Origin of the sequence: Micromonospora sp. NPDC126480 (assembly GCF_040302465.1) — a bacterium.
Classification (GTDB): domain Bacteria; phylum Actinomycetota; class Actinomycetes; order Mycobacteriales; family Micromonosporaceae; genus Micromonospora.
Map to the genome: position 1 here is coordinate 281,467 of NZ_JBEORU010000001.1, position 55,418 is coordinate 336,884.

At 72.5% G+C, this 55,418-nt stretch carries 55 protein-coding genes, 1 tRNA gene and 1 pseudogene (2 of these 57 only partly in view); 35 read left to right on the forward strand and 22 right to left on the reverse strand.

Annotated features, from left to right (window positions below; genetic code table 11):
- The 3 genes from ABTW87_RS01325 to ABTW87_RS01335 all read left to right on the forward strand — a co-directional run.
- Positions 1-99: the 3' portion of a DUF4244 domain-containing protein gene (locus ABTW87_RS01325; protein ID WP_350647372.1), read on the forward strand. It extends 75 nt beyond the left edge of the window; the window shows 99 of its 174 coding nt (coding positions 76-174); its start codon lies beyond the left edge, outside the window; it ends in the stop codon at positions 97-99.
- The gene (locus ABTW87_RS01330) at positions 96-476 is read left to right on the forward strand and encodes a TadE family type IV pilus minor pilin (RefSeq protein ID WP_350647374.1); all 381 of its coding nucleotides are present in this window, start codon (positions 96-98) and stop codon (positions 474-476) included. The genes ABTW87_RS01325 and ABTW87_RS01330 overlap by 4 nt, the downstream gene beginning before the upstream one ends.
- Before the next feature lie 83 nt (positions 477-559).
- Positions 560-931, forward strand: coding sequence for an Rv3654c family TadE-like protein (locus ABTW87_RS01335; RefSeq protein WP_350647376.1), 372 nt, complete (start codon positions 560-562; stop codon positions 929-931).
- A 121-nt stretch (positions 932-1,052) separates the two neighbouring features.
- On the opposite strand, the gene ABTW87_RS01340 is transcribed toward ABTW87_RS01335, so the two are convergent.
- From ABTW87_RS01340 to ABTW87_RS01350, 3 genes are all read right to left on the reverse strand, one after another.
- A complete protein-coding gene (locus tag ABTW87_RS01340; protein WP_350647378.1) occupies positions 1,053-1,631 on the reverse strand; it encodes an LURP-one-related family protein in 579 nt (192 codons plus the stop codon).
- Between the two features lie 163 nt (positions 1,632-1,794).
- Positions 1,795-2,001 carry a hypothetical protein gene (locus tag ABTW87_RS01345; protein WP_350647379.1) on the reverse strand — a complete coding sequence of 69 codons (207 nt, stop codon included), beginning with the start codon at positions 1,999-2,001 and terminating at the stop codon, positions 1,795-1,797.
- 151 nt (positions 2,002-2,152) lie between these two features.
- Positions 2,153-4,501 carry a DEAD/DEAH box helicase gene (locus tag ABTW87_RS01350; RefSeq protein ID WP_350647381.1) on the reverse strand — a complete coding sequence of 783 codons (2,349 nt, stop codon included), beginning with the start codon at positions 4,499-4,501 and terminating at the stop codon, positions 2,153-2,155.
- A 142-nt stretch (positions 4,502-4,643) separates the two neighbouring features.
- On the opposite strand from ABTW87_RS01350, the gene ABTW87_RS01355 reads away from it, so the two are divergent.
- The 6 genes from ABTW87_RS01355 to topA all read left to right on the forward strand — a co-directional run bounded on the left by ABTW87_RS01355 (position 4,644) and on the right by topA (position 12,575).
- Positions 4,644-4,979: an STAS domain-containing protein gene (locus tag ABTW87_RS01355; protein WP_350647383.1), complete on the forward strand. Its 336-nt coding sequence runs from the start codon at positions 4,644-4,646 to the stop codon at positions 4,977-4,979.
- On the forward strand, positions 4,979-5,413 hold the full coding sequence (locus ABTW87_RS01360) for an ATP-binding protein (protein WP_350647384.1): 435 nt from the start codon (positions 4,979-4,981) through the stop codon (positions 5,411-5,413). The genes ABTW87_RS01355 and ABTW87_RS01360 overlap by 1 nt, the downstream gene beginning before the upstream one ends.
- Before the next feature lie 320 nt (positions 5,414-5,733).
- Entirely contained in the window at positions 5,734-8,082 is a 2,349-nt protein-coding gene (locus tag ABTW87_RS01365) for a sodium-translocating pyrophosphatase (protein ID WP_350647385.1), read from the forward strand.
- Positions 8,083-8,182: 100 nt separating this feature from the next.
- Positions 8,183-8,725 carry a hypothetical protein gene (locus tag ABTW87_RS01370; protein ID WP_350647387.1) on the forward strand — a complete coding sequence of 181 codons (543 nt, stop codon included), beginning with the start codon at positions 8,183-8,185 and terminating at the stop codon, positions 8,723-8,725.
- Positions 8,716-9,465: a hypothetical protein gene (locus ABTW87_RS01375; protein ID WP_350647389.1), complete on the forward strand. Its 750-nt coding sequence runs from the start codon at positions 8,716-8,718 to the stop codon at positions 9,463-9,465. The genes ABTW87_RS01370 and ABTW87_RS01375 overlap by 10 nt, the downstream gene beginning before the upstream one ends.
- 302 nt (positions 9,466-9,767) lie before the next feature.
- Entirely contained in the window at positions 9,768-12,575 is a 2,808-nt protein-coding gene (gene topA, locus ABTW87_RS01380) for a type I DNA topoisomerase (protein WP_350647391.1), read from the forward strand.
- A gap of 33 nt (positions 12,576-12,608) precedes the next feature.
- Here topA and ABTW87_RS01385 read toward each other — a convergent pair whose 3' ends face one another.
- Positions 12,609-13,928 (reverse strand): D-arabinono-1,4-lactone oxidase, encoded by a 1,320-nt coding sequence (locus ABTW87_RS01385; RefSeq protein WP_350647393.1) that lies wholly within the window; start codon positions 13,926-13,928, stop codon positions 12,609-12,611.
- 225 nt (positions 13,929-14,153) lie between these two features.
- Here ABTW87_RS01385 and ABTW87_RS01390 point away from each other — a divergent pair, with 225 nt between their 5' ends.
- Entirely contained in the window at positions 14,154-14,747 is a 594-nt protein-coding gene (locus ABTW87_RS01390; protein ID WP_350647597.1) for a TetR/AcrR family transcriptional regulator, read from the forward strand.
- Between the two features lie 85 nt (positions 14,748-14,832).
- Here the strand turns inward: ABTW87_RS01390 and ABTW87_RS01395 are convergent, their stop codons facing one another.
- Entirely contained in the window at positions 14,833-16,050 is a 1,218-nt protein-coding gene (locus tag ABTW87_RS01395; protein ID WP_502891514.1) for an alanine racemase, read from the reverse strand.
- A gap of 348 nt (positions 16,051-16,398) precedes the next feature.
- On the opposite strand from ABTW87_RS01395, the gene tmk reads away from it, so the two are divergent.
- From tmk to ABTW87_RS01425, 6 genes are all read left to right on the forward strand, one after another.
- Positions 16,399-18,498, forward strand: a complete 2,100-nt coding sequence (gene tmk / locus ABTW87_RS01400; RefSeq protein ID WP_350647599.1) for a dTMP kinase — start codon at positions 16,399-16,401, stop codon at positions 18,496-18,498.
- Positions 18,498-19,763 (forward strand): DNA polymerase III subunit delta', encoded by a 1,266-nt coding sequence (locus ABTW87_RS01405; RefSeq protein ID WP_350647397.1) that lies wholly within the window; start codon positions 18,498-18,500, stop codon positions 19,761-19,763. The genes tmk and ABTW87_RS01405 overlap by 1 nt, the downstream gene beginning before the upstream one ends.
- A 118-nt stretch (positions 19,764-19,881) precedes the next feature.
- Positions 19,882-20,211 (forward strand): YbaB/EbfC family nucleoid-associated protein, encoded by a 330-nt coding sequence (locus ABTW87_RS01410; protein WP_350647399.1) that lies wholly within the window; start codon positions 19,882-19,884, stop codon positions 20,209-20,211.
- A gap of 1 nt (position 20,212) precedes the next feature.
- Positions 20,213-20,518 (forward strand): hypothetical protein, encoded by a 306-nt coding sequence (locus ABTW87_RS01415; RefSeq protein WP_350647401.1) that lies wholly within the window; start codon positions 20,213-20,215, stop codon positions 20,516-20,518.
- Positions 20,518-21,195 carry a hypothetical protein gene (locus ABTW87_RS01420; protein WP_350647403.1) on the forward strand — a complete coding sequence of 226 codons (678 nt, stop codon included), beginning with the start codon at positions 20,518-20,520 and terminating at the stop codon, positions 21,193-21,195. The genes ABTW87_RS01415 and ABTW87_RS01420 overlap by 1 nt, the downstream gene beginning before the upstream one ends.
- A 291-nt stretch (positions 21,196-21,486) precedes the next feature.
- Positions 21,487-22,326, forward strand: a complete 840-nt coding sequence (locus tag ABTW87_RS01425) for a PSP1 domain-containing protein (protein WP_350647405.1) — start codon at positions 21,487-21,489, stop codon at positions 22,324-22,326.
- Positions 22,327-22,400: 74 nt separating this feature from the next.
- On the opposite strand, the gene ABTW87_RS01430 is transcribed toward ABTW87_RS01425, so the two are convergent.
- The gene (locus tag ABTW87_RS01430) at positions 22,401-24,200 is read right to left on the reverse strand and encodes a metallophosphoesterase family protein (RefSeq protein WP_350647407.1); all 1,800 of its coding nucleotides are present in this window, start codon (positions 24,198-24,200) and stop codon (positions 22,401-22,403) included.
- 135 nt (positions 24,201-24,335) lie between these two features.
- Here ABTW87_RS01430 and ABTW87_RS01435 point away from each other — a divergent pair.
- Positions 24,336-24,409 (forward strand) — tRNA-Thr (locus tag ABTW87_RS01435).
- A 17-nt stretch (positions 24,410-24,426) separates the two neighbouring features.
- On the opposite strand, the gene ABTW87_RS01440 is transcribed toward ABTW87_RS01435, so the two are convergent.
- From ABTW87_RS01440 to ABTW87_RS01470, 7 genes are all read right to left on the reverse strand, one after another.
- Entirely contained in the window at positions 24,427-25,560 is a 1,134-nt protein-coding gene (locus ABTW87_RS01440; RefSeq protein WP_350647409.1) for a tyrosine-type recombinase/integrase, read from the reverse strand.
- A 3-nt stretch (positions 25,561-25,563) separates the two neighbouring features.
- Positions 25,564-25,749: a helix-turn-helix transcriptional regulator gene (locus ABTW87_RS01445; protein WP_350647411.1), complete on the reverse strand. Its 186-nt coding sequence runs from the start codon at positions 25,747-25,749 to the stop codon at positions 25,564-25,566.
- Positions 25,746-27,455 carry a replication initiator gene (locus tag ABTW87_RS01450; protein WP_350647413.1) on the reverse strand — a complete coding sequence of 570 codons (1,710 nt, stop codon included), beginning with the start codon at positions 27,453-27,455 and terminating at the stop codon, positions 25,746-25,748. The genes ABTW87_RS01445 and ABTW87_RS01450 overlap by 4 nt, the downstream gene beginning before the upstream one ends.
- Positions 27,452-28,036, reverse strand: coding sequence for a DUF2637 domain-containing protein (locus ABTW87_RS01455; protein WP_350647415.1), 585 nt, complete (start codon positions 28,034-28,036; stop codon positions 27,452-27,454). The genes ABTW87_RS01450 and ABTW87_RS01455 overlap by 4 nt, the downstream gene beginning before the upstream one ends.
- Complete coding sequence (locus tag ABTW87_RS01460) at positions 28,033-29,463, reverse strand: FtsK/SpoIIIE domain-containing protein (protein WP_350647417.1); 1,431 nt, start codon at positions 29,461-29,463, stop codon at positions 28,033-28,035. Before ABTW87_RS01460 ends, ABTW87_RS01455 begins: the two co-directional genes overlap by 4 nt.
- Positions 29,464-29,467: 4 nt before the next feature.
- Positions 29,468-29,932 carry a hypothetical protein gene (locus ABTW87_RS01465; RefSeq protein ID WP_350647419.1) on the reverse strand — a complete coding sequence of 155 codons (465 nt, stop codon included), beginning with the start codon at positions 29,930-29,932 and terminating at the stop codon, positions 29,468-29,470.
- Positions 29,933-30,020: 88 nt separating this feature from the next.
- Complete coding sequence (locus ABTW87_RS01470) at positions 30,021-30,449, reverse strand: hypothetical protein (protein WP_350647421.1); 429 nt, start codon at positions 30,447-30,449, stop codon at positions 30,021-30,023.
- Positions 30,450-30,599: 150 nt separating this feature from the next.
- On the opposite strand from ABTW87_RS01470, the gene ABTW87_RS01475 reads away from it, so the two are divergent.
- The 4 genes from ABTW87_RS01475 (at position 30,600) to ABTW87_RS01490 (ending at position 33,903) form a co-directional block, all read left to right on the forward strand.
- Positions 30,600-30,950, forward strand: a complete 351-nt coding sequence (locus ABTW87_RS01475; protein WP_350647423.1) for a GntR family transcriptional regulator — start codon at positions 30,600-30,602, stop codon at positions 30,948-30,950.
- A 200-nt stretch (positions 30,951-31,150) separates the two neighbouring features.
- Positions 31,151-32,383 (forward strand): helix-turn-helix domain-containing protein, encoded by a 1,233-nt coding sequence (locus tag ABTW87_RS01480; protein ID WP_350647425.1) that lies wholly within the window; start codon positions 31,151-31,153, stop codon positions 32,381-32,383.
- A gap of 439 nt (positions 32,384-32,822) precedes the next feature.
- A complete protein-coding gene (locus ABTW87_RS01485) occupies positions 32,823-33,521 on the forward strand; it encodes a hypothetical protein (RefSeq protein ID WP_350647427.1) in 699 nt (232 codons plus the stop codon).
- A gap of 61 nt (positions 33,522-33,582) precedes the next feature.
- Positions 33,583-33,903: a hypothetical protein gene (locus tag ABTW87_RS01490; protein ID WP_350647428.1), complete on the forward strand. Its 321-nt coding sequence runs from the start codon at positions 33,583-33,585 to the stop codon at positions 33,901-33,903.
- 250 nt (positions 33,904-34,153) lie between these two features.
- Here the strand turns inward: ABTW87_RS01490 and ABTW87_RS01495 are convergent, their stop codons facing one another.
- A complete protein-coding gene (locus ABTW87_RS01495; RefSeq protein WP_350647429.1) occupies positions 34,154-35,188 on the reverse strand; it encodes a questin oxidase family protein in 1,035 nt (344 codons plus the stop codon).
- A 293-nt stretch (positions 35,189-35,481) separates the two neighbouring features.
- Here ABTW87_RS01495 and ABTW87_RS01500 point away from each other — a divergent pair, with 293 nt between their 5' ends.
- The 4 genes from ABTW87_RS01500 to ABTW87_RS01515 all read left to right on the forward strand — a co-directional run bounded on the left by ABTW87_RS01500 (position 35,482) and on the right by ABTW87_RS01515 (position 38,053).
- Positions 35,482-37,074, forward strand: coding sequence for a hypothetical protein (locus tag ABTW87_RS01500; protein WP_350647430.1), 1,593 nt, complete (start codon positions 35,482-35,484; stop codon positions 37,072-37,074).
- 118 nt (positions 37,075-37,192) lie between these two features.
- A complete protein-coding gene (locus tag ABTW87_RS01505; protein ID WP_350647432.1) occupies positions 37,193-37,672 on the forward strand; it encodes a DUF2975 domain-containing protein in 480 nt (159 codons plus the stop codon).
- On the forward strand, positions 37,672-37,878 hold the full coding sequence (locus tag ABTW87_RS01510) for a helix-turn-helix domain-containing protein (RefSeq protein WP_350647434.1): 207 nt from the start codon (positions 37,672-37,674) through the stop codon (positions 37,876-37,878). The genes ABTW87_RS01505 and ABTW87_RS01510 overlap by 1 nt, the downstream gene beginning before the upstream one ends.
- Before the next feature lie 19 nt (positions 37,879-37,897).
- The gene (locus ABTW87_RS01515; RefSeq protein ID WP_350647436.1) at positions 37,898-38,053 is read left to right on the forward strand and encodes a hypothetical protein; all 156 of its coding nucleotides are present in this window, start codon (positions 37,898-37,900) and stop codon (positions 38,051-38,053) included.
- On the opposite strand, the gene ABTW87_RS01520 is transcribed toward ABTW87_RS01515, so the two are convergent.
- The gene (locus ABTW87_RS01520) at positions 37,997-38,563 is read right to left on the reverse strand and encodes a GNAT family N-acetyltransferase (protein ID WP_350647438.1); all 567 of its coding nucleotides are present in this window, start codon (positions 38,561-38,563) and stop codon (positions 37,997-37,999) included. The genes ABTW87_RS01515 and ABTW87_RS01520 overlap by 57 nt on opposite strands.
- A gap of 112 nt (positions 38,564-38,675) precedes the next feature.
- On the opposite strand from ABTW87_RS01520, the gene ABTW87_RS01525 reads away from it, so the two are divergent.
- The 4 genes from ABTW87_RS01525 to ABTW87_RS01540 all read left to right on the forward strand — a co-directional run bounded on the left by ABTW87_RS01525 (position 38,676) and on the right by ABTW87_RS01540 (position 41,757).
- Complete coding sequence (locus tag ABTW87_RS01525) at positions 38,676-38,972, forward strand: hypothetical protein (RefSeq protein ID WP_350647440.1); 297 nt, start codon at positions 38,676-38,678, stop codon at positions 38,970-38,972.
- Positions 38,973-39,047: 75 nt separating this feature from the next.
- The gene (locus ABTW87_RS01530; protein ID WP_350647442.1) at positions 39,048-39,647 is read left to right on the forward strand and encodes a TetR/AcrR family transcriptional regulator; all 600 of its coding nucleotides are present in this window, start codon (positions 39,048-39,050) and stop codon (positions 39,645-39,647) included.
- A complete protein-coding gene (locus ABTW87_RS01535) occupies positions 39,644-41,272 on the forward strand; it encodes an isovaleryl-CoA dehydrogenase (RefSeq protein ID WP_350647444.1) in 1,629 nt (542 codons plus the stop codon). Before ABTW87_RS01530 ends, ABTW87_RS01535 begins: the two co-directional genes overlap by 4 nt.
- A gap of 74 nt (positions 41,273-41,346) precedes the next feature.
- Positions 41,347-41,757 (forward strand): VOC family protein, encoded by a 411-nt coding sequence (locus tag ABTW87_RS01540; RefSeq protein WP_350647446.1) that lies wholly within the window; start codon positions 41,347-41,349, stop codon positions 41,755-41,757.
- A 345-nt stretch (positions 41,758-42,102) separates the two neighbouring features.
- On the opposite strand, the pseudogene ABTW87_RS01545 reads toward ABTW87_RS01540, so the two are convergent.
- Positions 42,103-42,552: pseudogene (locus ABTW87_RS01545) on the reverse strand (SRPBCC family protein); the annotation flags it as partial.
- A 101-nt stretch (positions 42,553-42,653) separates the two neighbouring features.
- On the reverse strand, positions 42,654-43,271 hold the full coding sequence (locus tag ABTW87_RS01550) for a pyridoxamine 5'-phosphate oxidase family protein (protein WP_350647448.1): 618 nt from the start codon (positions 43,269-43,271) through the stop codon (positions 42,654-42,656).
- Positions 43,272-43,418: 147 nt separating this feature from the next.
- Here ABTW87_RS01550 and ABTW87_RS01555 point away from each other — a divergent pair, with 147 nt between their 5' ends.
- Genes ABTW87_RS01555 through ABTW87_RS01565 form a run of 3 tightly spaced genes read left to right on the forward strand, consistent with a single transcriptional unit; the run spans position 43,419 to position 45,566 of the window.
- A complete protein-coding gene (locus ABTW87_RS01555) occupies positions 43,419-43,925 on the forward strand; it encodes a DUF2231 domain-containing protein (RefSeq protein WP_350647450.1) in 507 nt (168 codons plus the stop codon).
- On the forward strand, positions 43,922-44,452 hold the full coding sequence (locus tag ABTW87_RS01560; protein WP_350647452.1) for an Hsp20/alpha crystallin family protein: 531 nt from the start codon (positions 43,922-43,924) through the stop codon (positions 44,450-44,452). The genes ABTW87_RS01555 and ABTW87_RS01560 overlap by 4 nt, the downstream gene beginning before the upstream one ends.
- A 7-nt stretch (positions 44,453-44,459) precedes the next feature.
- On the forward strand, positions 44,460-45,566 hold the full coding sequence (locus ABTW87_RS01565; protein WP_350647454.1) for a glycosyltransferase family 9 protein: 1,107 nt from the start codon (positions 44,460-44,462) through the stop codon (positions 45,564-45,566).
- A gap of 65 nt (positions 45,567-45,631) precedes the next feature.
- Here ABTW87_RS01565 and ABTW87_RS01570 read toward each other — a convergent pair whose 3' ends face one another.
- Entirely contained in the window at positions 45,632-46,510 is an 879-nt protein-coding gene (locus tag ABTW87_RS01570) for a glycosyltransferase family 2 protein (RefSeq protein ID WP_350647456.1), read from the reverse strand.
- The gene (gene rfaE2, locus ABTW87_RS01575; protein ID WP_350647458.1) at positions 46,507-48,300 is read right to left on the reverse strand and encodes a D-glycero-beta-D-manno-heptose 1-phosphate adenylyltransferase; all 1,794 of its coding nucleotides are present in this window, start codon (positions 48,298-48,300) and stop codon (positions 46,507-46,509) included. The genes ABTW87_RS01570 and rfaE2 overlap by 4 nt, the downstream gene beginning before the upstream one ends.
- A gap of 114 nt (positions 48,301-48,414) precedes the next feature.
- Between rfaE2 and ABTW87_RS01580 the strand changes: the two genes are divergently transcribed.
- Positions 48,415-48,966 carry a type 1 glutamine amidotransferase domain-containing protein gene (locus ABTW87_RS01580; protein ID WP_350647460.1) on the forward strand — a complete coding sequence of 184 codons (552 nt, stop codon included), beginning with the start codon at positions 48,415-48,417 and terminating at the stop codon, positions 48,964-48,966.
- A gap of 75 nt (positions 48,967-49,041) precedes the next feature.
- Here the strand turns inward: ABTW87_RS01580 and ABTW87_RS01585 are convergent, their stop codons facing one another.
- Positions 49,042-50,340, reverse strand: coding sequence for an MFS transporter (locus ABTW87_RS01585; protein ID WP_350647462.1), 1,299 nt, complete (start codon positions 50,338-50,340; stop codon positions 49,042-49,044).
- 119 nt (positions 50,341-50,459) lie between these two features.
- Between ABTW87_RS01585 and ABTW87_RS01590 the strand changes: the two genes are divergently transcribed.
- Positions 50,460-52,124 (forward strand): MDR family MFS transporter, encoded by a 1,665-nt coding sequence (locus ABTW87_RS01590; RefSeq protein ID WP_350647464.1) that lies wholly within the window; start codon positions 50,460-50,462, stop codon positions 52,122-52,124.
- A gap of 1 nt (position 52,125) precedes the next feature.
- Here ABTW87_RS01590 and ABTW87_RS01595 read toward each other — a convergent pair whose 3' ends face one another.
- The gene (locus ABTW87_RS01595) at positions 52,126-52,617 is read right to left on the reverse strand and encodes an NUDIX domain-containing protein (protein ID WP_130321375.1); all 492 of its coding nucleotides are present in this window, start codon (positions 52,615-52,617) and stop codon (positions 52,126-52,128) included.
- Between the two features lie 82 nt (positions 52,618-52,699).
- Here ABTW87_RS01595 and ABTW87_RS01600 point away from each other — a divergent pair, with 82 nt between their 5' ends.
- Positions 52,700-54,349 carry a fatty acid--CoA ligase gene (locus ABTW87_RS01600; RefSeq protein WP_350647466.1) on the forward strand — a complete coding sequence of 550 codons (1,650 nt, stop codon included), beginning with the start codon at positions 52,700-52,702 and terminating at the stop codon, positions 54,347-54,349.
- A gap of 189 nt (positions 54,350-54,538) precedes the next feature.
- Here ABTW87_RS01600 and ABTW87_RS01605 read toward each other — a convergent pair whose 3' ends face one another.
- Positions 54,539-55,418: the 3' portion of an NADPH:quinone reductase gene (locus ABTW87_RS01605; RefSeq protein ID WP_350647468.1), read on the reverse strand. The gene runs 137 nt beyond the window's last position; 880 of the gene's 1,017 nt are visible here — the last part of the coding sequence; its start codon lies beyond the right edge, outside the window — the gene reads right to left on this strand; it ends in the stop codon at positions 54,539-54,541.

A 55,418-nucleotide genomic window follows, 5' to 3' on the forward strand; every position in this document is an offset into this window, starting at 1 on the left:
CTCGCCGCTGTCGCCTTCGCCGGCATCCTGCTCAAGGTGCTGACCTCCGGCAACGTGCAGTCGGCGTTGACCGCCGTCATCGACCGGGCACTGAAGTGAGGCGGCGCCGGCAGGCCGGCCGCGACCGGGGATCCTTCACCGCCGAACTGGCGGCCGGCCTTCCGGCGCTGCTGTTCCTCCTGCTCGTCGGCTTCAGCGCGATCGTCGCGGCGGGCGCCAAGGGTGCCTGCCTGCACGCTGCCCGGGAAGCGGCGATCGCCGCCGCCCGGGGCGAGGACGGACGGGCCGCGGCCGGCCGGGTGGCCCCGCCGGGAGCGGAGATTTCGATAAGCGACGACGGAGAGCGGGTACGCGTGACCGTCCACGCCCCGGTTCGGGTCATCGGGGCGCGACTGCCGCGGATCGCCGTCACCGCCACCGCGGTGGCCGCGGTCGAACCCGGTCCAGGGCTTCCGACGACGGAGGCGGGCCGTTGACCGGACGGGCCGCGCCCCCTCGACACGCCGACCAGGATGCCGCTGACACGTGTCGGAGGGACCGCGGTGGGGCGGTCCAGGACGTGAGAGAGGTGGTCCGGGTGGGGGTCGGCCGCGATCGGGGTGGCGCGACCATCCTGCTGCTTGCGGTCGGGATCGCGTTCGTCGTGTTCGGCACGGCCGGTGCGGCGGTCGGGGCCGCCCGGGTGGCGCGGCAGCAGGCCGGCGTCGCCGCCGACCTCGGCGCGCTTGCCGGCGCCGCCCACGCCGCCCTCGGCGCGCCGACGGCGTGTGCGACGGCCGGCATGATCGTCGCGGCCAACGGTGGCCGGCTCGTCGACTGCCGCCTCGACGGGCTGGACGTCCTGGTCACCGCCGAAGTGGTCGTCGCACCACTGCCGGGGCTGACCCGCATCGCGACCGCCCGCGCCCGCGCCGGCCCGCTGCGGGGCTGAGCACCACGGCCGGAAGTGGCCCGCCGGCTCGGGCGCAGGTCCGAGGGCGCCGGGTCGGGTCGGGCCGGAGGGCGCGTCGCCGGCCCGGCGTCGGGTCGGCGACGCCGGGCCGAGGTAGGGATCAGCGGGACTGCAGCGCGTCCAGGGCGATGGCCATCGCGATGACCATCCGGCGGTCGATCTGCGGGTGCTGGATCTGGACGACGTACCGGTCGCGGAGGCCCCACTTCTTGATCACGGAGAAGACCGGCTGGCCGTCCGCGACGAAGTCGAAGTGGTACGGCAGCCAGGACAGCGAGTCGACGAAGCGGCGGAGCAGGGCGACCGGCAGGGACCGCTCCTGCCCGGTCACCTGCGGCAGCCCGGGCTGCTCGACGTGCCAGGTGGAGCGGAGCAGGGACTGCGCGAAGTCCTTGCGGAACTGGCCGATCGGGTTGCCGGCGTGGTCCGTGACGTCGTACGTGGCACCCAGGTCGAGGCGCTGCCGCGCCTTGAACCCGAGCAGCGGCTGCTGCTTCGAGTCGTCGGTGTAGATGGTCACCTGCTCCTTGAAGGCCAGCCGCTTCTGCTGGGCGAACGCGAGCAGACCGCCCTCCGAACCGTCCGGAGCGACGGAGTGGACCTCGTACTGGTTGACCATCATCCGGATGCGCTGGCGGATGTGGAACTGCTGCTGGGACTGCAGGATGTCGGGCTGCATCAGATCTCCTTCGAAAGATGGGCGGGAGTCTCGCACAGCTCACGGCTCCACGCCCGCCCGCCGCGGGGGACGCGCCCCACCAACGGACGGTCGGACGCACCCGCCGGGAAGGACGGGCGCATCCGCCGGGACCGTCGGGGCGCAGCCGCCCGGGTAGGAAAGGTCAGCGCGGACCGTCGACCGTCGCCCGCAGGGCCCAGCTCTGGAGGACCTGGTGGATGCCGAGCAGCCGCTCGTTTATCTGTTCCAGCCGCTCGGCCTGGGCGAGCGCCGCGAGTGCCGCCCCGAACGCGATCTGCTGGTCGACGGTCAGGTTGTCCTGGTCGACCGTGTAGAGCAGGTCGACGGCCTCGGCGATGGTGTCGGCCACGGTCCCTCCCTGGACGTGAAGAAACAGGTCTATGGAAGCGCTCCCATTATTGCCCGGTCCGCCGCCGATCCATGCGGGCCGAAGTACCTCAACGTCCGCCTGCGCCCCGGCCGGCCAGCGCCGGGACGGGCCTCCCGACGGGGCCGGAGGGTCAGGAGGGCAGGTTGGCCAGCACCACGTCGAGGACCCGGATCGCGTCCGGCTTCGAGAGCGGGTTGTTGCCGTTGCCGCACTTCGGGGACTGGACGCAGGACGGGCAGCCGGTCTCGCAGCCGCACTCGGCGATCGCGTCCCGGGTCGCCCGCAGCCACGCCGCCGCCGTCCCGTACGCGCGCTCGGCGAAGCCCGCCCCGCCGGGGTGCCCGTCGTAGACGAAGACCGTCGGCGCCTCGGTGTCCGGATGGACGGCGGTCGACAGTCCGCCGATGTCCCACCGGTCGCACGTCGCCATCAGCGGCAGTAGCCCGATCGCGGCGTGCTCGGCGGCGTGCAGCGCGCCCGGCACGTCGGCCGGCTCGACCCCGGCCGCCGCGAGCGACTCCGGTGAGAGGGTGAACCACACCGCCACGGTGCGCAGCTCCCGCGTCGGCAGGTCCAGCGGGCGGGTGTCGATGACCTCGCCGGTGGCGATCCGTCGCCGCTGGTACGACACCACCTGGCTGGTCACGTCGACCTCGCCGAGGAAGAGCCCCACCGGCCCGGCGTCCACGTACGACCGGACCGACACCACGGACAGCGACGTGACGTCGCGGGCGTGGGTGGACCAGTCCGGCTCCTCGGGGTGCACGAGCGCGCACCCGTCGGCGAGGTCGAGGGCGTCCACCACGTACGAGACGCCCTGGTGCAGGTAGACCGCGCCGGGGTGGAGCAGGAAGTGCGACGAACCGCCGTCGACCGTGCCGAGCAGCCGCCCGGTCGCGGACTCCACCACGCAGACCGGCGCGCCGTCCTCGCCGCGCAGGTCCACCTCGGGGCGCTCCCGGTGCCGCCAGTACCAGCCGGTCGGCCGCTGCCGCAGCGCGCCGGCCTCGACAAGCGCGTCCACCGCCTCCTTCGCGCCCTCGCCGAACAGCTCCAGGTCGGCCGGGGTGAGCGGTGCCTCGACCGCCGCGCAGGCGAGCTGCGGCCCGAGCACGTACGGGTTGGCCGGGTCGAGCACGGTCGCCTCGACCGGCGCCCCGAAGACCGCCTCGGGATGGTGGACGAGATAGGTGTCGAGCGGGTCGTCCCGCGCCACCAGCACGGCGAGGGCCTCCTGCCCGGAGCGCCCGGCGCGCCCGGCCTGCTGCCAGAGCGACGCGCGAGTGCCCGGGTACCCGCAGATCAGCACCGCGTCCAGCCCGACCAGGTCGACGCCCAGCTCCAGCGCGTTTGTCGAGGCGAGCCCGAGCAGGTCACCGCGCAGCAGCGCACGCTCCAGCTCGCGCCGCTCCTCGCGCAGGTACCCGGCACGATAGGCGGCCACCCGGTCGCCGAGCCCGGGCACCGCCTCGTCGAGCGCCCGTCGGGCGTTGGCCGCCACCACCTCGGCCCCGCGCCGCGACCGGACGAAGGCGAGCGTGCGGACCCCCGTGGCCACGGTGTCGGCGAGCAGGTCCGCGGTCTCCCGCAGCGCCGACCGCCGGACCGGCGCGAGGTCGGCGCCGTCGGGGCGGGCGTCGGCCGACGAGGCGTCGGCGGCGGGCAGTAGTGGCGGCTCCCACAGCGCGAAGGTCACCCCACCGCGCGGCGAGGCGTCCTCGGTGACGGCCGTGACCGGCAGGCCGGTGAGCCGCTCGGCCGCCGCGGCCGGGTCGCCCGACGTGGCGGAGGCCAGCACGAACACCGGGGTACGCCCGTAGCGGGCGCACTGCCGTCGCAACCGCCGCAGCACGTGCGCGACGTGCGAGCCGAACACGCCCCGGTAGGTGTGGCACTCGTCGACCACCACGTACGCCAGCCGGCGCAGGAACCCGGACCACTGGGCGTGGCCGGGCAGGATGCCGTGGTGGAGCATGTCGGGGTTGGTCAGCACGAAGCGCGAGTGCCGCCGGATCCACTCCCGCTCGGCGCGCGGGGTGTCGCCGTCGTAGCAGGCCGGGCGTACCCCCTCCAGTTCCAGGTCGGCGACGGAGCGCAGCTGGTCGGCGGCGAGCGCCTTGGTCGGCGCCAGGTAGAGCGTGGTGGCGCGCGGGTCGGCGAGCAGCGTGGCCAGCGCGGGCAGCTGGTACGCCAGGGACTTGCCGGACGCGGTGCCGGTGGCGACGACCACGTGGCTGCCCGCGTACGCGAGACGGGCCGCCTCGGCCTGGTGCCGCCACGGCGCGGTGACGCCCCGGCGGGCGAACGCCGCGCGCAGCTCGTCGGCGGCCCAGTCGGGCCACGGCGCCGGCTCGCCGGCACGGGCGGGCACCCGCTCGACGTGGGTGACCGGGTCGGCGTCGGCGCGGGCGCGCAGCCGGGCCAGCAGATCCGCCGGCGGGGGGCCGGGGCTCGCGGCAAGGGTGGCTGCGATTGTCACGTCCTGCACTCTCGCACTGGTGTTCGGAAATGGAAAGCAGCGGCCCGGGGTAAGAGACTGCGAGCCGCCGGTGACCACGAGGTCCTCCGGCGGTAGTGGTTAGATGCCCTGGAGAGTTTACGGCTCTTGCGAGGAGGGACCGATGGAGCTGTCGCTGGCGACCCGCACCGTAGGGGAGCACACGGTGCTCGAGGTCGGCGGTGAGGTGGACGTCTACACCGCCCCCCGGCTCCGGGAGCGGCTCCTCGAAGTGATCGACGGCGGGGCCCGGCACGTCGTGGTCGACCTGGGCCGGGTGGACTTCCTCGACTCGACCGGGCTCGGCGTGCTGGTGGGCGCCCTCAAGCGGCTGCGTACCGCCGGTGGCACGTTCGCGCTGGTCTGCGACAAGGAGCCGCTGCTCAAGATCTTCCGGATCACCGCGCTCGACCAGGTGTTCCCGCTGCACCCGACGGTCGACGCGGCGACCGGCGCGTGATGGCCATCGTCCGCCTCTCCTTCTCACCCGCGCCGGTGCACGTCCGTACGGCACGGTTGGTCGGCGTCGCGGTCGCCCGGCGGGCGGGGGTGCGGGAGGACCTGCTCGACGAGGTGCGGCTGGCCATCGGCGAGGCGTGCACCAGGGCGGTCGCCCTGCACCGGCAGTACGGCCTGACCGACCCGGTGCTTGTGGAGATGTCGGACTCCGGGGCGTACGCCGTGCGGGTCGTCGACCGCGCGCCGATCGAGGCGGGGATCGGTCTGGCCGCGCTGCCGCCGGACGAGCTGGCCAAGGAGTCGCTCAGCGAGGACGCGCTGACCACGGGCGTGGGGTTCGCGCTGCTCGCCGGCTTCGTGGAGGACCTTCAGGTGCGACCGGTGGACGAGGGCGTCGGCACCGAGGTGCGGATGGTGTGGCCGGTCGGCCGCTGAGCTGATCTTCCTGTCGCAGGCCGTGTCCCGGGTGCGGGGCGCGGCCTGATCGTCATGGACGCCCTCCTATATCAGATTTTTCCTCCTAACACAGCGACGAAGATCATCCGGACACGGTGCCCCCTCGGTGTGACCTCCGACACTGCGGACGGCTACAGTACGCGGGTTGTCAGCAAGTGATCCATCCCGCAGCCAGCGGGAACGGCGTTCCGTCGCTGGTCTGCTCGGGGTGGGTTGGCGCGTGCTTGCGACACCGCATCCAGGCGCCGACCGGTGCGTCTCCACCGGTCGGCGCGAGCGTTCGGTACAGGAGGACACAGATGTCCGACACCTTGGCCGCCGACAGCGGCGGGATCTCCCTCACCGGGGACAATGTCACGTACGTGGTTCTCGCCGCCGTGATCGCGGCCGTGGCGCTGGTCTTCGCCGCCACGCTGACGAGGACCGTGCTGGCTGCCGGCAAGGGCACCACAAACATGCAGGAGATCTCGGGGGCGGTGCAGGAGGGCGCCTCGGCGTACCTGCTCCGGCAGTTCCGCACCCTGGCGATCTTCGTGGTCGTAGCCGTGGTGCTGCTCTTCCTGCTGCCGGTGCACGACACCGACGGCAGCGAGACCGCGGTGAAGATCGGCCGGTCCGCTTTCTTCGTCGTCGGCGCGCTGTTCAGCGCGTTCATCGGTGGCGCCGGAATGTGGCTGGCCACCCGGGCCAACCTGCGGGTCGCGGCCGCCGCCCGCGAGCGTGAGGGCGGCCGGGAAACCGCCATGAAGATCGCGTTCCGCACCGGCGGCGTGGTCGGCTTCCTCACCGTCGGCCTCGGCCTCCTCGGTGCGGCGCTTGTCGTCCTCTTCTACCGGGGCGACGCTCCGACCGTCCTGGAGGGCTTCGGTTTCGGCGCCGCGCTGCTCGCGATGTTCATGCGGGTCGGCGGCGGCATCTTCACCAAGGCCGCCGACGTCGGTGCCGACCTGGTCGGCAAGGTCGAGCAGGGCATCCCCGAGGACGACCCGCGCAACGCCGCCACCATCGCCGACAACGTGGGCGACAACGTCGGTGACTGCGCCGGCATGGCCGCCGACCTGTTCGAGTCGTACGCGGTCACCCTGGTCGCCGCGCTGATCCTCGGCCGCGCCGCCTTCGGCGAGCAGGGCCTGGTCTTCCCGCTGATCATCTCCACGATCGGTGTGCTGGTCGCGATCATCGGCGTGTTCATCACCCGGCTCCGCACGTCGGACCGCTCCGGCCTGACCGCGATCAACCGGGCCTTCTACATCTCGGCGCTGCTCTCCGCGGTGCTGGTGGCCGCTGCCACCTGGGCGTACCTCCCGGCGACCTTCGCCGAGCTGGAGGGCGGCCTGACCGACGTCGACGAGAACCCGCGCGTGGTAGCCATCGGCGCGGTCGTCATCGGTATCGTGCTGGCCGCCGCGATCCAGGCGCTGACCGGCTACTTCACCGAGACCAACCGCCGGCCGGTGCAGGACATCGGCAAGAGCTCGCAGACCGGTCCGGCCACCGTCATCCTCGCCGGCATCAGCGTCGGCCTGGAGTCCGCCGTCTACTCGGCGCTGCTGATCGGCGCGGGTGTGTTCGGCGCGTTCCTGCTCGGCGGCAGCTCCATCACGCTGTCGCTGTTCGCGGTCGCGCTGGCCGGTACCGGCCTGCTCACCACGGTCGGCGTGATCGTGGCGATGGACACCTTCGGCCCGATCTCCGACAACGCGCAGGGCGTGGCCGAGATGTCCGGCGACATCGACGAGGACGGCGCCCGGACGCTCACCGAGCTGGACGCGGTCGGCAACACCACCAAGGCGATCACCAAGGGCATCGCGATCGCGACGGCCGTGCTCGCCGCGACCGCGCTGTTCGGCTCGTACACCGACACGTTGCGCATCGCGTACGCCGACGCGGGTATCACCGACGTCGGCGGCGAGATCCTCAACTCGCTGAACGTGGCCAACCCGCGCAACCTGGTCGGCCTCATCATCGGCGCGGCGGTGGTCTTCCTCTTCTCCGGGCTCGCCATCAACGCGGTCTCCCGCTCGGCCGGGGCGGTCGTGATGGAGGTCCGCCGGCAGTTCCGCGAGCTGCCCGGGATCATGGACCGCAGCCAGCGTCCGGAGTACGGCAAGGTCGTCGACATCTGCACCCGGGACGCGCAGCGCGAGCTGATGACCCCCGGCCTGCTGGCGATCCTGGCGCCGATCGCGGTCGGCTTCGGTCTCGGCCCCGGCGCCCTGGCGTCGTACCTGGCCGGTGCCATCGGGGCCGGCACGCTGATGGCCGTCTTCCTGGCCAACTCCGGCGGCGCCTGGGACAACGCCAAGAAGATGGTCGAGGACGGCGCGTACGGCGGCAAGGGCTCCGAGGCGCACGCCGCGACCGTCATCGGCGACACCGTCGGCGACCCGTTCAAGGACACCGCCGGTCCGGCGATCAACCCGCTGATCAAGGTGATGAACCTGGTCTCGCTGCTGATCGCCCCGGCCGTGGTGGCGTGGAGCGTGGGCGACGACCGCAACACCGGCCTGCGGATCACCATCGCGGTGGTGGCGACGCTGATCGTCGTCGCGGCCGTGGTGTTCAGCAAGCGCAAGGGCGTGGCCATGTCCGACTCGGACACCGGCGCGGGCAACGCGGACCAGCACCCGGAGACGGTGAACGCCTGATCCGTACCCCGGTCCCCGGTCGGCCCGCGCCGGCCGGGGACCGGTCGTCCGGCGCACCTGACCGGTGTGCCGGGTGACCTGACGCCGTACGCTGCAACGCATGCGTACGTGCCGGGCGGCAGCCGCCGGAAAGCTGACGGCGATGCTGGCCACGGTCGTCGTGCTGGCCGCCGGCTGCGGCGGCGGGCCCAGCGCCCAGGCCTGGGCGGCGTCGGTCTGTTCGGCCCTGACGCCCTGGCGCGCCGAGATCAGCAAGCTCACCAGCAGCACCGACCAGCAGATGACCGCCCAGACCACCCCGGCGCAGGCCAAGGAGAACCTCGTGCGGCTGTTCGGCGGCGCGGAGCAGGCCAGCGAGACCGCCCGGCGCAAGGTCGAGGAGGCCGGCGTCCCCGATGCCGAGCAGGGCGAGGAGGTTTCCGCGGGTTTCCGCACGTCGCTGGCCCGGATGCGCGACGCGTACGGCCGGGCCCGAGACACCATCGACGGTCTCAGTACGAGCCAGCCGACCGTCTTCTACGACGGCGTGCGGGCCGCGGTGGCGACGCTGAACCGGGAGTACGACGCCAGCGCGCTGGACACCACCCGCCTCAACTCCGAGGAGTTGAAGCGCGCCTTCGCCGAGGTCCCCGAGTGCCGTTGACCGGTGCCGCCGAGCCGTCGGACGCGGAGTCGCTGCCGACGCTCTTCCCGGTGCCCGAGCCGGCCGGGCCGGCACCCCGGCGCACCGCCCGCCGCGCTCCGGTCCCGGCCGACCCAGAACCGGAACCGACCGCCCCGGGCGGCCGCGGCACCGGGCCGGAGGAGCCGCGCCGGCAACTCGCCTTCTTCGGCGCCGAAGCCACCGACCCGTCCGTCGCCGACCTGGCCGGCCTGCTCGCCGGGCCGGCCGAGGTGTCGGTCATGGGTGGCACGGCCCGGCTGTCGGTGGTGGTCGACGACGCGTGGCGGGTGCACGTGCTGGTCGCCGAGTTGGCGGCGCGAGGGCTGGGCGCGAGTTGGGAAGCGACCGGTGACGGGCGGCACGCGGTGCGGACGTCGTACACCCGGATCCTGAAGCCGCTCGCGGCGGCGTGGCTGGACGGCCCGGCGAAGCGCCCGCCGGGCGGCTTCCACCTGAACGGCCGCCGGCTGCGGCTCTGGCTCGCGGCCGCCGGGTCGGTGACGGGGTCGGAGGTGCTGCTCCACCTCGGCCCGGCCGACGACCGGCACGTGGCAGCCGTCGGCGCCGCGCTGGCGGCGGTCGGTCTGCCCGACGCGGTCCTCGACCCCGCCGGCCCGGCCTACCGCGTCACCGGCCCCCGCGACCTGACCCGGCTGACCGAACTGATCGGCGACCCCCCGCCCCGCACCCCGCCCACGTCCTGGCCCGCCCGCCCCTGACCGCGCCGATCATGGAGTTGCGGTGCCGAATGAAGGGCACGAAACACCACGCTCCGCCCACCACGACTCCATGATCGACCGGACGGGTGGGTGGGTGTTCGTCACGGGGAGGGGGTCGTGGGGGCACGGGCGGTGTACGGTGACGCCGGTCGGGCCCGGACGGGGTGGTTTGTCGCCCGCGAAACCGGAATCCCGGGCGACGCGTTACGTTGGACATCCGGACCGGCGGGTCCGGAGGGGGCGAGTGCGGCCTGAACCGGGCACCGGAGCGGTCGTGAGCAGGAGTTAGGTCAGGGAGAGACGTGCCGAGCAACGCTGGAACCACCCGTCTGGTCATCGTCGAGTCACCGGCGAAGGCCAAGACGATCTCGGGCTACCTCGGCCCGGGGTACGTCGTGGAGGCCAGCTTCGGGCACGTCCGCGACCTTCCGCGCAACGCCGCCGACGTGCCGGCGAAGTACAAGGGCGAGCCGTGGGCCCGGCTCGGTGTCGACGTCGACAACGGCTTCCACGCCCTCTACGTCGTGTCGCCCGACCGCAGGCAGCAGATCAGCAAGCTGACCAAGCTCGCCAAGGAGGTCGACGAGATCTTCCTGGCGACGGACGAGGACCGCGAGGGCGAGGCCATCGCCTGGCACCTCGTGGAGACCCTCAAGCCCAAGGTGCCGGTCAAGCGGATGGTCTTCCACGAGATCACCAAGCCGGCGATCCAGGCCGCCGTCGCGAACCCGCGCGAGATCGACCGGGACCTGGTCGACGCGCAGGAGGCCCGACGGATCCTCGACCGCCTGTACGGCTACGAGGTCTCGCCCGTGCTGTGGAAGAAGGTCATGCCGAAGCTCTCGGCGGGCCGGGTGCAGTCGGTGGCGACCCGCATCGTGGTCGAGCGGGAGCGGCAGCGGATGGCGTTCCGCACCGCCGAGTACTGGGACGTCCTCGCCACGCTGGCCGTCGAGAAGGCCGGCGAGGGGCCGCGCACCTTCAACGCCACCCTGGTCGCGCTGAACGGTGACCGGATCGCCACCGGCAAGGACTTCGAGCCGACCACCGGCCGGGTGCGACCGGGTGCCGGTGTGGTCCACCTCGACGAGAGCGGGGCGCGCGGGCTGGCCGCCCGGCTGGAGGGCCGGCCGTTCACCGTCACCCGGGTCGAGGAGAAGCCCTACCGGCGTCGCCCGTACGCGCCGTTCATCACCTCCACCCTCCAGCAGGAGGCGGCCCGCAAACTGCGGTTCTCGTCGCAGCAGACGATGCGCACGGCGCAGCGGCTCTACGAGAACGGCTACATCACCTACATGCGTACCGACTCGGTGAACCTGTCGGAGACCGCCATCGCGGCGGCCCGGCGGCAGATCGTCGAGCTGTACGGCGAGCGCAGCGTCCCGCCGGAGCCCCGCCGCTACACCGGCAAGGTGAAGAACGCGCAGGAGGCGCACGAGGCGATCCGCCCGGCGGGCGACAACTTCCGCACCCCCGGCGAGGTGCGCAACGAGCTGTCGGTCGAGGAGTACAAGCTCTACGAGCTGATCTGGCGGCGCACCATCGCCTCGCAGATGACCGACGCGGTCGGCTCCAGCGTGTCGGTGCGGATCCGGGCGACCACGGCCGGCGGCGAGGAGGCCGACTTCGGCGCCACCGGCAAGACCATCACCGACCCGGGCTTCCTGCGGGCGTACGTGGAGTCCAGCGACGACGAAAACGCCGAGGCGGAGGACGCCGAGCGCCGCCTGCCGACGCTTGTGAAGGACCAGCCGCTCACCGCCGACGAGCTGGCCGCGCAGGGCCACCACACCCAGCCGCCCGCCCGCTACACGGAGGCCTCGCTGGTCAAGGCGCTGGAGGAGCTGGGCATCGGCCGGCCGTCGACGTACGCGTCGATCATGCAGACCATCCAGGACCGGGGGTACGTCTTCAAGCGCGGCCAGGCGATGATCCCGTCGTTCCTGGCGTTCGCGGTGGTCGGGCTGATGGAGCGGCACTATCCGCGCCTGATCGACTACGACTTCACCGCCAGCATGGAGAACGAGCTGGACGAGATCGCCGGCGGCGACCACGCGGCGGTCGACTTCCTCACCGCGTTCTACTTCGGCACCACCAACGGCGCCGGCGACCAGGACATCGCCCGCTCCGGCGGGCTGAAGAAGCTGGTCACCGAGAACCTGAGCGACATCGACGCGCGCAGCGTCAACTCGATCCCGCTGTTCACCGACGACGAGGGGCGTGAGGTGGTGGTGCGGGTCGGCCGGTACGGGCCGTACCTGCAGCGGGCGGTCCCCGGTGAGCAGCCCGCGCCCGCGGCGGAGGGCGAGGAGGGCGGCGGCCAGGGCGACCGCGCGCCGATCCCGGAGGGCCTCGCGCCGGACGAGCTGACCCCGGAGAAGGTGCACGAGCTGTTCCTCGGCGGCGGTGGCGAGCGCAAGCTCGGCGACGACCCGGCCACCGGGGAGCCGATCCTGCTCAAGTCCGGCCGGTTCGGCCCTTACGTGGCCAGCGGCGAGCGCAAGTCCTCGCTGCTGCGCTCGCAGTCGCCGGACACGCTCACCTTCGACGAGGCGCTCAAGCTGCTCAGCCTGCCCCGGCTGGTCGGCGTGGACCCGGAGGGCAACGAGGTCCTCGCCAACAACGGCCGCTACGGCCCGTACGTCAAGCGGGGCGAGGAGTTCCGGTCGCTGGACTCCGAGGACAAGATGTTCACGGTCACGCTCGACGAGGCGCTGGCCCTGCTCGCCGCCCCGAAGACCCGCCAGCGCCGGGCTGCCGCGCCCCCGCTGCGGGAGATGGGCGCCGACCCGGTGACCGAGAAGCCGCTGGTCATCAAGGACGGGCGGTTCGGGCCGTATGTGACCGACGGGGAGACCAACGCGTCGCTGCGGCGCGGCCAGACCCCGGAGGCGCTGAGCCTGGAGGAGGCGTCGGAGATGCTCGCCGAGAAGCGGGCGAAGGGTCCGGCGCCGCGCAAGAAGGCGGCCAAGAAGGCCGCCCCGGCCAAGAAGGCGACGGCGGCGAAGAAGACGGCCGCGGCCGCCAAGGCGACGAAGAAGACGGCTACCGCCAAGGCGACGCCCGCCAAGAAGGCGGCCCCGAAGAAGGCCACCGCGACCACCGAGTGACGCCGCCCGGCGCGCCGTGACCGGTTCCTGCCGTCAGGCGCCGAGGACGCGGTCGAGGTGGGGGGACGCGAAGACGCGGTGCGGGTCGAGCCGGTCGCGGACGGCCTGGAAGTCGGCCCACCGGGGGTACGCGGGCGCCAGCGACGCGGCGTCGCGCCAGTGCAGCTTGCCCCAGTGGGGCCGGCCGCCCAGCCCTTCGGCCACCTCCTCGAAGGCGCGGAAGTACGGCTCGTACGGCGCTCCCACGTACTGGTGGATCGCGATGTACGCGGAGTCCCGGCCGTGGCCGTGGGACAGCCACACGTCGTCGGCCGCGGTGAAGCGCACCTCCACCGGGAAGAGCACCTTGAACGGCAGCCCTTCGACGATGCGGCGCAGCGCGTCCAGGGCCGGCACGAGGGCGTCGCGGGGCAGCGCGTACTCCATCTCCACGAAGCGGACCCGGCGTGGCGTGCAGAAGACCGTGTCGGAGCGGCCGGTGTAGCGGCGCTCGGTGAGCGCCCGCGCCGAGACGGCGCTGATGGTCGGGGCGAGCGCCGGCACGGCGCGGCCCAGCCGGCAGGCCCCGGCGAAGACGGTGTTGGCGAGGAACTCGTCGTCGAGCCAGCCGCGCCAGCGGGGCAGCGGCCGGTCGTCGACGGGCACCCGGTCGTTGCTCTTGACCTGCACCCGCTCGGTGTACGGGAACCAGTAGAACTCGACGTGGTCGTGGGCGGCGACGAGGCCGGGCAGGCCGGCGAGGACCGTGTCCAGCGGCGCCGGCCGCTCGTGCGCGAGCAGCACGAACGCGTCCACGCAGCGCAGGGTCACGTCGACCAGCACACCCAGCGCCCCGAGGGAGACCCGGGCGGCGGCGAGCACGTCGGGGTGCTCGTCGGCCGAGCAGCGCAGCACCTCGCCGGTGCCGGTGACCAGGGTGAGCGCCTCGACGAACGTGGCGAGGCAGCCGTACCCGGCACCGGTGCCGTGGGTGCCGGTCGAGATCGCACCCGCGACGGTCTGCGCGTCGATGTCGCCGAGGTTGGGCAGCGCCAGCCCGTGCCCGGCGAGCAGCCGGTTGAGTGCGCGCAACGTGGTCCCGGCGGGTACGGTGACCAGTCGGCGATCGACGTCGACCCGTACGCCGGTGTCCAGGTCCGCCAGCTCCATCCGACGACCGTCGGTCAGGGCGACGGCGGTGAAGGAGTGGCCGCTGCCGACCGCGCGGATCCGCTCTCCGCCCGCGGCGGCCGCCCGTACCGCCTCGGCGACCTCGGCGGCGGAGGTGGGCCGCAGGACGGCGGTGGCGGTGGCACGCTGGTTGCCGGCCCAGTTGGACCAGCCGGCGGTTACGGAGGGTGTGGTTGCGGCCATGAACACTCCTCGACATGAATATGAACTGACTTCATATCAGGAACGTTGTACCTGGTAAATACCGCAATCCAGGTCCGCTCGTTGTACCGGTAGTCACAGACTCGTGACGTGCAGATATGTTCATCCGTCGAAGGGGGGTGGCGCCGAGTGTCCACACCAGCCGCCACGACCGGGCCGCTGCGCCGCGTACCGGTGCAGGGTCGAAGTGTCGCGCGGGTCCAGCGGATGCTGGACGCCTGCGCCGAGCTCGTCGACGAGGTGGGGTACGAAGGGCTGACCACGACTCTGCTCGCCGAGCGTGCCGAGGTGGCGATCGGGTCGGTCTACCAGTTCTTTCCGGACAAGCGGGCGATCGTGCAGGCGCTGACCCTGCGCACGATGGAGTCCTACCTCCAGCGGCTCGACGAGCGGTTCGCCTCGGACGACCTGACCCACTGGTGGGACGGCGTCGACGCGGCGATCGACGAGTACATCACGATGCACCGTACTGTCCCGGGGTTCCGTACCCTGCACTTCGGCGACGTGGTCGACCTGCACCTGCTCGATGAGCAGCGGGACAACAACGGGGTGATCGCGGATCAGCTGGCCCGCGTCCTCACCGAACGCTTCGGGCTCACCGACGTCCCGGAGCTCCGGTTCCACCTCGAGATCGCCGTCGAGGCCGCCGACGCGCTCATCAAGCTGGCGTTCCGCCGCCGGCCCGAGGGCGACGACCGGGTGCTCACCGAGGCGAAGGCGCTCATCCGGGAGTACCTGCACCGGCAGGTCGACGCCCGGGAGGGCGCGGCCCCGCCGGCCGAGCTGGCCCAACCGGCCTGACCGGCGTCCGACCTGCCCGGACCGCCCGCAACCGGCCCGGTCGGCGGACGCGGGACCGGATCGACCCGGTCCCGCCGCCGGCGACTCAGAGGAACGCCCGACCCTCGCCGCGATAGGTGGGGACGGTCGCCACGACGGCGTCCCCCGCCACCAGGTGCAGTTCGTTGACGTGCTCGGCGAGCTCGCCGGCCTTGGCGTGCCGGAACCAGACCCGGTCGCCGACCCGCAGCGCCCCGGCCGCCCGGCCGGTCAGCGGGGTCTGCACCTCACCGGCGCCCTCCGTGCCGACCAGTTCGAGGCCGGCCGGCAGGACCGGGCGGGGCAGGCGGCTCCGCTCGGCCGGGCCGGACGCGATCCAGCCGCCGCCGAGCACGGTGGCGTAGCCGGGCGCCGGACGGCGGACCACCGCGCACGCGAAGTACGCCGACGGGGTGGGGCGCCAGGCCCGGTAGGCGTCGAACAGCGTCGGCCCGTACAGGCCCGATCCCGCGGTGACCTCGGTGACCGCGGGATCGGCGCTGGTGGCGGCCACGCTGCCGGTGCCACCGCCGTTGACGAACTCCAGTTCGGCGTGCTCGCGGACGGCGGCCACCGCCGCGCCGCGGCGCGCCAGCAGTTCCCGGTACGACCCGCGCTGGGCCAGCCGGATCGCCGCGCCGAGCAGCGCGCGCCCCGGCGGCGCGTCGCCCAGACCGGCGATCTGCGCCTCGTACGCCATCAGCCCCACCAGCCGGAAGCCGGGCCGGGCGGCGATGGTGGCGGCGAGCGCGCCGGCCGCCCGGGCGCTGTGCACCGGCGAGCGGCGGACGCCGACGTGCACCTTTCCGCCGAGTGGCCGCCACGAGGCGTCCAGGTCGAGGCAGACCCGCAGCTCGGCCCGCCGGCCGGGAGCGCACACCGCGTCCACCAGGTCGAGCTGGTCGGTGCCGTCGACCATCAGGGTCACCGCGGCGGCGAGCGCCGGGTCGCCGGCCAGTTCGGCGAGGGCGGCGCGGTCGGCCGTGGGGTACGCCACCAGCGCGTCGTCGGTCACGCCGCCGCGGACCAGCCAGAGCGCCTCCGGCAGGGTGAACGCCATCACGCCGTGCCAGCCGGGCTCGGCCAGGGCACGGGAGATCAGCTCCCGGCAGCGTACCGACTTGCTGGCGACGCGGACCGGCTTTCCGGCGGCCCGGTCGGCGAGTGCGGCGGCGTTGGCGTCGAACGCCGCCAGGTCGACCACCGCGTACGGCGGGTCGAGGTGCGCGGTTGCCCGGTCGAGTCGACCACGGAGGTCGGTGCTGTCGGTGGCCACGTCGTGCACGCTAGCCGTCAAACGGGTCAATGCGAAATACCCTCGCGTCCGGGCGAGCTGACGGCGGTGGTCCCGGCGGCCTAGGCTCGGCGAGCAGGAGAATGTCACGGCGGGGAGGCTCCCCGTCGGGTCTAGAGTGTTGCACCGGGACTGCCCAGCGATGGGCCGCCACGTGGAGGTACGGCCATCGAAAACCAGCAGAACGGCGAGTCGCCCGGCGTGTCGCCGTCCGGAGCCCAGCCCGTCCCGTCCGGTGCCCAGGCCGACCCGACCTCGGGTGGCCAGCCCGGCCCGTCCGCGTCCGGCGGGCAGGCCGCCGCGCAGCCGGACCACTCCGGCTACGCCGCCATTCGCTCGGTGCTGCGCATCCGCCCGTTCCGGCGGCTCTGGATCGTGCTCGGCGCGGCCTCGTTCGGCGACTGGTTCGGCCTGCTCGCCACCTCCGTCTTCGCGGCCTCCCAGGTCGAGGGGAGCACCGCGAAGGGTGCCGCGTTCGGCACGGTCATCGCGATCCGGCTGCTGCCCGCGCTCGTGCTCGGGCCGATCGCCGGCGTGCTCGCCGACCGGTTCGACCGGCGGTGGACGATGGTCATCTGCGACGTGCTGCGGTTCGTGCTGTTCGCCTCGATCCCGCTCGTCGCCGTGCTGGGCGCCAGCGGCCCGGTGGTCGTCGGCTGGGCCACGATCGCCACGTTCCTGATCGAGTCGATCACCCTGCTGTGGATCCCGGCCAAGGAGGCCGCGGTCCCCAACCTGATCCCCCGGGCCCGGCTCGAGGCGGCCAACCAGCTCACCCTGATCACCACGTACGGTCTCACCCCGGTCGTCGCCGCTCTCGTGCTCGCCGCGCTGGACGGCGCGGTCCGGGCCGCCACCGGCGGCGCCGCCCCGGACTGGGCCGAGCCGGCCCAGCTCGCGCTCTGGTTCAACGCACTCTCCCGGCTGGCGACCGCCGTCGTGGTGGCGTACGGCATCCGCGAGATCAGTCAGGGCCCGTCCGCCGAGCGGGGCCACACCGAGCAGACCATGCTGCGCCAGTTCAAGGAGGGCTGGCGGTTCATCGGCCAGACCCCGTTGGTCCGCGGGCTGGTGCTGGGAATCTTCGGCGCGTTCGCCGGCGGCGGCATCGTGATCGGCACCGCCCGGTTCTTCGCCAACTCGCTCGGCGCCGGTGACGCCGCCTTCTACCTGCTGTTCGGTGCCATCTTCATCGGTCTGGCGGTCGGCATCGGGCTCGGCCCGATGATCGTCAAGGACATGTCGCGGCGGCGCTGGTTCGGCATGAGCATCGTGCTCGCCAGCGCGGCGGTGATGGCCCTGGCGTTCGCCATCCACCTCTCCATGGCCATGGTCGGCGCCGTCCTGGTCGGCGCGGGCGCCGGCATGGCCTTCCTCGCCGGCACCACGCTGCTCGGTGGCGAGATCGCCGACGAGGTGCGCGGCCGGGTTTTCGCGGTCGTCCAGATCGGCACCCGGCTGGTGCTGATCCTGGCCATCGCGCTGAGCAGCCTGCTCGCCGGTGTCGGCGGCTCCCGCCGGTTCGAGATCGCCGACCTGGGGGTGTCGATCTCCTCCACCCGGCTGCTGCTGCTCGCCGCCGGCGCCGCCGGCATCTTCGCCGGGATCAGCGCGTTCGGTCAGATGGACGACAAGAAGGGCGTTCCGGTGCTGGCCGACCTGTGGGGCTCGGTACGCGGACGCCCGCTGATGCCGGCCGAGCCGTTCGTCTCCGCCGGGCTGTTCGTGGTCTTCGAGGGCGGCGAGGGGGCCGGCAAGTCCACCCAGCTCGCCCTGCTCGCCGGCCGGCTGAGTGAGCAGGGCTGGGACGTGGTGGTGACCCGCGAACCCGGCGCCACCACGGTCGGCGAGCGGATCCGGTCGCTGCTGCTCGGCCAACCCGGCTCCGAGGTGCCGTCCCCGCGCGCCGAGGCACTGCTGTACGCCGCCGACCGGGCCCACCACGTGGCCACCGTGGTCCGGCCGGCGCTCGCCCGGGGTGCCGTGGTGATCAGTGACCGCTACGTCGACTCGTCCCTGGCTTACCAGGGTGCGGGGCGCACCCTCCCGGCCGACGAGGTCTCCTGGCTCTCGTCCTGGGCCACCGGCGGGCTCAAGCCCGACCTGGTGGTGCTCCTCGACGTCGACCCGCGCACCGGGCTGTCCCGGGTGGCCAGCCGTGGCGAGAACCCGGACCACCTCGAGGCGGAGTCGATCGGCTTCCACGAGCGGGTCCGGTACGCGTTCCTCGACCTCGCCGCCGCCGACCCGAAGCGCTACCTGGTGCTGGACGCCTCCCGCCGGGCCGACGAGATCGCCGGCGCGGTGGCCGGGCGGATCGACGAGATGCTGGGCGCACCGGGCGGCATCACGCACCCCCGCCCGGCGCAGGGCCCGGACACCTCGGTCCAGCCCGAGTTATCCGACGCGGAGCTGGTGACGATGGAGCATCGGACCTGATGCCGGACGTCTTCGCCGACCTGGTCGGCCAGGACGAGGCGGTCGGCACCCTGCGCCGGGCCGCCTCGGCGGCCGCCGCGGTGCTGCGCGCCGCCGCCGCGGGACCGGACGACCTGGCGGCCCTCGCTGACGAGGCCGAGGTGGCCCCGGCCGCCGGTGGCGTCGCGGCGGGCGATCCCGGCGCCGGGATGACCCACGCCTGGATCTTCACCGGGCCGCCCGGCTCCGGCCGCTCGGTCGCCGCCCGCGCCTTCGCCGCCGCCCTGCAGTGCGTACACGGCACCGGCTGCGGCAGCTGCCCCGGCTGCCACACGACAATGGCCGGCACCCACGCCGACGTGCGCCTCGTGGTGCCCGAGGGACTCTCGATCGGCGTCAGCGAGATGCGGGCCCTGGTGCTGCGCGCCGCCAGCACCCCGTCCGGCGGCCGGTGGCAGGTGGTGGTCATCGAGGACGCGGACCGGCTCACCGAGGCCGCCGGCAACGCCCTGCTGAAGGCGATCGAGGAGCCGCCGCCGCGTACCGTCTTCCTGCTCTGCGCCCCGTCCACGCACCCGGACGACATCTCGGTGACCATCCGGTCGCGCTGCCGGGTCGTACCGCTGCGGCAGCCTCCGGCGGACGCGGTGGCCGAGGTGCTGGTCCGGCGGGACGGCATCGCGCCGGACGTGGCGCGGTGGGCGGCAGCGGCGGCCCAGGGGCACGTCGGGCGGGCCCGGCGGCTGGCCCGCGACCCGGAGGCGCGCAAGCGCCGGGACGCGGTGCTCGCGGTGCCGCGCCGGCTGACCGGCGTCGGGGCCGCCTTCGACGCGGCCTCCGCGTTGATCGAGGCGGCCGAGGCGGAGGCCGAGGCGGCGGTGGCGGAGACGGACGCGGCCGAGCGGGCAGCGCTGGAGACGGCCCTGGGCGCCGGTGGCACCGGCCGGGGGGCGGCCGGCGCGATCCGGGGTGCCGCCGGCCAGCTCAAGGACCTGGAGCGGCGGCAGAAGTCGCGGGCCACCCGCGCGCAGCGGGACGCCCTGGACCGGGCCCTGGTGGATCTCGCCGGTTTCTACCGGGACGCCGTCACGATGGCGCTGGGCGCGCCGGTCGAGCCGGTGCACACCGACACCGCCGAGGTCGCCGGGGCCGGGGCGCGAAAGTGGGCGGCCGAGGGGGCGCTGCGCCGCCTGGAGGCCGTCCTCGCCTGCCGCACCGCGATCGAGGCGAACGTGAAGCCCCGGATCGCCGTCGAGGCGATGATGCTCGCCCTCTGGAAGGGCTGACCTCCCCGGCCGGCTGTCCACAGGCATCGACAGGCGCAATTGCTGTGCGGTACGGTCCGGTGTGCCGTGGTGACGGTAACGCCACGCAGAGTGACATCCGTCCGGGAGGAGTCCGCCGATGCCGCGGGGGGAGATCGACGAGGCCTGGATCGAGGAGGCGGTACGGCGCTACCGCCGCATCGAGTCTCTCCAGGCCGAGTTCGACCAGGCGGTGACGACGGTCGAGGTCACCGTCCGCTCGCCGGACGGGCTGGTCGAGGTGGTGGTCACCGCCGGCGGTCGGATCACCGACGTGCGCTTCCTCGGCCCGCTGCACAACCGCCACCCACGCGACGTCGCCGGCTCCGTGCAGGCCGCGGTCACCGCGGCGGCCGACGCCGCACAGTGGGCGCGGGAGAAGCTGCACAACGAGACGTTCGCCGCCTACCGCCCGTTGACGGGGGCCTGAGATGGAGACGCTGCGCGCCCTCGCCGCCCGGCTGGACGCGGCGAGCGAGACGCTGGCCGGCCTGTCCCGCGCGATCCCCGCCACCGACCCGGCGCAGGCCGCCTTCGGAGCCGACGCCGCCGGGCGGCCCGGTGAGATCGGGCGGGCCCTGCACCGGCAGTGGACGACCGCGACCGGTGACCGCGCCCGCGAGGCGTACGCCGCCGCGCTGCGGCTGGCCGCCGCCGCGTCCGCGGTACGCGAGACCGCCGACCGCTACGCCGACGTCGACCGGGCCGCTGAGCGGCGGTTCGCCGGGGAGGCGTGATGGACCCGCTGGACCGGCTCGCCGAGCCCGGCCTCGACCTGCTGCGCCGCGTCGACACCCTGCTCGCCGCCGGCGCACCCGAGGGGCACCGGGTCTGGCCGCTGCTACGCCGCATGCAGGTGCTTCCCGGCGAGGCCGTCCGGACCTTCCTGGACCTGCACCCCGCGCCGCTGGCCGGCGCCGGCCGGTCGGTGCGCCGGCTGGTCCGGGGGTACGACGAGGTGTCCAACGCCCTGACCGATCCGGTGCTCTGGTCCGGTGCGGCCGCCGCCGCGTACGGGGAGGCCCGCGCAACGCTGCTGCACCACCTCGACGAGGGGCCGGAGAGCCTGGTGGGGCGCCTGGAGTCGACCGCCGGGTACGCCGACGCGCTCGCCGACTGGGTGGACGGCAGCCGCCGGGCCCTCGGGCGGGCCCTGGCGGACGTGTTGCGGTCCACCGAGGCGGTGGCGGTGGTCGCCGCGACCTCGGTGCCGCTCGCCGTGTCCGCCCCGCGTGCCCCGGCCGGGCTGGAGGCCGCGGAGATAGCCGCGCGCGTGCTCGCCGTCCTGTGCGTCGCGTACGACGGCGCGGAGACGATCCTGCGGCAGTGGGGGCCGAGCCTGGTGGAGTCCCGGTGGCGGGCGCCGGCCGCCGAGCCGCCCCGGTACGACACCCCGACCCGGATCGGCTGGTAGGACAACGGCCGCCGTTACATGGCACACGGCGTCGCGCTCGTGAGCCGTTCTCCGGCTCCGGCTGCGACGCCGCGGCCATCCCCTGCACCCCCCGCAGGTCTGCTCCTACTCAACGCTGTGCGACGGCGTTTGTCCCGTGCGTGGCGACGGAATCAGCCGTCCGGGCGAGGACATCGGGACGGCGGGACGGTTAGCGGGTCGGCCGATTCGATCGATATGGATGGCTGCATGGCGTAGCCGAGTCGCGACGCCCGCCCGGCCGGGGCGCCCCGGGGGACGTAGGGTGAGGGCATGGGCATGCTGTGCGCGGTCAGTTTCCACCGGTACGGGCGCCTCTACTACCTCGATCCCGGTGACCTCCGCCCCCAGGTGGGCGACAAGGTGCTGGTCCCCACCGACGAGGGGCCCGAGGTGGCCGAGTGCGTCTGGGCCGCCCAGTGGGTCGCCGACGACACCGACGGGTTCCCCCGGCTGGCCGGGCTGGCCCAGGAGGAGGATCTCCGCCGCGACGAGGCCCTGCGGCGACGCAAGGCCGAGGCGAAGGTGGCGGCGAAGCGCCTGATCCGGGAGCATGGCCTGCCGATGAAGGTGGTGGCCGTGGACCACGTGCTCGGCGGCGCGGAGGGCGGCGAGCGGAGCACCATCTACTTCACCGCCCCGCACCGGGTGGACTTCCGGTCGCTGGTCCGGGACCTCGGCGCGACGCTGCACTGCCGGGTCGAGCTGCGCCAGCTCTCCGCCCGCGACTCCGCCCGGGTGCAGGGCGGGATCGGTTCCTGCGGCCGGGACCTGTGCTGCGCGACGTTCCTGACCGACTTCGAACCGGTGACCATCCGGATGGCCAAGGACCAGGATCTGCCGCTCAACCCGCTGCGCATCTCCGGCGCGTGCGGCCGGCTCATGTGCTGCCTCAAGTACGAGCATCCCCTGTACGCGAAGTTCCAGGAGTCCGCCCCGGCGATCGGCACCCGCGTCACCACTCCGGAAGGGGAGGGGCGGGTCGTCGGCCACAGCGTCCCGAGAGACGCGGTGACCGTCCGCCTGGACGCGGACGGCTCGCGCTGCTCGTGCAGCCGCGCCTCCGTCTGCGCCCCCCGCCAGGCCCACGACGCCCACTACAACCCCAGCTGAACGCGCCGCCCCACCCTTGTTGATCAAGAGGTTTTCGTCGCCAGCCCGGCTCGCCGAGGACGAAAACCTCTTGATCAACGCGACTCGGCGGCCCGTCCCACGACCACCGGGGGCTCGGCCAGGCGGGGGGTCAAGGGGCCGCGCGGGGTCAGCCAGGAGGACTCCGGGGAAAGGTCGGGGTTGATCTGCCAGTCGCGGGACACGCGGTCGATGCCGATCGGGTAGAGCGTCAAGGTGCCGTCCGGGTCGATCCGTAGGCGGAGGAAGGCCTTCGAGTCCTCGATGCCCTGGCCGGCGAACAGCTCGTTCACGTTGACCCCGAACGCGCCGGCCACCAGCAGGTACGCCGCCACCAACTGGCTCGCCACCAGCCCGCTCACCGGACCGTACAGAACCACCGCGGCGACCGTCGACAGCGGCCACTGCCAGTCGTGGAACGGCAGGGCCAGCCACGCCCACGTGCCCGCCGCCGCCAACCCCACCTGGGCCAGCCCGTGCCCCACACCGAGGATCCAGTGCCGGACGTGCCGCTTGCCGCCGGAACTGGGCGGCTTGGCGAAGAACGCGGCGCCGAGCAGGGTCACCAGCAGCATCGCCACCAGTGGCACGCTGAACAGCCGCTGCTCGGTGCCGTCGGGGTTCGTGACCACCCCGGCCATCGCCAGCATCAGCAGCGTGTGCAGGGTGCCGAGCAGGGTGGTGAAACCCGGGTTGCGCAGCGGCAGCCGCGGGAAGATGCCCCAGGCGTACCGCCGGGAACGCGCCGCGTCCGGGTAGCAACCCGCCAGGTCGTACGTCTGGGAGGTGCTCGCCCGCCGGGCCAGCGTGTCCTTCGGCGGCACCTCGATCCGCTCCGGCAGCTTGTGCGTGGGGTAGAGGTACGCGCCGCCGCCACCGCACGTGATCAGCTGGCGGTCCGGGCCCGCGTACCGGGCGTAGTGGTGCAGGTCGCCGGAGATGAGCAGCTTCACCTGCGCCCCGGTCGGCGCGACGATCGTGCGGATGAAGTAGTCGATCGAGTCGTACGCCGTGGGGTGGTCGACGGCCTTGACCCACATGGGCGCCGGCACGGCCAGGATCACCTGGCTCTGCGGCCCCAGCCGCTCCGCCACCGCGTCGAAGTAGGTGAGCTGCGGGTCGTCGAGGTACGAGCCGGACTGGTCGTCCAGGCCGAGCAGCCACCAGTCGGCCGGCAGCTCCACGGCGAAGTACGACCGGGACTGCCCGGTGCACCAGCCCCCGAAGTGCCGGTCCCGGGACCGGACGAACAGGCGCAGGAACGCGGTGAGACCGTCGTACCAGTCGTGGTTGCCGGGGACCGCGAACAGCGTCGGCCGCTCGGGCGGGGTGACCGGCAGCGCGGCCTGGTAGGGGCCCTTGCAGCGGTCCTCGTACGCCTCGAAGGCCGCCGACGGATAGACCTGGTCGCCGCCCATCACCAGCACCTGCGCGCGGGGCAGGCGGTGGCCGTCCACCTCCAACTCGCGCTGGGCGAGCAGGTACGCGACCGAGTACGTGGCGTTGAAACCGTCGCCCAGGTCGGCAACGTAGTCCAGCCAGAGCCCGCCGTCCGGCCCGACCTGCTTCGCGATCTTCGCGTCGAGGGCGTTCTGCAGCTCCCGCTTGTCCAGGTACGCCCCGAAGAGCAGCGCCAGCAGCGTACGGATGCCGGTGCTGATCAGCAGGAACGGCGCCAGCCACGGCACCGGCTTGCGCGGGGTGAAGCCCAGCTCGATGGGGTCGGTGCTCCGTGGCCGCCGCGCCGGCCGGCCACCGGCCGCCTCACTGGCGTGCGGGCCGCCGGTGGTGTTGCCGCCCGGCTCGGGCGGGGTGGTGTTGCCGTCCGGCGATCCGGAGGGATGATCGTCCGTCATCCGCCGGAGCGTAGTGCGCAGTGGCCGGCGGCGCTGTCCGGTGGGCGTCCGAACGGGCGGTGTGTCCGGCTCGGTACGGGCGGCGGGGATCCCGTTCGGCGGTACGCGGCGGGTGGCGTACACTTGCTGATCGTTGCCGCCTTAGCTCAGTCGGCTAGAGCGACGCACTCGTAATGCGTAGGTCGACGGTTCGATTCCGTCAGGCGGCTCGGTGAGAAAGCCCAGGTCAACGGCCTGGGCTTCGCCGTTTCCCAAGGTCGACAACCTCGCCGCCGGCCGTGCCAGTCCGCAAATAGTCCGCATCCCGCGCCGCGACCGCCTCGTCCAGCCGGGTAGCAACGGCGTCCAGGTCGTCACCGAACAGGCCCGCGTACACGTCCAACGTCATCGACGCCGAGGCGTGCCCGAGCATCCGCTGCACCGCCTTGACGTTCGCCCCCGCCGCCACGGCCAGGCTCGCCGCCGTGTGCCGCAGGTCGTGAGGCGTGAGCCCGGCCAGCCCGACCGAAGCCGCTGCCGGACCGAAGACCCGCGTCCGGAAGTTGGTGTTGCGCAGCGGGCCGCCGTTGGGCGCGGTGAACACCAGCTCGTCGCGGCGCTTGCCGGCGACGTGCGCGGCCAGCTCCTCGACGAGGAAACGCGGAATCGGCACCGACCGCCGCTGGTGGTTCTTCGGCGTGCCCTCCACCAGCTCCCCGCCAACCTCCGCGAACGCCACGGCCACCGTCACCCGACGCCGCAGCAGATCCAGCCGCGACACCCGCAACGCCGACGCCTCACCCCACCGCAACCCGGTGTAGGCCAGGAACCGCACCAGCAACCCGTAGCGCCCGCACGCGTCCGCGAGCGTCGCCACCTGGTCGTGGTCGAGGAACACCGGCTCCTCCCGCACCACCCGAGGCAGTCGCACACCCTCTGCCGGATTCCGGGACATGCGACCATCGCCCACGGCGTGAGCCAGGGCCAGCGACAAGACCCGGTGCGCGTACCGGACCGTGGCCGGCGCGAGCCCGGACGCGGTGAGCCGCTGAACCCAGGCCGCAACCTCCGCGTACGAGACTGCCGAAAGCGGTATGTCGTCCCACGTCGGGAGGACCTGCCGGCGTAGCGCCAGCTCGTACCGGGCGCGAGTCGATGGCTTGAGCTGCACCTGAGCCGCCATCCACTGCGTGGCCCAGGCGCCCACCGTCACCCGAGCCCGAGCTGGGTCGATCCAGTCGCCCCGCGAGATGGCCGCCTTGGTCGCCGCCTCCCACCGCTCGGCGTCCGACTTCCGGTCGAAGTGGCGAGCGTGCTCCTTGCCGGACGCGTCCCGGACCCGAGCCCGCCACTTCCGATTGGGCCGCTTCTCAACGCTCACCGGCTACCCCGCCTGCTTTGCGAGCCAGGCCCGCACGTCGGCCGGGTCATAGCGCAGGTGCCGGCCCACCCTAGACGCCCGTGGCCCGATCCGGCGGTACCGCCACTGGTAGAGGGTGCTCACCGGCACACCAAGGAACGTCGACACGTCCTCAGCCGTCCAGAGCGGTTCGATCGTGCGTGCCTTCATGCTGCTCCCTCCTGGACGGTCGAAGTTGCCGAAACATCGGGTGGTGCCTGGTCGCGTCTGGCGGCGTCGAGCTGGGTGCGCCATTGGATGCGTTCGGATATCGCCCGCAGGACCCGGTGCCCGAGGGGCGGCACGTCGGGGTCTGTGGGCCGGGCGAGTTCCCACGCGTGCCGTTGCTCCCCGCCGGCCGGTGCGGTGGCGGCGTCGGTGGTGACGCCGAGCAGGGCCTTGACCCATTCGCGGCGGTCGGCGCGGTGGTCGGCGAGGGTTTTGCCGGACCACTGGCGGCTGATGAGGACGCGTCGGCCGCCGATGCCGAGGGTGTCGCGCTTGTGGATTTTGTTCTTGCAGTTGCCCGGCTTGAGTCCCGGTCGGGCCTTCTTGGGTTGGACGCCGTAGAGCAGCCAGTTCGCGCACCGCTCCGAGCACGGGGTGTGCCGCAGCTCCTGCCAGAGCCGTTCCAGGTGCGCCCGCTGCCGGCCGGTGGTGACCTGGTGGCAGTCGGCGGCCTGCTTGGTCAGGTACTTGGTGATGTAGCCGACGCACCGGTCGGCATCCTTCGTCCCGGCGAGGACGCCCTTGGCGTCGACCTGGACGCCGAAGCGGACGATGTGCACGGGTTGGGCGTCGGGGTCGGCGTCGAGGAGGTCCAGGGCGTCATCCCACGACGGCAGCAGCCGCCGGGTGGCCGGGTCGACGTAGCCGCCCGCGTCGGGGTTCCACTGCGGGGCGTCGGTCGGTTGGTAGACGCGGTGCTCGACCGAGGGCCACCACACTTGGTGGTAGGTGGCGGCGGCGACCTGCCGGATCAGGGCGCGGGGGATGGTGCCCCGGATGGCGAAGTGCGCGTGCGGGGCCAGTCGGCGTTGCGGCTCGACGGCTCCGGCGTATTGGACGTTCCAGCCGACCGCGCGGCGCAGGTTCTGCCAGAACCGATCGAGCAGCCGGGGGAAGTGCACCGCGTCCCACGCGGCCCGCCGGTAGTCGTAGCTGTCGGGGTCGACGGGTGTCCCGTCGGAGTAGACGCGGCCGTAGGAGTCGAGGGTGAGGGTGAGGAACATCGACGGCCGGAACACGGTCCCGTCGCGGCCCTCGTAGGTGCGGCCAAGGGTCCGGTTCTCGACGGGCAGGCGGGGTAGGTCGGGGGCGTCCTGCCGGCGCTTGGTCGAGCGCACCCGCCGCTTCCCATCGCCCTGGTCGTCGTCGGTGGCGTGCGGAGGCGCGGGCCGGCCGCGCATGCCCTCGGTGGTGATCTGGGCATCCAACTCGCCGATCGCGTCGTCCAGATCGGCCACCTGGTCCCACTGCCCGGCCCGGACGGCTTCGTCGCGGGCGAACTCGAGGTGCGCGCGGACGACGATCAGCGCCTTCTGCGCTTCGGTGGCCGGGGCGGGGCCGGGGTCGGGTTCGTCGGCGCGGTGCCAGCCTTCCCGGATCTGTTGCTGTCGCAGCTTCCGGGCGCGGGTGGCGCAGGCCGGGCACTTGCTCTCTTGGGTGGCGCCGCAGGGCAGGTCGATGACTTCGGTTTGGCCGGTGTCGAGGTCGGTGCGGCGCAGGGAGACGGGTCGGGTGCAGACGCCGTAGTCGGCGGCGAGGTCTTTGACGACGTCGACGGAGCGGGGCATGAGCATGCGGGCGGCCCGCGAGCCCGGCCGGGGCCCCTGGGTGGTGGGGTCGAGGCCGGGCAGCGTCGGAGTGAGGGTCATCGGCTCACCTCCCGAGTCAACGGAGTGCCGTTACGGCGGGCGAACACGGCCGGCGGAACCGGGGCAACCGGGGCCGGGCGGACAGAGTCGACCGGGACCACGGCGAGCGGCTCCGGAGCAGCCGGCGCGGCGGCGGTCGGCGCAGCCGGGGCGGCGGGTGGTTCGTCGGCCGGCGGCGGGGTGGGTGCGGTGGTGAGGACGAGCTTGGACAGGCCGATGAACGCCAGCGCCGGCACGGCCGAGAGCAGCCAGCCGGACAGGCCGGGCTTGGCCACGGCGAGCTGCGCGGCCAGGGACAGGGCGACGGCGGCGACGAGCAGGAACATCGGGTAGCCGATCGGCCCGCCAGTGCGGCGTCGACGCCGGATGGTGAGCAGGGCGGCGACCGGGACGAGTTCGCTGATGACGGCGTTGGCCCAGCCGAACCATGCCCCGGTGCCGGGTGGACTGTTGTCGAGGGTCCAGTCTTTGACGTGGGTGAACGAGGCGGCCCCGGCGAAGCCGGCGACTGTGAGGAGGATGGCGACCAGGACCAGGCCCTCCACCCGCTCCGCACGGGTGTTGGTCGGGTGGGGCTTCATGCGGCACCGTCCAGGACTTCACCGTCGATGACGCGCAGCCGGCCGTAGGTCTGCGCCATGTCGCGGATCTCGTCATCGGTCAGGTAGGAGAACCGGACCCGCATCGGGGTCGGGTCCCCGTCGATGACCACGAACCCGACACCGGGCAGGGACTGCGGGATCCGGTCGCACAGCGCGCCCCGGTCGCGCATCCCGTCACCAAGCACCAGGTCGACCTGGGCGGCTTCGGCCAGGCGGAGGCCGATGCGGGTGGGGAACAGGTCCCGGAACGGCAGCACCTCCTTGCGCGGGTCCTGAATCGCGGCGACCACGTGCACGCCGACCGCCCGGCCCTGGGACAGCAGGATGGACAGGGCGGCCTTGATCCGGTCCTTGAGCTGCCGGTCGGTCAGGTACGCGGTCAGGTTCGCCAGCTCGTCAATCACGAGGACGATCAGCGGCTCATCGGCGGTGGGGATGTGCTGGCGGGTCCGGCCGCGCAGCTTGCTCGCGCGTTCCCGCGCCACGGCGGCAGCCTCTTCGATCAGTTCCGCCATGGCGGGGTAGTCCTTGCAGGCGAACCGGGCGAACATCGGCGCACCGATGCCCAGCTCCATCCCGCCCTTCGGGTCCAGGCCCCACAGCTGCACCAGCCCCGACGTGACCCCGGCCGCCAGCGAGCGGACCACGGACCAGATAACCGAGCCCTTCCCCGCGCCCGTGGCGCCCACGACCAGGACCTGAGTGCCGAACAGCCGCAGCGGGTAGACCTCGCCGTCTTCCTGCTGGCCGACCGGTAGGGCGGTGAAGTCCGGCACCGCCGGCACGGGCAGCGGCCGGACCAGCTTGGCGAGGGGGTCACCCCGGAACAGGTGCAGCAGCACCAGCTCGGGGCGCGGGCCGGGGACGGCTTTGACCTGCCGGACACCGAACGTGTGCGCCAACCTTTCGGCGACCTTGGCGAAGTCGTCGGGGATCTGGCCGGTGACCATCCGCACCGTCACCACATCGACGCCGGCCGCGCACCGGACGCGGCGCAGGACGGGCAGGACGGTGTGGGCGTCGAATGAGACGGCCAGCTTCGCGGTGACCATCGCCGCGTGCCAGTTTCGCCGGTACAGCCACCGTCGGAACCGCGATAGCGCCGGCCACCACGCGAACCGCAGAAAGCTGGGCCGGTGCCCGAACCCCCAGCCGGCCAACAGAGCGGTGGTACCGCCGACGACGCCAGCCGGGCCGGCCCAACCCCACCGCAGGTAGAGCCAGCCGAAGAACACCGCCGGCCCGGTGACGTACCAGAAGCGGACGAGGACCACGACCAGGCGGCCGAGCGCCTTGAGGGTCCACCAGGACAGGGCGAGCCAGAGCGGGATGCGCACGAACGGGGTCCGCACGTTGATCGGAGCGGGATCGATCCGCTCACCCCGGATCACGTTCACCAGAGGCATCGGCTCAGCCCTCCCCCACCGTCGCGGAGGCGGTGAACAGCGAGCCCTGCCCCGGCTGGCCGGGCCGGCGGCGGACCACCCGACGCCGGACAGTCGGGCGGGCGGGCACGAGCGCGGCCAGGTCGACCGGTCCCGCCTGTGGGGCGGGGACGTGGCGGGTCATGGTCGGCAGCCACCGGCCACGCCCCAGCACCGCCCGCAGGTCGACCCGATCCGAGACGTGCGGGGCGATCAGGTCCGGGTCCAGCCGGCGGAGCTTCACCACCGTCCGCGCCAGGGCTGCGGCGGCGGCGGAGATCTCGACCAGGGCGGCGACGCGGACGGCGTCGGCGGGGATGGTGGTGTAGACCTCGCGGGCGGCCCGGATACCCGGTGCGGCGAGGCGCATGACGGTGCGGCGGTGGGTCTTGCGGCGGGGTGCGGGGCGCGGGTGCCCGGCGATGCGGGCAGCGTCAGCTAGCGTGGGCACAGCCCAACTCCTTCCAAGAGGTTGCGGGTGAGGCGCGGGGCGGGAATCGACTTGGCGGAAGAGGCCCGCCCCGCGCGTCCAGGTCTGGTCAGGCCGCCTGCTTCGTCGCGGCGGCGGGCTCGGTCATGGCGCTGGCGCGGATCGACCACGCCTGACGGGCCCGGCACTTGCCCGAGCCCTTGCACCGTTGCGAGTCCACGTACGGGGTGAGGGTCACGTCGGTGAACTCCACCGCCGGCGGATAGCCCGGGATCTTCGAGGTCGGCGGCACCGGCTGATGCGGCGCGGCGATCTTCACCTTCACTTCCTTCGACCCGCCGAACTTCCCGGCCTCCGGGTCCAGGTCCAGCACCTTGACCACCCACAGCCGCTCGCCGGTGTCCTTGTCGCGGGCCTGGTCATCGCCCTGACCGCGCTTGTCGAAGTCCGTCACCGCCTCCACACCCAGGCACAGCGCCCCGTGCGGGAAGACGTAGTCGAACGGAACCGGAACCTTGATCGTGTTCGGGACTGCCATGCCCCTGCCTCCAAACTGAGTCCGCCGGCATCTCCGGCGCTCGACTTGTACATAGGTTACCTAGGTCTACTAGCAACCACAATGGACGAGCGCAAGATTCCTTGATTCCGCTATCTCGCCCAGGCGAGCTAGGACGGTTAGGTTGGTTCCGTGGGTCTGGACATGGACGACCGGCGACCGCCGTATCAGCAGGTCGCCGACGCGCTTCGCGCTGCTATCCGAGACGGCGAGTACGCCGCAGGCGACCGACTGCCCACGGTCGCCGAACTAGCTGAGCAATACGGCGTCGCCAAGATGACCGTTCAGCGGGCGTTGACAGATCTGCGGGCCGAGCAGCTCGTGGTGTCGTGGCAGGGGAGAGGCACATTCGTGCGCAGCCGCAGCGAGGCGGACGCCGCGACGACGAGCGTGCACGACGAGATCATGAAGCGTCTCGACTCGATGCACGACGAGCTGGCCCGCTTGTCCGAGCGCGTGAGCCGCCTTGAGGGGGCGAGCTAGCGTCCAGCGCGTCAACCCGCTGGGCGAGGTTGGCGAGGCGAGCCGCCAGGACGTCGAGTCGGGCAAGGATCAAGTTGGCTTCCTCCGGAGTCAGGGTCCGCTTCATGCTTCCAGGCTCCCGAGGACATGCCCCCGCGTCGATACTTTAGGTGTCGCCCAACATCAACAGGTGTGGCTAGGCGACAGCAGGGGAGGCCGTTGTGACAGCCGCACCAACCCTCGATGAGCCATCGTTCGGTGCGCGGCTTCGGCGGGCACGAACCGAGCGCGGGTGGTCGCTGCGTGACCTCGCCGCTCGGATCACCTATAACCGCGGCTACATTGGCCGAGTCGAGCAGGGCGAGAAGTTCCCGGACCGCCTGTTCGCTGAGCGAGCCGACGCCACCTTCGGAGCGCGTGGCGCCCTTGTCGAAGCATGGGCCGCCGAGGCGAATGAGCGCCAGAACGCCGAACGGATGGGCAAGCTCCTCACCGCATCCGTCAAAGACTCACTCCGACTGCTCACCTCCGTCGAGGAACGTCACGACCTGGCCCAGATCAGCGACGGCGTGGACGGCCTAGCCGTGGCCTACCTCGCCACTCCGCCCGGCCCGATGCTGCAAGACGCCGTAGAGCTGCGCGCCGAGATCCTGCAACGACTCCGCGAGAAGCACTACCGGCCCCACGAACTCACCGACCTGTATCTCCTGCTCGGCCGGCTCCAAGGCGTCCTTGCCTACGCCGCTCTCGATCTCGGAAGCCCGGAGGCGGCACTCACCCACGCCGAGGCCGCCTGGACCTGCGCCGAACACGCCGGAGACAACGAGCTGCGCGCCTGGACGCGCGGCACTCAAAGTCTGATCGCCCGCTTTCAGGGCGAGTACGCCCAGGCCTTGGACTACGTGCACGATGGACTCCGGTACAAGGCACGAGGCACCGGCCAGATCCGCTTGCTGTGCGGCGTCGCCCAGTGCCACGCCAACCTCGGCGACTCGACCGGAGCGAACCGCGCCCTGGACCTCGCGCAGACCGAGCGAGAGCACCTGACGACCACCGACTCCGTTGAAGGGCTGTTCGGGTTCTCCGTCGCCAAGCAGCACTACTACGCCGGAAGCAGCCTGATCTGGCTAGCCGGCGGAGCCGACGCCGAACGAGCCGCTCGGGAGGCCGGCCAAGCCATCAAGCTGTGGGAACACGAGCCGCCAGCCAGCCGGTCCCTCGACGACGAGGCGCTAGCCCACGTCTACCAAGGCACCGCTTACCTCCAGATCGGCGACCTCGACTCCGCCACCGCAGCCATCCGGCCGATCCTCGACCTACCAGCAGACCGCCAAATCTCCTGGATCACGAAACGACTCGGCCGCTTCGCCGCGATGCTCCGCCGCGACCCGTACCGAGGATCCAGCGCCGCAGACGACCTCTACGACGAGATCCGGAACCTCAGCGGCGGGTAGGCCGGTCGATACTGCCGAATTGACCTCTTAAGGATCAAGAGCGGCCCGCAAAGCGGGCCGCGCCGGCCCGGCCCCGGCCTGCTGGCGACCTCCGGCCGGCATCGGCCGGGCCGGCCGGCCACGCTTAGGAGGCACAGAATCAGAAGACCTCGGGGCGCTGCCCCGAACCCCGGCCCTCCTCAGAGATCAGCCGGGAGCGGATCACCTCGCCGGGCACCACAAGGGCTACCAGCCTCCCCGGACGGGGCCAAGGTCGTTCGTCCGGTAGGGCGCTCCACCTTGGCCCCGTCCGGGGAGGCTGGATGGTCTACGACTGCCCGACGAGGAGATCCGCCGCATCCGCACCCGCATACCAAGTTCCCTTCCTTGATCTTCACCCCTTCGCCCAGGGAAGAACAAGACTGTTTCTTTGCCCGCGATACCGGCAGTCTCTCGTGGCATGGCCGCTGACAACCAAGGTGTAGATCTTGCTCGCCGCCTTTCGCATGTTCGATGGCTCGCCGGGGGCACCGGGTCAGGCAAGAGCACCCTCTCCCGGGCCCTCGCCGAGCGCTACGACGTGCTGATCTACGACGGCGACCGTGCGGAGCGCAGCTACGTCAGCCGGTGCACTGAGCACGAGCAGCCGTACCTCTGGGCGTTGCTGCAAGCTCCGCTGGCGCAGAAATGGAACAGCCGCAGCGCCCAGGAGACCTTCGAGTCGATGCCGAGCCTGCACGGGGAAACGTTCGGGTTCGTTGTCGATGACCTGCTCGCGATGCCCACTGAGCGTGCGATCGTGGTCGATGATTTCCGAACTCTTCCCAGAGAGGTTGCTCCGCTGCTGACGTGGCCAGAGCAGGCAGCCTTCCTCCTGCCAACGCCGCAGTTTCGAGATCGGGCATTACGGGCTCGATTCGCCGACACCGCGCGAGCCCGAGCGAACTGGGGAGACAGCGACCACAGCGAAGCCCTTGCGCTACGACTGGCTCGCGATGAACTGTGGGATGTTGAAGTCCGCCGCCAGGCCGCCGAACTGCACTTGCCGGTGGTGGCCATCGACGGCTCGCGTGACGTTGCCGACCTTGTCGATGACCTTGCAGCCCGGTTTCGTCTGGGCCATCCACGGGCCAGTAACCGTGGCGTGCAACGGTCATGAGCGGGCACGAGAGGTAGGAAGCTCTGCTGCTGACCGCAGGCGTTTCGGGCATCACGGCCAGGTGAGCACGCTCTTCCATACTGAAGGTGTGCACGGATTGCTCCTGGAGCTGATTGAGCGTCTGGCCGAGCTGCCGGACGACGCCACTCTCTACGCGGCACGCCCGTGGTCACCCGACTCAGACGCGGTTGTCGCGATCGAGGGGCCGAGCGGTGAGCCACCCACCGACCTCCCGTATCTCCTTGAGGTCGAACTTGCTCGCGGAGCAGTCGACGTGTGGTCGGAATGGAGGGAGGGCCGTCAACCCACTGTCGTCGAGGCGTGCGCGGCCGTCATCCACTACGCCACCCACGATGCGTACATGCCGGTTGCCGACACCTGACCGGAGCACTGTCCGCATCTAGTCCGCAAGAGGTCGACGGACGGCGGGGAGTGTTGTGAGACGTCGAGAGGCGTTTCCGCTGCTAGACCGCCGTGTACCCAGGTCGGCGGGTCGGGCAGTTTGATCTCGTAATGCGTAGGTCGACGGTTCGATTCCGTCAGGCGGCTCGGTGAGAAGCCCAGGTCAACGGCCTGGGCTTCGCCGTTTTCCCAGGGCGATGACGTCGCTGCAGACGAGAGGCGCGAGCTTGTCAGAGCGCGGCGATCTGCTCGACGGATCGGGCGGCGATGGCAGGCAAGGTCGGATCTCCGGACCGGGTGTAGGTGTCGCGCACCGTGTCAACGAACTTGATTGCGTGCGCCTCCGGGGTGTCCACCGCACGCAGCATGACCTCATCGAGGCTGTGGCGGGTGTCGGCGTGCGGGGCCGGCTGTCCTTCGGCTGGGGCGTAGGCGGCGGTGACGGCGGCTGTTGCCGCCCAGGCCGCCTCGAGGCTCGGCTTCCACAGCGTTGGCGGTAGAGCCGGCAAGGCGCGAAGGACTGCGTTCGGCGCGGTCGCGGCGTGCACGAGCATGACAGGGCGGGCGTACCCGTGTGTGCCGTGCCGGAAGACTGCCGCGTCGACGATGGCCGCGAGCCGGGTGGGCACGTCGTCACTGTTGCTGCCGGGCACTGCGCCGGCTGCTGCCGGCCACCCGGTCAGGTCGGCCAGTTGCGCGAGGCGGGCCCGGATGCCGAACCGCTGGTCGGGCACGCGGGGTACCGCGTCGAGCGCGGACCGGGCGTCGGTCGAGGGGTACGGCCCGGCGCCGGGCGGTGCGAGCGGCTGCCACCGGGCAGCCCAATATGCCAGTCCTTGACCGAGTTCGGCGACGCGTGGTTCGGTTTCCTCGTCGAGCAGCGCGCGTACGGCGTGGCCGACCCGGATCACCCCGTGGGTCGCGCCTGCGGCGATGCCGGGCAGGAGGCGCGGCCACCACCGGATCAACACGTCCCGCCAGGGTTCACCGGCCAGTTCGCGGTCGAAGTAGTTCAGCCAGTCGCCCGTACGAACCGGGTCGCCGAGCGGGTCACGCCACTCGGCCCGTGCGATGGACTCGATACCCCGGGGCCGCTCTTCCAGCTTGTCCGCGTAGGCGTCAATCCATCGATGCACGGCTCGTCCATGGCCGCGGTGCACCATTGCCTCCACCGCCATCGGGGCATGGTTGGACAGCCAACCGTCCCGCTCCGGGCCGGTATGGCGCAACCGTTCGTACGCCTCGTCAAGGACCGAATCCGTCATACGGACGAGTCTTCAACCTGAATCTGGGTTGAAGTCAACCGGCTCGATTCGCGGCAGGCGCAGCGTCAGGGGAGGGCCGGGCGGCATCCTCGTCGACCGCAGACTCCCTCGGTCCTAAGAGTCCGGTCCTCGGCTGCGGATGCGACATCGGAACGCGTCGCTGCCGGAAAGGAGCCAGATTCACGCTACCCGTCCTGGCGCGCAGCTAATACGCTGCGTCCGCGGCTGCCCGGTACTGCGGGCCCGAGCCGACCGAGCCATCGTGGCCGGTCGTCAATCAACGGGGAGGACACATGACAGTTGCGCGCCTCTGCGCACGGATTCTGGCCACCGCCACCGCGACCACGGCGCTGCTCGCGGCGGCGGCCGCGCCGACCGTCGCCGCTCCGAAGCCGAAGATCGCCTTTTCCGACATCGCGTTCGCGACGGACCAGGTCGACACCACCACCGGCGGCACGACCGTGACGTTGAACTGGACCGTGACCGACACCTCGACCACCGCCGTTGACCTCAACGGCAGCATCTACGTGCAGCGCTACAGCGGCACGACCGCGGTCGGGCCGGTCGAGCGGATCCGATTCGGCCTCGGTGGCGGCTGGCCCGTCGTCGGGCCGCACACCGGCGGACTCGCCAGCTCCTCCTACGCGTACGACTTCTTCGTATCCGAGTACGGCCCGGCCGCGCCGGTGACCTACCGCGTCACGAAGATCACCGCGACCGACGACGAGGGCACCACGCGAACCCTGTCCGGCGACAAGATCGCCCCGGCCGCGGTGCTGGCCGCCACCCAGACACCCGACACCACACCACCGTCGACCGACCAGGTCTGGCTCGCCCCGCCGACCAAGGGGCACGTGTACGACGACGGCTCCGGTGTCACCTTGCGGTACGGCCTGTACATCCAGGACGACCCGGGCGCGGGCTTCTGGAAGGGTCGGCTGGTGCTGGACGGTCCCGGCGCCGCCACTGTCGTGTCGCCGTTCACGCTTGTGGACAGCGGTCAGGGATACCTGCTCTGCGGCGACAGCCAGGTCTGGGGAGACATCTGGTTCGTGATGTGCGACCTGCCGGTGACCCTGCCCGCGGGCAGCCCCGCGGGCGACTGGAAGGTGAAGGCGGTCAGCCTGACCGACCGCGCTGGCAACACCGAGCGCTACACCGATCTGGCCGCGCCCACGGTGCGGGTAACTCGTAACGAGGCGATCGACGCGAGCGGGTTCGCACTGAACCCGACGGAGGTGAACAACTGGCGCGAGTCGGCGACGACCACGCTGACCTTCACCGCTGCCGGAGTTCAGGGCGACCTGACCGCCACGGTCGAGGCCACGGGCTGTTCCACCTGGAACCAGGTGCTGACCGAGGGGCCGGCGGGCACGTACTCACTGCCGGTGGTGATGAGCCAGGTGAGCAGCTCCTGCACCATCAACGGCATCCTGCTCACCGATGCGGCCGGCTCGGTCTCGATCTATGGCGCTCACTACGGTGGGCCGCAACTTGACCTGCGAGCCACCCGGGTGCCCGACACCGCCAAGCCGGTGGCGACCGCGGCGACGTTGAGCCGCACCGAGGCCGCTCCGGCCGACCTGTTCAACGGCATCAGCGTCGACGTCACCATCGACGACGTCACGCTCGCTCCGGTGACCGGGTTCTCGACCACCATCTACAACTCCCTCGGCCACTCGGTGGGCGGCGCGGGCGGCGGCATCCACGTCGGGCCCGACGGGCGCCTCTCGCTGCCGGTGTACTTCCGCGACCTCCCGCCGGGGGAGTACACGGTGGGCTTCACGCTCACCACGTCGGCGGGCAACAGCGCGATGTGGGGTTACCCCAACGGCGCTCCGGCACCGTCCGGACCGCTGGTGTTCACCAGCCTGCCAGCGGCCTGACCGCCACGCTGCGGACAGCGATGCGGGTCCCTTCCCGCCCGGGAGGGGACCCGCTTCGTCGGCATCAACAATCCCGAAACCTATTGACATTCGATAGGTTACGACTGATAGTCGATGTGTGCTCACAGAACATCGGGCCGTAGCCGCCCTCCGGGTCTTCCTCGTCCTGCTGTTCGGGATCTTGGTCCTGCTCCAGACCATGTCGCTGCCCGGGCAGTTCGCGCACATGGCCGAGGAGTCCCCGGACTTCGCGTACCTCAGGTGGCCGGCGACCGTGGTGTCGGTGTTCCTGGTGCTGTGCGTCCAGGTGGTGATCGTGTCCACCTGGAAGCTGCTCACCCGGGTCAAGACCGACCGCATCTTCAGCGAGGAATCGCTGGTGTGGGTGGACGTCATCGTGTGGGCCATCGGCGCCGCGTGGTTGGTGCTGCTGGCGGTGTTCCTCTACGTCGGCTTCAACGCGGAGGACCCTGGGCTGCCGCTCCTGCTGTTCCTGCTGGTAGTGGGTGTGAGCGCGCTCGGGCTCCTGTTGGTGGTCATGCGCGCGCTGCTGCGGAAGGCGACCACGCTGCGCACCGACATGGAAGCGGTGATCTGATGCCCATCGTCGTGCGCATCGACGTCGAGCTGGCCAAGCGCAAGATGAGCGTCGGCGAGTTCGCCGAGCGGGTGGGGCTCACCCCGGCGAACGTGGCGGTGCTGAAGAACGGCCGCGCCAAGGCCGTCCGCTTCAGCACGCTGGAGGCGATGTGCCGGGTGCTCAACTGCCAGCCCGGGGACCTGCTCGAGTACGTCGAGGAATGAAAGCCGAGAGGAGACCCTCATGAACTACGTCCTTGCCGTGCTCGCCGTCGCGGTCGGCGTCGCGGGCCTGGTGTACGGGGAGGGTGACGACTCGCCGGGCCTCCAGCTGATCGGCGTGCTACTGATCGTCGGCGCAGTTGTCTTCGCCGTTCGGACCGCCCGCCGCCGTCGGTAGCCAGTAGCGCCGTGCCGTACCGAGATCGGTCTCCCGGACGTCCTCGAGCATGCCGCCGTGGCGCTCGATCGTCCGCGCCGAGGCGACGTTGTCCGCCTCGCAGATGACCAGCACCCGGTGCAGGCCGAGCGCCCGCGCCTCGCCCAGCATCCGGCCCAGCGCCCAGGTGGCCAGCCCGCGGCGCCGGGCCGACGGCCGGATGCCGTAGCCGACGTGGCCGGCTCGCCGCACGACGTCGTCCGGCCCGAGCCGCAGGGCGATCCCGCCGAGCACCCGACCGTCCTCGACGATCCACCGGTACGTGCAGCGCGCCCGGCCGTCCCTCGGTGGTTTCGTCGGGTCCGACTCATCGGTCAGCCGGGTCACCCAGGCGGCGAACCCGGCCGGCGTTTCCACCTCGTCGGTGGGCCGCAACCCGAAACCGTCCTCGTGCAGGCCGGGACCCCACTCGTGGTGCGCCTCCAGCCAGGCGTCACGCAGGCGGACGGTGGGTGCGATCAGCTCGGGCATCCGGCGACGATAGCCGGCCCCGGCCGCCGGGTACGGCGCCGAGCGTCGAGAGGCGCGTTCGAGGCTGTCGAGCTCCTTGTCAGGCCGGCGGTGCCGGGTCGAGAATCGATCCATGCCTACGAAGACGCACGTCCCGCGTCTCGCCTGGGACGCGGCCCGGGCCGTCGTCGGCGCCTCGGACGACCCGGCGCGGACGGTCCGATACGCCGACTGGCTGGACGCCCACGCCGGCCAGCCGTACGGGCGACTGTTGATCGAGTCCCGCGACCGGCTGGTCGCCCGCCACGACCTGGAGTCGAGGGCCGTGGAGTCCGGCGTCTGGCGGGTGCGGTTCGACGACCTCCTCCACGACCGGCCGGACCTCGTCGCGCCACTGGCGAACCTTCTCCGGGAGCGCCAGGCCGCCTGACCAGGCCCGGCGCAGCGAAGAGCTGCCCTGGCCCGCCCCTTGCCGGCAAGAAGTGAACGGTGATTCAATTCTTGCGTGGCGTACCGGACGACCGAGCGGGTCAAGGCTCGGCTCACCGCGTCCCGCGACCGGACCATCGCGGCGGCGCTAAAGATCATGGCCGAGCACGGGTACGCGGGCTGCACGGTCGCGGCCGTCGCCGAACGGGCCGGCATCGCCACCGGCAGCGTCTACCGGCACTTCCCCACCAAGGCGGAACTGTTCGCTGAGGTCTTCCGGACCGCGTCACAGCGGGAGATCGACGCCGTCGCCCGGGCGGCGGCGCAGGAGCGTACAACGGCCGCCCGGCTCGCCGCCGTCGTCGCCACCTTCGCCGGGCGGGCGTTGCAGTCGCCGCGCCTGGCGTACGCGCTGCTGGCCGAACCCGTCGACCCGGCGGTCGACGCGCAGCGGCTGGTCTTCCGCCGCGCCCACGCCGACCTGATCGCCGGCTACGTGGCCAACGGCGTCGCCTCCGGCGAGCTGCCTCCGCAGGACCCGGAGCTGACCGCCACCGCCCTGGTCGGCGCCCTCGCCGAGGCGATGGTCGGCCCGCTGGCCGCCGGAGTCGCCGGCCCGGACACCATCCCCGGTCTCATCCGATTCATCCACCGCGCGCTGGGAGTGTCATCGTGATCACGCACGAGGTGTTCAACCAGGTACCGCCGCTGGTCGGCTACGACGCGGCGGACGACCCGGCGTTGCTGGACGGGCTCGAGCGGGAGGGCGCCGGCTGGGCCGCCGCCGAGCTGCACGACCTCGGCCGGCTCGGCGGCGGCGCGGAGGCGATCGAGCACGGGCGGCTGGCCAACGAGTACCCGCCGGTGCTGCGGACCCACGACCGCTCCGGCCACCGGGTGGACGAGGTGCAGTTCCATCCCTCCTGGCACGAGCTGATGCGGACCGCGGTCACCCACGGGCTGCACGCCGCGCCGTGGGCCGACGACCGGCCGGGCGCGCACGTGGCCCGCGCCGCGAAGTTCTACACCTGGCGGCCGGACGCCGGCCACGGCTGCCCGATCTCGATGACCTACGCGGCGGTACCGGCCCTGCGGCACGCCCCGGAGCTGGCCGAACGGTACGAGCCGCTGCTCGCCGCGTCCACGTACGACCCGGGGCTGCGGTCACCGCTGGGCAAGCGGGGGTTGCTGGCGGGCATGTCGATGACCGAGAAGCAGGGCGGCTCCGACGTCCGCGCCAACACCACCACCGCCCGGCCCGAGCCGGACGGCACGTACCGGCTGGTCGGGCACAAGTGGTTCACGTCCGCGCCGATGTGCGACGTCTTCCTCACCCTCGCCAAGGCCCCCGGCGGGCTCACCTGCTTCCTGGTGCCCCGCGTGCTGCCCGACGGCACCCGCAACCCGATGCGGCTGATGCGGCTCAAGGACAAGCTCGGCAACCGGTCGAACGCCTCGTCCGAGGTCGAGTACGAGCACGCGGTGGCCTGGCGGGTCGGCGACGAGGGCCGGGGCGTCCGCACGATCATCGACATGGTCAACCTGACCCGCCTCGACTGCCTCATCGGTGCCGCCGCGGGGATGCGGCAGGGTCTGATCACGGCCGTGCACCACACGGCGCACCGGCAGGCGTTCGGCCGGTACCTGGTCGATCAGCCGCTGATGCGCAACGTTCTGGCCGACCTGGCGGTGGAGTCCGAGGCGGCCACCGTACTCATGCTGCGGCTGGCGGGCGCGACGGACCGTTCGGCGCGGGGCGACGCCGGGGAGACGGCGTTCAAGCGGCTCGCGCTCGCGATCGGCAAGTACTGGGTCTGCAAGCGGTGGCCCGGGCACGCGGCCGAGGCGCTGGAATGCCTGGGCGGCAACGGGTACGTGGAGGACTCCGGCATGCCGCGGTTGTTCCGCGAGTCGCCGCTGAACTCGATCTGGGAGGGCTCGGGCAACGTGGCGGCGCTGGACGTCCTGCGCGCATTGACCCGGGAACCGCAGGTCCTGGCCGCGTTCGAGGCCGAGGTCGGCGCGGCGGCCGGCGGGGACCCCCGGCTCGACGCCGCGGTACGGCGGCTGCGCGCGGACCTGACCGACCCGGCCGAGGTGGAGCTGCGGGCCCGGCACCTGGTGGAGCGCCTGGCCCTCGTCCTGCAGGGTTCCCTGCTGGTCCGGCACGGCCACCCGGCCGTCGCCGACGCCTTCTGCGCGTCCCGGCTGGGCGGCGAGCACGGCTACGCGTACGGGACACTGCCGGCCGGTGTCGACCACGCCGCGATCATCGACCGGGCGACGCCGAAGGTGGGCTGACCACCCGAACGATGAATTCCGGTGCGTGGCCTGGTCCATCCTGGGTGTCCCGTCCGAACCCGGAGGTCAGTCACGTGCCGTACGCGCCTGTCGTCATCAGCCTGCCGATCGCCGATCGCGCCGTCTCGTACCGCTTCTACCCCGAGGCTCTCGGCCTGACCGCCGTCGGCGAGCCGGCCGGCGACGGCATCCCGGAGCCGCTGCAGTTCGTCGTCAACGACGGGCTCCGCCTCATGCTCATCCCCACCGGCGGCTTCGGCTGGGTGACCAGCCCGCACCAGGTCGCCGCTCCGGGGACGAGTGAATGCCTGCTCAGCTTCAACGTCGCGAACGAATCCGAGGTGGACGCGGCCGTCGAGCGGGCCCGGGCGGCCGGGGCGGAGATCCGGCTCGCGCCGGGCCCGCAACCCTGGGGGTACGCGGGCACCTTCGCCGACCCCGACGGCCACCTGTGGATGGTGACGGTCCAGCCGCAGGCTGCCTGACCCGTGCCCGCGAGCGGCCCGGACACCGCAGCGGGCCCGGTGCCCCACGGTAGGGGGCGACCGGGCCCGGTCGGTCGACGGCGGTCAGAGACCGCGGCGCGGCTCCGGCGGGTAGTTGGCGACGCCGCTCTCCGGGACGTCGGTGACCACGTACTCCGTCTCGGTGGGCGGCGCCGGCTCCTCCTCGTCCGTGCGGTGCTTCGCGGCCGCAGCGGCCCCGGCGGCTGCCGCGCCGGCCACCGCCGCACCGGCGGCCACGGCCTTGCCGGAGACGCCGGCCTTGCCGCTGTCACCCTCGGTTCCGGCCGCGTACTCGACGCCCGGCGTGCCGACACCGGCGCCGGTGTCCACCGTGCCGCGCCAGGCACCGGTCTCGGCGCCGCGGCTCTCGATGAACGACTTGAACTTCTCCAGGTCCGACTCGGCCTGCCGCTCGACCACGTTCAACTTGTCGCCGGCCTTCTCGACCAGGCCCTCCGGCTCGTACTCGAGGTGCAGCCGGACCATGGTGCGCTCGGTGTCGACCGGCTGGAAGTAGACGGCGCCGGCGTTGGTCGCGCCCTCGGTCGCCGCCCAGGCGACCTTGCGGTCCGGCACCTGCTCCAGGATCGTCGCGTCCCACTCGCGCCGGACCCCGGCGATCTCGGCGACCCAGTGCATCCGCCGGTCGTCGAGCTGGCGTACCTCCCGGACGCCACCCATGAACTTCGGGAACTCCTCGAACTGGGTCCACTGGTTGTAGGCGGTGCGGACCGGAACCCGCACCTCGATGGATTTCTCGACCTTCGTGGTCATGAGGTGAACCTCCTCGTCAGCTCCGACCGCCCTCCACGATCGAGGGCCGTCCGTCACGAGAAAGTCAGTACCCCCGGCTGCCAGCTCAAACGTGACCCAGGTCAGACATAGAGGCGGCGGGCGTACTCCGGGCCGTAGTGGCGCTCCAGGTCGGCCAGGCTCACCGCCGGCGCCTCGACCTCCTTGATCAGGTGTGCCCGGGAGGGCAGGGCGTCCGGCGCCCAGGTCTCCGGCCGCCACAGCTCCGACCGGAGGAACGCCTTCGCGCAGTGGTAGAAGATCTGCTCGACCTCGACCACCACCGCCAGCACCGGCCGGTGGCCCTTGACCCGCATCTCGTCGAAGAACGGCGCGTCGCGGACCAGCCGGGCACGCCCGTTGATCCGCAGCGTGTCGGTGCGCCCGGGAATCAGGAAGATCAACCCGACGTGCGGGTTGTCGAGGATGTTGCGGTAGCCGTCGGCGCGCTTGTTGCCCGGCCGCTCCGGAATGGCGATCGTCGTGTCGTCGAGCACCAGGGCGAAGCCGGGCGGGTCACCCTTCGGCGAGACGTCGCAGGTGCCGTCCGCGCCCGCGGTGGCGACCAGGCAGAACGGGGACGCGGCCAGCCACTCCCGGTCCCGTTCGTGCAGGCGCGGCCGGTCCTTCGCGGCGGCGCGGGGCGCCGGCGTGCCCAACAGCTCCCGCAGCTCCTCGTGCGTGGTGATCTCCACCGTCACGCGACCCTCCCCCGTCCGTTGACCATCATGGCGGCATGCCGCCATTGACAGCCTAGGCGGTCCCCACCAGGGCGAGGTTTGCCCGTCGGAAGCACGGGTACCGCCTCACTCGACCCGCCGGCAGGACCGAACAGTGGAGGCCCGGTCATGGAGAGCCGACTCAAGGTGCTGGGTCACCCCGTCCACCCGATGCTTGTGATGTTCCCGGTGGCCCTGCTCGTGACCGCGGTCATCTTCGACGTCGTCGACACCGTCGGCGGTCCCGACTTCCTCGGCGAGGTCGCGTACTGGAACATCACCGTCGGCCTGATCGGTGGCCTGCTGGCCGCGGCGGCCGGCACGTTCGACCTGCTCGCCATCCCCACCGGCACCCGCGCGAAGCGGGTGGCGCTCACCCACGCCGCCGCGAACCTGGCGGTGATCCTGCTCTTCGCCGCGGTCTGGGCGGTCCGGCTCAACGCCGACTCCCGGGCCGCCGGTGGCGCGCTCATCGCGATCGAGGTCGTCGCCCTGGCGATCCTCGGGGTCAGCGCCTGGCTCGGCGGGGAACTGGTCGACCGGCTCGGCGTCGGCGTCGACCGCGACGCCAACCTGGACGCGCCCAGCTCCCTGCGGTCCCCGGCAGCCACCCAGCGGATCGGAGAGGCGTCATGAGTGAACACAGTGGCTTCGGGCGGGGCTGGCGTGGCCGGCAGCAGGGCTGGGACCCGATGGGCGAACTGCAGTCGCTGCGCGCCGAGCTGAGCCGGCTGGTCGGCGGTCGCTCCGGCTCACCCGATCTGGAGCTGACCGAGACGACCGACGGCTGGGAGGTCGTCGTCCGGCTGCCCGGCGTGGCGCCCGAAGAGGTGGCGGTCGAGCTGGACGACCGTGAGCTGTGCGTACGGGCCCGCTCGGAGGCGGAGGTCAACGCCGACCACGGCATCCCGGGCGGCTTCGAGACCCGCGGCTTCGAGTACCGGGTGGACCTGCCGTCCCGGGTGGACCCGGAGGCAATCGACGCGGTGATGGATCACGGCCTGCTCCGGGTCCGGCTGCCCCGGGCGGCCCGACCCGCGCCGCGCACCATCACCGTGGGCCGCACGGGCGTCCGCGACTCCGCCTCCGGTACGCCCAGGCCGGTCGACCCGGCCGCCGACCGGGAGCTGCACCAACCGGACACCGAGATCGACCGGCCGTAGGGGTCACGTGGTCGCCCCGCACCTGCTCGGACCGATCGCCGGGCGCGTACCCGACGTCGAGCGCATCGCCGTTCTGCGGGCCAACGCGCTCGGCGACTTCATCTTCGCCCTACCGGCGCTGGAGGCGCTGCGGTCCGCGTACCCGGAGGCGGAGATCGTGCTGCTCGGCGCGCCGTGGCACGCGAAGCTGTGGCGCGACCGGCCCGGCCCGGTGGACCGGGTCCTGGTGATCCCGCCCGCGCCCGGGATCCGCGCCCCGGAGCCCGGCGAGCCGGAGTCGGCGATGACGGACTTCCTCGCCGCCGCCCGCAAGGAACGCTTCGACCTGGCGTTGCAGATCCACGGCGGCGGTGCCAACTCCAACCCGGTCGTCGCCGGTCTCGGCGCGCGGGTGACCGCCGGCCTGCGCGCCGACGACGCTCAACCGCTGGACCGCTGGCTCCGGTACGTCTACTACCAGCACGAGGTGATCCGCTACCTGGAGGTGGCGGCCCTGGTGGGCGCTCCGGCGACCACGATCGTCCCGACCCTCGCCGTCACCGCCGCCGACCGGGCCGAGGCGGCCGAGGTGCTCGGGCCGGCGGACCGACCCCGCGTCGCGCTCCACCCTGGAGCCACCGACACCCGGCGGCGCTGGCCCGCAGAACGGTTCGCGGAGGTGGCCCGGGAACTGCACGGCGACGGGTACCAGGTACTGGTGACCGGCACGCCCGCCGAGCAGGAACTGGTGGACCGGGTGGTCGCGGCGGCCGGGGCGCCGGTGCGGCCGCTGGTCGGCGCGCTCAGCCTGGGCGGGCTCGCCGGCGCCTACGCCGGGTGCGCGCTGGTGGTCTCCAACGACACCGGCCCACTGCACCTGGCGGCGGCCGTGGGCACCGCCACCGTCGGCGTGTTCTGGGTCGGCAACCTCATCAACACGGCGAACCCGCTGCGCGGCCGGCACCGCCCGATCAGCTCGTGGACCGTGCACTGCCCGGTCTGCGGCGTCGACTGCACCCCGGGGATCTACCCGCACCGCCCGGGCGACGGCGAGTGCCCGCACCGCGACTCCTTCGTGGCCGACGTGCCGACGATCGAGGTGCTGGAAGCCGCCCGCGAACTGCTCGCGACGTAAGGAAGGGCCCCCTGTTAACGCCTGCGGTAGAGGAAGGGCCCCTTCTTAACAAGCCGCCGCGGCTGTCACGCCGGCTGCGGCGCGTCCCGCTCGGCGAGGAGCACCTCCCACGCCTCCACCTCGCGCTCGGTGACCGTGGTCGGTGACTCCAGGTGGTACGCGCCGCTGGGCAGGACACCGGCGCCGCCGTGGCGCTCCAGCACGGCGAGCTGGGCGGCCACGTCCTCACCCTGGTGCTTCTCCTGCACCCGCTGCCAGAAGTCGAAGCCGCCCGCGTCGGTCAGCTTCGCCCGGTCGTACAGCACGCACCCGCCGATCCAGGAGATCTTGTACGCCCGCCAGGCGCCCGGCGGCAGGTCGAGCTTCTCGGTCACGTGCAGCAGGTTCGCCGCCGGATGGATCGACGCGCGCTGCCACTCCGGGGTGCCCGGGCGGATCCGCTCCGGCGCCGGCGGCCCGTCCCACTCCTCGTAGTGCCGGTGCGTCTCCGGCCGGACGTCGTCGACGTACGACAGGCCGTGCACCGCGTTGCCGACGAAGCCGCAGCCCAGCTCCTCGATCGCGGTGACCAACCGGCACAGCGTCCCCGGTTCCAGCCACACGTCGTCGTCGAGGCAGAGCACGTAGCGGGCGGCGGAGGCGGCCAGCAGCGACGCGCGGTGCTCCGCCAGGCCGCGCCGGGGCAGCCGGCGGGTCAGCAGCACCGGGTGCCCCCGGTGGCGCAGCGCCCGGACCATCGTCGCCGCGGCCGGGTGTGCGTACGCGGGCTCGCCGTCGGACTGGTCGCTGACCACCACCCCGAAGTCGCCGACGCCCTCCTGAGCGGCAAGCCCGGACAGGGTGACCGCCAGCTCGGCCGGCCGGTTCCGGGTGGGGATCAGCACGTCGAGGTGCCGGTCGGCGCGGAACCGGTCCGGCGCGCCGAGGTCGAGCGGTCGGTTCACGCCTGCTCCACCACCGGTGACTCGGTGCCGTGCGCGCGGATCCGGTCGATGATCGCCGAGGTGGAGCGGTCCGGCACGTACCCGAGGGTGCGCACCTGGCCGCCGAGCCGGCGCACGAGGGGCGCCTCCGGCACCATCTCCGGCGGATAGTCGCCGCCCTTGACGTAGACGTCGGGCCGGACGGCCTCGATGAGCCGGGCGGGGGAGTCCTCCTCGAAGACCACGACGTGGTCCACACAGGACAGGGCGGACAGCAGGGCGACGCGGTCCTCGACCGGGTTCACCGGCCGGTCCGCGCCCTTCAACCGGCGTACGCTGCCGTCGGAGTTGACCGCCACCACCAGCAGGTCGCCGAGCGTGCGGGCCTGCTCGAGGTAGCGGACGTGCCCCCGGTGCAGCACGTCGAAGCAGCCGTTGGTGAAGACCACCGAGCGGCCGGCCCGGCGGTGCTCCCCGATGATCGCGGCGAGCGCGTCGGCGTCGACGACGGGCGACCGGCCCTGGTCGGCGGGGGAGTCGAGCGCGGCGAGGAGGTCCTCCCGCCGGCAGACGCAGGTGCCCGTGTCCGAGACCGTGATGGTGGCTGCGAGCTGGGCGAGCTGCGCGGCGGTCGGCAGCGGCGCGTCGGCGGCCAGCGCGAGTGTCATCGCCGCCAGGTACGCGTCCCCGGCGCCCACCGCGTGGCTGGCCGGCACCGGGGTGCTGTGGCTGCGGCTCGGCGCGCCGTCGGGGCCGGCGACCACCGCGCCCTCGGTGTCCAGGGTGACCGCCACGACGTCCGCGCCGGTGTGCTCGCGCAGCTCGGCCAGGCGGGACTCGGCGAGGCCCGCCCGGTCCACGCCCGCGGACACGGTCAGGCCGGTGCCGGTGACGCTGAGCCCGTCACCGGTCATGGCGATCCGGTCCTCACCGGGGCCGGGCTCACCGGTCGGCCCGAGGCCGGTCGGCCCGAGGCTGGTCGGCCCGAGAGGCGTCGTCCGGCCGTTCGCACCGGGGCGGGCGGGCGAGCCGTCGCCGGGCGCAACGCCGACGGTCAGCTCGGACGGGCCGTCGGACGGGTCCCCGTCGGGGTGGTCCAGGTGCAGTTCGTTGCCGGCGGGTCGGGCCGCCGCGCGGGCGAGCAGCCGGGTGGCCTCGGCGAAGCTCGGGGTGACCACGGTGGGCGCGAGCCCGCGCCAGTCCGCGAGGTCGTGCGCGTCGAGCGCGACGGTCGCGAAGCGCTCCCGGTTGGCGACCAGCCAGGCGCGTACGGGCGCCGGGAGAGCGCCGAGCGCGTAGTCGCAGACGACAAGTGTCGGGGCCTCGCCGCCCGCCGCGCGCAGTTCCTCGGTGGCGCAGTCCAGCGCGGTGAGCAGCCGGTCCACCCCCTCGTCGTCCAGGGGGTCGTCCGGGTCGCCGGAGTCCTCCCGCAGCAGGATCTGGTTGCCGGCGAGCATCCGCCGCTTGACCGGCGTCGGCCGGCTCGGGTGGCTGACCGTACGGTCCCAGACGCCCGCCCGGTCCAGGCAGTCGTGCAGTTCGTCCCCGGCCACGTCCGCGCCGACCGGTGCGACGAGCGCGGCCCGGCCGCCGAGCGCGGCGATGTTGACGGCGGTGTTCGCCGCTCCGCCGGCCGCGGAGATCCGCCGCCGCAGGGTGAGGACCGGTGCCGGCGCCTCCCGGCAGAGCCGGTCGGACTCGGCGAACCGCCACTCGTCGAGCATCGCGTCCCCGATGACCAGGACGGGGCGCCCCAGCCAGCTCTCCACCACGGCGGCGAGCCGGCGCTGTTCCGCTGCTGCTCCTGCCATGCCCTCCGGGGTCCCCCCGGTCCGCCGGGTCAAACCTGGCGTGACGGGCGCCGCGTTTGGTGCCGGGGGCGGCGGGAACCGACGAAGGGTACCCCGGAGAGGAGATGGATCGAGATGGCAGTGACGACACTTGCGGGCAAGCGGATCGCGTTCCTGGCCGCCGACGGCGTGGAGGAGGTGGAGTACACCGAGCCTCGCGAGGCGGTGGAGCAGGCCGGTGCGACGGTCGAGCTGGTCTCGTTGAAGCCCGGGTCGATCCAGTCGTTCAACCACCTGGACCAGAGCAAGACGTACGACGTCGACGTGACGGCGGCCGACGCGGACGCCGGGCGGTACGACGGGCTGGTGCTGCCGGGTGGTGTGGCGAACCCGGACTTCCTGCGGACGGACCCGGACGCGGTGCGTTTCGTGAAGGCGTTCTTCGAGGCCGGCAAGCCGGTCGGCGTGATCTGCCACGGGCCGTGGACGCTTGTCGAGGCGGACGTGGTGCGGGGCCGCCGGATCACGAGCTGGCCGAGTCTGCGTACCGACCTGACGAACGCCGGCGCGACGTGGGTCGACGAGCCGGTGGTCACGGACAACGGCCTGGTCAGCAGCCGCAAGCCGGACGATCTCCCGGCGTTCTGCGCCAAGATCGTCGAAGAGTTCGCCGAGGGCCGGCACTGACACCCGCCCGCCGCCCCCTGTTGATCATGAAGTTGTCGGCGCGACACGCCGACGGCGAGCCCGACAACTTCATGATCAACGGGCGGGGAGGGGGGCGGTGGTGGCGGCGGTGTGGGCGGCTTCTTCCGCTTCCTTGCGGGCGCGGCCCTCGCGGCCGTCGTAGCGCAGGAAGGCGGGTAGGGCCGCCGCGAGGGCGATCGTGCCGACGACGCAGAGGATGCCGCCGGAGACGATCGACCCCTGCACGCCGAGCGGGGTGCGGGCCATCAGGCCGGAGCGGAGCTGCCCCAGCAGCGGACCGGTCGAGTAGGAGAGCATCTCGATCCCGGCGAGCCGTCCCCGCAGGTGGTCGGGGATCGTCTGATTCCAGATGATCATGCGGAAGAGGCCGGAGACCATGTCCGCCGCGCCGGCCAGGGCGAGGAAGAACAGCGCCGCCCAGAGCGACGTCACCAGCCCGAAGCCGACGATGGCGAGGCCCCAGGCGCCGGCGGCCAGCACCACCATCAGCCCGTGCCGGTGCACCCGCGCGGTCCAGCCGGAGCCGACGGTGGCCAGCAGCGACCCGACCGCCGGGGCGGCGTAGAGCAGCCCGAGCACGGCCGGCCCGCCCAGGCGCTCGGCCATGAACGGGTAGAGCGCCTGCGGCATGCCGAAGAACATCGCGTTGATGTCGACCAGGTAGGTGCCGAGCAGTTCGGGGCGGCTGCGCGCGTACCGCAGGCCGGTCACCACCGACCGCAGCGACGGCCGGTCGGCGGCCGGGGGCGGTGGCACCGCGCGCACCAGCGCCAGGCAGAGCAGCGAGACCGCGAAGGTGGCCAGGTCGATCGCGTACACCCAGGCCAGGTCGACGCTGGCGATCAGCACGCCGGCCACCGCCGGGCCGCCGAGCTGGGCGATCTGCATGCGCAGCGAGTTCAACGCGCTCGCCGCCGGGATCTCGTCCGGCGCCACGATCCGCGGCGTGAGCCCTTCCATCGCCGGGCGTTGCAGGCCGTCCAGCGCCGCGGTGAGCGCCGCCACCAGGTACAGCAACCACAGTTGCGGCGCGGTCCCCAGCGAGTTCAGCAGGAGTACGCCGCAGAGCAGCGTGAAACCGACCTCGGCACCGAGCACGAGCAGCCGGCGGTCGAGGAAGTCCGCCAGCGCGCCGCCGACGAAGGCCATCAGCAGCAGGGGTACGAGTTCACACACGCCGATCAGGCCGACCAGCAGCGGGTCACCGGTGAGCTGGTACACCTGGTACGGCACCGTCACGTACGTGATGAACGACCCGAACCCGGACACCCCCGCCGCGGCGAAGACCAGGCGGTAGTCCCGTGACCTGCGAAGCGGGGTGAGGTCCAGCGCGAGCCGGCGGAGCGATGCCACGAGCCAGCATGCTCGTCCGCCCGCGCGTGCGCTGTCCAGGCGAATTCGTCGCCGGTGGTCACCGTCACGCGCCGCGGGGTCGGCGTGCATGTTCCGGACAGGTCGGGAAAGAACGCGGAATGACGACCCAGACCGCAGGGCTGACCGCGCGCCAGATCCGGCTGCTGATGCTCGGCCTGATGACCGGCATGCTGCTGGCCGCGCTGGACCAGACCATCGTGGGAACCGCGCTGCCGACAATCGTCGGCGAGCTGGGCGGGATCAACCACTACTCCTGGGTGGTGACCGCGTACCTGCTCGCCTCGACCGCGTCGACCCCGCTCTACGGCAAGATGGCCGACCTGTACGGACGCCGGCCGGTCTTCCTCTTCTCGATCGGGACGTTCCTGCTCGGCTCGCTGCTCGCCGGTCTGTCCCAGGACATGACCCAGCTGATCGTGACGCGGGGCGTGCAGGGCCTCGGCGCCGGCGGCCTGCTGACGCTGGCGTTCACCATCATCTCGGACGTGGTGTCACCCCGGGAGCGCGGCCGCTACCAGGGTCTCTTCGGGGCGGTGTTCGGAGTGTCGTCGGTGGCCGGCCCGCTGGTCGGCGGGTACTTCGCCGAGACCGACTGGCGCTGGATCTTCTACATCAACGTGCCGCTGGCGATCCTGGCCATCGTCGTGTGCTCCCGGGTGCTGCGGCTGGTCCCGTTCGAGCGCCGGCGGCACGCGATCGACTGGCTGGGCGCCACCCTGCTGGTGGCCGGGGTGAGCTGCCTGCTGCTCGCGTTGAGCTGGGGCGGCAACGAGTACGCCTGGGACTCGGGCGTGATCATCGGCCTCTTCGCCGCCGGGGCCGTGCTGGGGGTGCTGTTCGTCCTCCAGGAGGCCCGCGTCGCCGAGCCGATCCTGCCGCTGCGGCTGTTCCGCAGCCCGACCTTCGCCCTGGCCAACTCGGCCGGTTTCGTGCTCGGTCTGGTGATGTTCGGGTCGATCATCTTCATCCCGCTCTACCTGCAGATCGTCAAGGGCGCCTCACCGACCCGCAGCGGTCTGCTGATGCTTCCGATGATGGCCGGCGTCATCGTCACCTCGGTGCTCACCGGCCGGGCGATGAGCCGGATCGGCCGGTACAAGTGGTTCCCGGTCGCCGGTTCCGTGGTGCTGCTGGCCGGGATGCTGCTGTTCAGCCGGCTGGAGGTGCGGACGTCCCTCTGGGTGGCCTTCGGCTTCATGGTGGTGATCGGCGTCGGCCTCGGCCTGTGCATGCAGTCGCTGGTCCTCGCCGTGCAGAACGCCGTGTCGATGCGGGACCTGGGCGCCGGCACCTCCGCGGCGACGTTCTTCCGGTCGCTGGGCGGGTCGTTCGGGGTGGCGATCCTCGGCGCGGTGCTGTCCTCGCGGCTCACGTCCGAACTGGCCGGCCGGCTGCCCGGCGCGCTCGCCCAACTGCCGCCCGAGCAGCGGGCGGCCGTGGCGGCGAGCGGTGGCGCCGACGTGTCGGTAAACGACCCGGCGACGATCCTCGCCCTGCCCGGACCGGTGCGCGCGGCGGTGCAGGGATCGTTCGTGGCGGCGCTGGACCTGGTGTTCCTCACCGCCGGGCTGATCGCCGTCCTGGCGGTGCTGGTCACGCTGCTGCTGCCCGACGAGAAGCTGCGCGGCGGCCCGGAGGGTGCGGCCGGCGGCACCGACGGCCTCGGCGGCGAGGCCCCGGCGGCGGGCGGCAAGCCGCTGGCGAAGGAGTCGAAGGAGGAGGCCGCCGCCGACATGGAAGCCAGGTCGCAGACCCTGCTCTGAGCTACTTCAGGATCAGGCGGTTGGTCTGCTCGAAGACGTCCAGGTCGGCCAGGGTCTCCGGGACGCTGGCCGACAGCGGGCTCGGCAGATGGGTGCGGTGGAAGAAGCCGGCGTCGCTCGTCTCGTCGGTGACCCGGGCGAGCTCACCGTCCCACTCTTCCACCCGGAACGCGGTGGTGAAGATCTGGTAGGTGTGCCCGTACATGTTGGTGTGCGTCCGGTCCGGGCCGGTGTAGAGGGCGAAGGCGCTGACCCGCAACGCCCGCAGCCCGGTCTCCTCGCGGACCTCGCGTACCGCGCAGTCGGCGATCGACTCGCCCAGCTCCATGGCCCCGGCCGGCATGGCCCACTGGCCGTTGTCCGAGCGCTGGATCAGCAGGACGCGGCCGGCGTTGTCCCGGACCACCGCGCGGGCACCGACGAACATCAGCGTCCGGTCCCCGGCGAGCGCGCGCAGCTGCCCGACATACGAGTCTGCCCAGGAGATGCTCACGCGGACAATCTACGCACCTTCCCCGGGCCGGTCCGGAGTTCCGGGGTTCCCAGCTGTGACTGGCGACACTAGCTTGTTACCCATGCGTAGCACGATGATGGACGCCCCCCTCCAGGTCTCCCGGATCCTCGACCACGGCTCCACCGTGCACGGCACGGCCGAGGTGGTCACCTGGACCGGTGCCGAGCCCCGCCGGATCACGTACGCCGAGGTGGGCCGGATGGCCGCCCGGCTGGCGCACGCGCTGCGCGACGAGTGCGGCGTCACCGGTGACGAGCGCGTCGCCACCTTCCTGTGGAACAACACCGAACACCTGGTGGCGTACTTCGCCGTGCCCAGCATGGGCGCGGTGCTGCACACCTTGAACATCCGCCTCTTCCCCGACCAGGTCGCCTACATCGCCAACCACGCCGAGGACCGGGTGGTGCTTGTCGACTCGACGCTCATCCCGCTGCTGGCGAAGGTCATCGGCGACATGACGACCGTCCGGCACGTCGTGGTGGTCGGCGGCGGCGACCCCGCCCCGCTGGTCGCGGCAGCCGGCGACCGGATCTCCGTGCACCACTGGGACGCCCTGCTGGAGGGCCGGCCGGACACGTACGACTGGCCGGAGGTGGACGAGCGCGACGCCGCCGCCCTCTGCTACACCTCCGGAACCACCGGCAACCCCAAGGGCGTGGCCTACTCACACCGGTCGATCTACCTGCACTCGCTCCAGGTCTGCATGCCGGAATCGTTCGGCCTCGGCCCGCGTGACCGCGTGCTCGCCATCGTGCCGATGTTCCACGCGATGTCCTGGGGCCTGCCCTACGCGGCGTTCCTCTCCGGCGCGTCGCTTGTCATGCCGGACCGGTTCCTCCAGGCCGCGCCGATCGCCGAGATGATCACCGCCGAGAAGCCCACCCTGGCCGGCGCCGTCCCGACCATCTGGACCGACCTGCTCGCGTACCTGGACAGCCATGACGTCGACACCGCCGCCCTGACGGAGGTGATCGTCGGCGGCTCGGCGTGCCCACCGGCGCTGATGCACGCGTTCGAGGAACGCCACGGCATCCGGGTGATCCACGCCTGGGGCATGACCGAGACCTCGCCGCTCGGCTCGGTGGCCCGCCCGCCGGCCGGCGTCGACGACGCGGACGCCTGGCGGTACCGGTACACGCAGGGCCGGGTCCCGGCCGGCGTCGAGGCCCGGATCGTCGGCCCGCTGGCCGAGCCGCTGCCCGCCGACGGGACGTCCGTGGGCGAGCTGGAGGTACGCGGGCCGTGGGTGACCGGGCGGTACGTCGGCGACGAGACCCCGGACGAGGAGAAGTTCCGGGACGGCTGGCTGCGGACCGGCGACGTGGGCACGCTGTCGCCGGACGGGTTCATCACCCTCACCGACCGCGCGAAGGACGTCATCAAGTCCGGCGGGGAGTGGATCTCCTCGGTGGAGCTGGAGAACGCGCTGATGGCCCACCCGGACGTGGTCGAGGCCTGCGTGGTGGGCGTACCGGACCAGCGCTGGGGCGAGCGGCCGCTGGCCACGGTGGTGCTCCGCGAGGGCGCGACGACCGGCGCCGAGGAGCTACGGGACTTCCTCGCCGGCTCGGTGGCCCGCTGGCAGCTGCCCGAGCGGTGGGCCGTCATCGACGCCGTGCCGAAGACCAGCGTCGGCAAGTTCGACAAGAAGGTGGTCCGGTCCCGGTACGCGGAGGGCGGGCTGGAAGTCCGCCAGCTGACCGCGCCGTAACGTTTTCCGGCGCGCCGTCGCCTGTTGGGCAGGGACACGCTTTGCTGAGGCATCCCTCCCCAGGGACGGCCCCGGCGTTCGCACCGCGCCGGGGCCGCCCGTTCCATGCGGGGCGACCCGCACCGTCATTCTTGCGAAAGTTGTTCGCCTCTGTCCCGCTGATGGGAAAAAAGTCCAGGTCAGCCCGGTTCAGCCCGCGTCCGTGGTGCCGATGAGCACCTTGCCGACGGCACCGTTCTCCACCGCCTGGTGCGCCGCCGCGGTCGCCTCCAGCGAGTAGTGGTGCAGCGGCAGGCCCGCCTCCTCGCCGACCCGCACGCCGCCCTGCGCGACCGCCGCCGCCACGTCCCGCACCGCCTGCGCCTTCGCCGCCTTCGGCTCCGTGTAGACCAACACGAACTGCCAGCGCGCGTTCGGCACCATGAGCGGCCGGATCGGCAGGGTCACCTCGGCGCCGCCGTCATCGGCGTACACGCAGACCGCGCCGCCCGCCCGGAGCAACTGGACGTCGGTGGCGGCGTTGCGCGCCGCGGAGACCTCGACGATCGTGTGGACCCCGTCGGGCGCGATCTTGCGGACCTCCTCGACCACGTCCTGCTCGCGGTAGTTGACCACGAAGCTGGCCCCGGCCGCTGCCGCGAGCTGCGCCTTCTCCGCGCTGCTCACCGTCGCGACCACGCAGGCGTCGGCCCAGCGGGCGAGCTGGATCGCCGCGTTGCCGACCGCCCCCGCCCCGCCCTGCACCAGCACGGTGTGGTCGCTGAGCGCCCCCGCGTGCAGCTTCTCCGGCATGTACTCACCGGCGGTCAGGCACCGGTGCGCGGTCAGGAACGGAATCCCCAGGCAGGCGCCCAGGTCGAAGGAGGCGCTACCGAGGGGTACCGCCTGGCGGACCGGGATCACCGTGTACTCCGCGGCGGTCCCCCAGGGCCGCTGCCAGGCCGCCTCCCAGAGCCAGACCCGCGAACCGATCAGCTGCTGGTCGACGCCCTCGCCGACCGCCTCCACCACGCCCGCGCCGTCCTGGCCGGGCGTCTGCCAGCCGGCCGGCAGCGGCCACTGCCGGCGT

Bases quoted from the DNA above. Each gene is read 5' to 3' on its own strand.
- ABTW87_RS01340 (WP_350647378.1), bottom strand. From the start codon at position 1,631: ATGCAGCCCGACATCCTGCAGTCCCAGCAGCAGTTCCACATCCGCCAG.
- ABTW87_RS01355 (WP_350647383.1), top strand. From the start codon at position 4,644: ATGGAGCTGTCGCTGGCGACCCGCACCGTAGGGGAGCACACGGTGCTC.
- ABTW87_RS01360 (WP_350647384.1), top strand. From the start codon at position 4,979: ATGGCCATCGTCCGCCTCTCCTTCTCACCCGCGCCGGTGCACGTCCGT.
- ABTW87_RS01365 (WP_350647385.1), top strand. From the start codon at position 5,734: ATGTCCGACACCTTGGCCGCCGACAGCGGCGGGATCTCCCTCACCGGG.
- ABTW87_RS01370 (WP_350647387.1), top strand. From the start codon at position 8,183: ATGCGTACGTGCCGGGCGGCAGCCGCCGGAAAGCTGACGGCGATGCTG.
- ABTW87_RS01385 (WP_350647393.1), bottom strand. From the start codon at position 13,928: ATGGCCGCAACCACACCCTCCGTAACCGCCGGCTGGTCCAACTGGGCC.
- ABTW87_RS01390 (WP_350647597.1), top strand. From the start codon at position 14,154: ATGCTGGACGCCTGCGCCGAGCTCGTCGACGAGGTGGGGTACGAAGGG.
- ABTW87_RS01405 (WP_350647397.1), top strand. From the start codon at position 18,498: ATGCCGGACGTCTTCGCCGACCTGGTCGGCCAGGACGAGGCGGTCGGC.
- ABTW87_RS01410 (WP_350647399.1), top strand. From the start codon at position 19,882: ATGCCGCGGGGGGAGATCGACGAGGCCTGGATCGAGGAGGCGGTACGG.
- ABTW87_RS01415 (WP_350647401.1), top strand. From the start codon at position 20,213: ATGGAGACGCTGCGCGCCCTCGCCGCCCGGCTGGACGCGGCGAGCGAG.
- ABTW87_RS01420 (WP_350647403.1), top strand. From the start codon at position 20,518: ATGGACCCGCTGGACCGGCTCGCCGAGCCCGGCCTCGACCTGCTGCGC.
- ABTW87_RS01425 (WP_350647405.1), top strand. From the start codon at position 21,487: ATGGGCATGCTGTGCGCGGTCAGTTTCCACCGGTACGGGCGCCTCTAC.
- ABTW87_RS01430 (WP_350647407.1), bottom strand. From the start codon at position 24,200: ATGACGGACGATCATCCCTCCGGATCGCCGGACGGCAACACCACCCCG.
- ABTW87_RS01445 (WP_350647411.1), bottom strand. From the start codon at position 25,749: ATGAAGGCACGCACGATCGAACCGCTCTGGACGGCTGAGGACGTGTCG.
- ABTW87_RS01450 (WP_350647413.1), bottom strand. From the start codon at position 27,455: ATGACCCTCACTCCGACGCTGCCCGGCCTCGACCCCACCACCCAGGGG.
- ABTW87_RS01455 (WP_350647415.1), bottom strand. From the start codon at position 28,036: ATGAAGCCCCACCCGACCAACACCCGTGCGGAGCGGGTGGAGGGCCTG.
- ABTW87_RS01460 (WP_350647417.1), bottom strand. From the start codon at position 29,463: ATGCCTCTGGTGAACGTGATCCGGGGTGAGCGGATCGATCCCGCTCCG.
- ABTW87_RS01470 (WP_350647421.1), bottom strand. From the start codon at position 30,449: ATGGCAGTCCCGAACACGATCAAGGTTCCGGTTCCGTTCGACTACGTC.
- ABTW87_RS01485 (WP_350647427.1), top strand. From the start codon at position 32,823: ATGGCCGCTGACAACCAAGGTGTAGATCTTGCTCGCCGCCTTTCGCAT.
- ABTW87_RS01495 (WP_350647429.1), bottom strand. From the start codon at position 35,188: ATGACGGATTCGGTCCTTGACGAGGCGTACGAACGGTTGCGCCATACC.
- ABTW87_RS01500 (WP_350647430.1), top strand. From the start codon at position 35,482: ATGACAGTTGCGCGCCTCTGCGCACGGATTCTGGCCACCGCCACCGCG.
- ABTW87_RS01510 (WP_350647434.1), top strand. From the start codon at position 37,672: ATGCCCATCGTCGTGCGCATCGACGTCGAGCTGGCCAAGCGCAAGATG.
- ABTW87_RS01515 (WP_350647436.1), top strand. From the start codon at position 37,898: ATGAACTACGTCCTTGCCGTGCTCGCCGTCGCGGTCGGCGTCGCGGGC.
- ABTW87_RS01520 (WP_350647438.1), bottom strand. From the start codon at position 38,563: ATGCCCGAGCTGATCGCACCCACCGTCCGCCTGCGTGACGCCTGGCTG.
- ABTW87_RS01525 (WP_350647440.1), top strand. From the start codon at position 38,676: ATGCCTACGAAGACGCACGTCCCGCGTCTCGCCTGGGACGCGGCCCGG.
- ABTW87_RS01555 (WP_350647450.1), top strand. From the start codon at position 43,419: ATGGAGAGCCGACTCAAGGTGCTGGGTCACCCCGTCCACCCGATGCTT.
- ABTW87_RS01560 (WP_350647452.1), top strand. From the start codon at position 43,922: ATGAGTGAACACAGTGGCTTCGGGCGGGGCTGGCGTGGCCGGCAGCAG.
- rfaE2 (WP_350647458.1), bottom strand. From the start codon at position 48,300: ATGGCAGGAGCAGCAGCGGAACAGCGCCGGCTCGCCGCCGTGGTGGAG.
- ABTW87_RS01580 (WP_350647460.1), top strand. From the start codon at position 48,415: ATGGCAGTGACGACACTTGCGGGCAAGCGGATCGCGTTCCTGGCCGCC.
- ABTW87_RS01590 (WP_350647464.1), top strand. From the start codon at position 50,460: ATGACGACCCAGACCGCAGGGCTGACCGCGCGCCAGATCCGGCTGCTG.
- ABTW87_RS01600 (WP_350647466.1), top strand. From the start codon at position 52,700: ATGCGTAGCACGATGATGGACGCCCCCCTCCAGGTCTCCCGGATCCTC.